The sequence below is a fragment of the Pseudomonas sp. UBA3153 genome, from assembly GCF_002364635.1.
Classification (GTDB): Bacteria; Pseudomonadota; Gammaproteobacteria; order Pseudomonadales; family Pseudomonadaceae; genus Pseudomonas_O; species Pseudomonas_O kuykendallii.
Map to the genome: position 1 here is coordinate 1 of NZ_DEYR01000026.1, position 56,971 is coordinate 56,971.

Consider the following 56,971-nt stretch of genomic DNA (forward strand, 5'->3'; position numbering starts at 1 on the left):
TCCCGCGCAAACGCGTCGGCCTTTCCATGCGCCTGGGCGACACGCCGGGCGAGAAGGTCGAAGGCCCGCGCGGCGGCCAGGGGCGCGGCAATCGCCCGGCGCCGGCCGCGCGCAACGAGCCCAAGGCGGCCGCTGCGGCGCCCAACGCGGCGATGGCGGCGCTGTTCGCCAACGCCAAGCAACTGAGGAAGTAGGCATGACCCGACAAGTCGAAGCGGTGGGCAGCAGCAGCGCCTTCGGACGCCTGCTCGGGCTGGAGATCATCAAGGCCGAGGCCGGCGAGGCGCGCCTGCGCCTGCGCATGCACGAAGGCCTGAGCAACGTGCGCGGCATGCTCCACGGCGGCGCGCTGTTCTCGCTGATCGACACCGCCATGGGCCAGGCCAGCCACAGCCTGTTCGGTGGCGAAGCCGCCGCGGTGACGCTGGAGAGCAAGATCAACTACATCCGCGGCGTGAGCGAGGGCGAAGTGCTCTGCCGCGCCTGGGTGGTGCACGCCGGCAAGCGCACCCAGGTGATCGAGGCCGAGGTGCATCAGGGCGATAAACTGATCGCCAAGGCGCAGTCGACCTTTGCCGTCCTCTGAGTCGGCGGCGCCGGTCGCCGCCACCCCACTTCACGGCCAGACGTCGACGTCACCGTTCCTCCCCTTGTAGAGCGAAAGGCCCACCCCCATATTGGGGCGACCGTCGCGTGAAGGAATTGCAATCTTGAGCGAGCTTTTGACCCGCCGCCTGGCCCTGCTAGGCGCGCCCGCCCACCTGTCGCTGCTCACCCGCAGCCTGCATGGCATCGAACGCGAGACCCTGCGCGTCGATCACGACGGACGCCTGGCGAAAACCGCGCACCCGGCCGCGCTGGGCTCGGCGCTGACCCATCCGCAGATCACCACCGACTATTCCGAGGCGCTGCTGGAGTTCATCACGCCGGCCGAAGCCGACCCGCGCGCGACCCTCGCCGACCTCGAGGCGATCCATCGCTTCGCCGCCAGCCAGCTCGACGGCGAATACCTGTGGAGCCCGTCGATGCCCGGCGCGCTGCCGGAAGAGGTGCAGATTCCCATCGCCGAATACGGCGACTCGCTGATCGGTCGCCTCAAGCACGTCTACCGCAAGGGGCTGGCGCTGCGTTACGGCAAGACCATGCAGTGCATTGCCGGGATTCACTACAACTTCTCCCTGGCCGACGAGGTCTGGCCGCTGCTACAGGCCGACGAAGTGCCCGACGACACGCGCAGCGCGCGCGACTACCAGTCGGCGCGCTACATCGCCCTGGCGCGCAACTTCCGCCGCTACAGCTGGCTGCTGATGTACCTGTTCGGCGCCTCGCCGGCGCTGGACGCGAACTTCCTCCGCGGCCGTCCGCACGCCCTGGAACGCTTCGACGACGACACCCTCTACCTGCCCTGGGCGACCAGCCTGCGGATGAGCGACCTGGGCTACCAGAGCAGCGCCCAGTCCGGCCTGACGCCCTGCTACAACGACCTGCCCAGCTACATCGAGAGCCTGCGCACCGCAGTGGCGACGCCCTACCCGCCGTACGCCGAGGTCGGCACCAAGCGCGATGGCGAGTGGCTGCAGTTGAACACCAACATCCTGCAGATCGAGAACGAGTACTACTCGACGATCCGCCCGAAACGCGTGACATACACCGGCGAACGACCGATCCAGGCGCTCAGCGCCCGCGGCGTGCAGTACGTCGAAGTGCGCTGCCTGGACATCAACCCGTTCCTGCCGCTGGGCATCGACCTCGCCGAAGCGCGCTTCCTCGACGTGTTCCTCCTGTTCTGCGCGCTGGAAGACAGCCCGCCGCTGGATGGCAGCCACTGCCAGGGCTGCACCGACAACTTCCTCAGCGTGGTCAAGCAGGGTCGGCGCCCGGGCCTGCTGCTGCGCGGCGAAGACGACCAACCGGTCGAGCTGAAGACCTGGGCGAACGCGTTGCTGCAACGCTTCGAGGCGATCGCCGAACTGCTCGATGCGGCCAGCGGCAGTGACGAGCATCGCCAGTCGCTGCAGGCGCAGCGCGGCAAGATCGCCGACCCCGAATCGACGCCGTCGGCGCGGGTGCTGCGCGAGATGCGCGAGCGCCAGGAAAGCTTCTCGGCCTTCGCCCTGCGCCTGTCGCGCGAGCATGACGGCTACTTCCGCAGCCATCCGCTGAATGCGCAAGAGCAGGCGCGCTTCGAGAAACTGGCCGCCCAGTCCATCGCCGACCAGGCCGAGCTGGAGCAGACCCAGGTGGGCGACTTCGACACCTTCGTCGGCGCCTACCAGGCGAGCATCCTCGGCCTAAGCCACTGACGCCGGACTGCGTCCACCCTACGACACCCATAGCAGGGTGTCGTAGGGTGGGTTAGCGGCATCGCTCGATCTGTCAGCCTTCGTCGATTCCCACCGCCGCGTGACCCACCGGTCGGAGTCCCGCCAAGGCATCCCCGGGGGGCACCCGCGCCGCTATCGGCGAATCGCCGCTCGCGGATCGCACCAACCGTAGGGTGGGTTAGCGGCATCGCGCGATGTGCCAGCCCTCCCCCGATTCCCACCGCCGCGTAACCCACCTGTCGGAGTCTCGCCTCGCCCCGCAAAGACCGATTCAACGCCGGCTCCCCCTCAGCGCGGGCGGATGCCGTCGAGGATCAACGCCTGCAGACTGCCCAGCACTTCCTCGAAGAAATCCGGATCGCTCAGCGTGCGGCCGGTGATGGACTCCACCTGGACGCGGAAGTCCGCGTAGTGCTGGGTCGTCGCCCAGAGCGAGAAGATCAGGTGATAGGGGTCGATCGGCGCCAGCCGGCCGGACTCGCTCCAGCGGCGGATCACCTCGGTCTTGGCGTGCACCAGATCGCGCAGCTCGTGCTCCAGCTCGCCGCGCAGCAGCGGTGCGCCCTGGATGATCTCCAGGCAGAACAGCCGCGATGCCGCCGGCTCGTCGCGTGACAGCTCGAGTTTGAGGCGGATGTAGCCGCGGATCGCCTCCAGCGGCTCCATCTCCACGCTCAGCGCGCGCAGCGGCGCCAGCCAGACGCTCATCAGTTGATGCAGCACCGCCAGGTAGAGGTCTTCCTTGCTGCCGAAGTAGTACAGCAGGTTGGTCTTGGAGACGTCGGCACGGGCAGCGATCTGATCGACACTGGTGCCGTGCAGGCCGAACTGCGAGAACAACGCGATGGCCGCCTCGGTGATCGCCGCGCGCTTGCTTTCCATCTGCCGCTCGCGTCGCGCCAGGGTCGCCGCGCTGGCCGTGCGTGACGCCTTCTTGCGAATCGCCGGCGCATGCTCGGCGCCGGACGGGTGGTCCTGGGTCATGCGGCCCTCCTGTTCGGCCGAAAGCGCCTGGGCGAGGCGCCGGGCGGGGTCGCCACCATAGCCAAAACGACGGGGGCTGTCAGGCCGCCCTGAATGCATCCGGCTTGACGGCGGTCATGGACAAACCCGGATTGGTGCGTCTTTTTCGGGCGGCATGCACAAACCAGGTGCTCTATGACGGACCATTTGGTCCACTCTAACGCGGAGGTTTAACCCAACCTTCTGTTTTCGCTGGATTTTCCTTTTCTGGCACAGTCCATGCTCTCTTCCCTGCGACACATCGCCGCGAGCAGGCGCCGTGAACATGCCGGCATCGCTCGCCAACACGCGCAATCAAGGGGTTATCGTTATGAAAGTTGGCGTCTTCATTCCCATCGGCAACAACGGCTGGCTGATCTCCGAAACCGCCCCGCAATACATGCCGACCTTCGAGCTGAACAAGCAGATCGTCCAGCGCGCCGAGCACTACGGCTTCGATTTCGCCCTGTCGATGATCAAGCTCCGCGGTTTCGGCGGTAAGACCGAATTCTGGGAGCACAACCTCGAATCCTTCACCCTGATGGCCGGCCTCGCCGCCGTCACCAGCAAGATCCAACTGTTCGCCACCGCCGCCACCCTGACCCTGCCGCCGGCCATCGTCGCGCGCATGGCCTCGACCATCGACTCGATCTCGGGCGGCCGCTTCGGCGTCAACCTGGTCACCGGCTGGCAACGCCCGGAGTACTCGCAGATGGGCATGTGGCCGGGCGACGAGTTCTTCTCAACCCGCTACGAGTACCTCGGCGAGTACGCCCAGGTCCTGCGCGACCTGTGGAGCACCGGGCACAGCGACCTGAAGGGCAAGTACTTCACCATGGAAGACTGCCGCGTCAGCCCGAAACCCCAGGCCGACATGAAGATCATCTGCGCCGGCTCCAGCGACGCCGGCATGGCCTTCTCCGCGCAGTACGCCGACTACAACTTCTGCTTCGGCAAGGGCGTGAACACCCCCGCCGCCTTCGCCCCGGCCACCGAGCGCCTGCTCGCGGCCACCGCCAAGACCGGACGCGAGGTCAACTCCTGCGTGCTGTTCATGGTCATCGCCGAGGAAACCGAGGCCGCCGCCCGCGCCAAGTGGGAGCTGTACAAGGACGGCGCCGACCAGGAAGCGCTGAAGTGGCTGGGCGACCAGGCCGCGGTGGACACCCGCTCGGGCAGCGACACCAACGTGCGGCAGATGTCCGACCCCACCTCGGCGGTGAACATCAACATGGGCACCCTGGTGGGCTCCTTCGAGCAGGTCGCGAAGATGCTCGACGAAGTGGCGGCGGTGCCGGGCACCGAGGGCGTGATGCTGACCTTCGACGACTTCATCGAGGGTGTCGAGAAGTTCGGCCAGCGCATCCAGCCGCTGATGAAGAGCCGCAGCGCCGTCGTGGAAACCCTGAAGGAGATCGCCTGATGAGCGAGAGAAGCGTATCCGGCTACGAACTGCCGGTGGACGCCAGCGCGCCGCTGACCCTGCCGGGACGCCCGGAACCCCTGCAGCTGCGGCCCAGCCAGACTGCGCTGATCGTGGTCGACATGCAGAACGCCTATTCGACCCTCGGCGGCTACCTCGACCTCGCCGGCTTCGACGTCTCCTCCACCGGCCCGGTGATCGAGAAGATCCAGGTCGCCCTCGACGCCGCGCGCGCCGCCGGCGTGCAGGTGATCTTCTTCCAGAACGGCTGGGACAAGGAGTACGTCGAGGCGGGCGGCCCCGGCTCGCCGAACTGGCACAAGTCCAACGCGCTGAAGACCATGCGCCGGCGCCCCGAACTGCAGGGTACCCTGCTCGCCAAGGGCGGCTGGGACTATGACCTGGTCGACCAGCTGAAGCCGCTGCCAGGCGACATCGTGATGCCGAAGCCACGCTACAGCGGCTTCTTCAACACGCCGTTGGACAGCATCCTGCGCGCCCGCGGGATCAAGAACCTGGTGTTCACCGGGATCGCCACCAACGTCTGCGTCGAATCGACCCTGCGCGACGGTTTCTTCCTCGAATACTTCGGCGTGGTCCTCGCCGACGCGACCCACCAGGCCGGCCCGCCGTCGGCCCAGGAAGCGGCGCTGTTCAACATCGAGACGTTCTTCGGCTGGGTGTCCTCGGTCGACGACTTCTGCACCACGCTCAAGCACGCCTGACCTCACCTCAAAAAACCAGGAAGCCTTGCCATGCCCAAACAATCGATCATCCCGCCGGGAACCGGCAAACCCCTCGCCCCCTACGTGCCGGGTTCGCTGGCCGACGGCATCCTCTACGTCGCCGGCACCCTGCCGCTGGACAAGGACGCCAACGTGGTCCACGTCGGCAACGCCACCGAACAGACCCGCCACGTGCTGGAAACCATCAAGGGCGTCGTCGAGGCCGCCGGCGGCAGCATGGACGACGTCACCTTCAATATGATCATGCTCAAGGACTGGGCCGACTACGCGGCGATCAATGCCGTCTACGCCGAGTACTTCGCCGGCGAGAAACCGGCACGCTACTGCATCCAGTGCGGCCTGGTGAAACCCGAGGCACTGATCGAGATCGCCTCGATCGCCCACGTCGGCAAGTGATGCGCTGCCCGGAGGCGCCTGAGCGGCGCATCCGGCGGCTCGAGGACCCTCCATGCACTACGAAATCCACGGCAATCCCGACGCCGGGCAGACCGTCTTGCTGTCCTCAGGCCTTGGCGGCTCGGCGGGCTACTGGACGCCGCACCTGGCCGTGCTCGGCGAACTTTTCCAAGTGATCAGCTACGACCAGCGCGGCACCGGGCGCAGCCCCGCCGAGCTGGCCGAGGGCTACTCCATCACCGACATGGCCGACGACGTGCTGGCCCTGGCCGACGACCTCGAACTGACCCAGTGCGACTTCGTCGGCCATGCCCTCGGCGGCCTGGTCGGCCTGCAGGTCGCCCTGCAGCGCCCCGGCCTGATCCGCCGCCTGGTGCCGATCAACGCCTGGGCCGCGCCCAACGCCCACAGCGCGCGCTGCTTCGACATGCGCATCGCGCTGCTGAAGAACACCGGCCCCGCCGCCTACGTGGCCGCGCAACCGATCTTCCTCTACCCGCCGAGCTGGATCGTCGCCAACGGAGAACGCCTCGAAGCGGACCTGGCCCACGCCCTCGCGCACTTCCCCGGTGAGGCCAACACCCTGCGGCGGATCGCGGCGCTGCGCGCCTTCGACATCTCCGCGCGCCTGACCGAGATCGACGTGCCGACGCTGGTCATGGCCAGCCGCGACGACAGCCTGGTGCCCTGGACACAGTCCGTGGCCCTGGCCGAAGGCCTGCCGAACGCCCGCCTGGACGTGCGAGACTTCGGCGGCCATGCCTTCAACCTGACCGAACAAGCGGCGTTCGAAGCCAGCCTGCTGGACTTCCTCCAGCAAGCGGACTGAAACGCCCGGAGAACACCATGAGCCTTGCACTCGACGAAAAAGCCCTTGCCAGCCTGTTCAGCGAAGCCCGCACTCACGGCAGCTGGCGCGACCAGCCGGTGAGCGACGATCAGCTGGCCGAACTCTATGCACTGACCCGCATGGGCCCGACCTCGGCCAACTGCAGCCCGGCGCGCTTCGTCTTCGTGCGCAGCGCCGAAGGCAAGGAAAAGCTCAAGCCGACACTGTCCTCGGGCAATCTGGAAAAGACCATGAGCGCGCCGGTGACGGTGATCGTCGCCTACGAGCGCGAGTTCTACGAAGCGCTGCCGCGCCTGTTCCCGCATGGCGACGCCCGCAGCTGGTTCACCTCCAGCCCGGAATTCGCCGAACAGACCGCGCTGCGCAACAGCTCGATGCAGGCCGCCTACCTGATCCTCGCCGCCCGCGCGATGGGCCTGGATACCGGGCCGATGTCGGGCTTCGACCGCGCCAAGCTCGACGCTGCCTTCTTCGCCGGGAGTACCTGGACCGCCAACCTGCTGATCAACCTCGGCTATGGCAACCCGGAGAAACTTTACCCGCGCCTGCCGCGCCTGGCCTTCGACGAAGCCTGCACGCTCGCCTGACCGACTCGCCCCGCGGGGCAAGGAGAACCTCATGCTCAGCCATTCCCTCGCCGCCTGCGCCAACGACCGGCCGCCGCTCGTGCTCAAGCACGACTATCGCGACGCCATGGCACGCCTGGGCGCCGCGGTGAACGTGATCACCACCGACGGCCCCGGCGGGCGCGCCGGCTTCACCGCCTCGGCGGTGTGCAGCGTGACCGACGAACCGCCGACCCTGCTGGTCTGCCTCAACCGCGGCGCCTCGGTCTACGACGCCTTCCTGGCCAACGGTGTGGTCTGCGTCAACGTCCTCGCCCACGGCCAGGAAGCGCTGTCCAACCTGTTCGGCGGCAAGACCTCGATGGCCGAGCGCTTCGCCGCCGCGCAGTGGGGCGAACTGGCCAGCGGCGCACCGGTACTCGAAGGCGCGCTGGTCTCCTTCGATTGCCGCGTCGCCGAAACCACCCAGGTCGGCACCCACGACATCCTGTTCTGCGAAGTGCTCGCCATCCGCCACGGCGAACCGGGCAAGGGCCTGATGTATTTCGAGCGGGCCTACCACGGCCTGGGCATTTGACACGACGCAGCCTGGGCAACCTGTAGGGTGGATCGCGCCTTATCGATCCACCTTACGGGGTTCACCTCCTACGCCGCCTCGCACCGGGCACGTGCCCGGCGGGGGAAGACGGCATCTACGATCCGGACACCTCGCCCGCGTCCACCCCGATGCCGCGCAGAATCAGCCCCTGGACACTGGCCAGGGCCTGCTCGAAGAACGCCGGATCGTCCAGCGTGCGCCCGGTGATCGACTGCACCTGGACCGAGAAATCGGCGTAATGCTGGGTCAGCGCCCAGAGCGAGAAGAACAGGTGATGCGGGTCCACCGGCTGCAACCGGCCGTCGGCGACCCAGGCGCGAACCACCCCGGCCTTGGCATCCACCAGTTCGCGCAGAGTTCCTTCCAGCGCCGGTTTCAGCAACGGCGCCCCCTGGATCATCTCCAGACAGAACAGCCGCGACGCCTGCGGGTGGTCGCGCGAGTTGATCATCTTCAGGCGGATGTACTGGGCGATCGCCTCGGCGGGGTCCTGCTCCGCGCCGATCGCGCGCAGCGGCGCCAGCCAGAGGTCGAGCAGCTCGCTCAGCAGATCGATGTACAACTCCTCCTTGGAGGCGAAGTAGTACAGCAGGTTGCTCTTCGACAGGCCGGCGAGGCTGGCGACCTGATCCAGACTGGTTCCGTGCAGCCCGTAACGCGAAAACAGATCCAGCGCGGCCGCCTGGATCGCCTCCTGCTTGGGTGTTCCGGGTAGGCTCTTTTTACTCACCGTCGAACTTCCTTCGCTGCGGAAAGTTCACCACCGAAGAGGCGACGAAGTTATGGGAACGCACCCGTTGAATAACCCACATCACGCCGCGCAACAACCCTTTTAAAATGCGGGTTAATTATTTACGACGCAATGCGCCGAGCGATCACCCCGCACAAAACAGGGCAGGCAATACTTTGGTGCGCGGCGGTCCCAATGCGGTGCACCGCCACCCCGACGACGGCGCGGCAAAACGCCGCCAACCTCGCCTTTAAAACCAAATAAATCAAACAGATATGCGTTTTTGTCCATTTGGTCAAAATTGGCATACCGGTTGCTATTCAAAGAGGCAGCAACATTATTAGAAAAGCAACTCGAAAAGCCTTAGTCGTGCACTTTTAAGTTCACGTAACTTCAGCTGCCCTCGATCAACTTTCCCACGACCGGAGAGTAGAAATGACGCTGTTGTATGTGCCCATCATCGACCTCGAACCCTATTTCGAAGGCACTCCGGAAGGGAAACAGAAAGTTGCCAGGGCGGTGGATCAGGCCTGCCGGGATATCGGCTTCCTGATCATCAAGAAACACCGGATTCCCCGCGAACTCATCGAGCGCGTATCGCGCCTGAGCCACGCCTTCTTCGACCTGCCGCTGGCGGAAAAACGCAAGGTCGACCGCCCGCGTCCGGACCAGGTGCGCGGCTTCTCCGCGGTGGCCGAGGAGAGTCTCTCCTACAGCACCGGCGAGGCGGCGCCGGGCGACCTCAAGGAATCCTTCTCGGTCGGCCCGAGTAACGTGCCCGACGAGCCTTACTACAACGGCGCGGACGCCGGCCCGCACTTCGCGCCGAACGTCTGGCCGGGCACCTTGCCGGGCTTTCGCGAAGCCTATGAGGAATACTTCGCCGCGATGAGCGAACTGGCGCTGCACATGATGCGGCTGTTCGCCCTCGCCCTGGAGTTGCCCGAGCACTACTTCGACGACAAGGTCGACCGTCACATCAGCATGTTCCGCGTGCTCAGCTACCCGCGCCTGACGCAGCCGCCCGAGGACGGCCAATTCCGCGCCAGCCCGCACAGCGACTACGGCAGCATGACCATCGTGCTGCCGGACGCCGGCGGCCTGCAAGTGCGCAACAAGGCCGGCGAATGGGTCGACGTGCCTTTCGAGCCGGACGGCTTCGCGGTGAACATCGGCGACCTGATGATGCAGTGGACCAACGACCGCTGGATCTCCACCGTGCACCGGGTGATCGTTCCCGAGCTGGAGCAGCCGAGCAACGCGCGGCGCCAGTCGCTGGTGTTCTTCCACCAGCCCAACTACGACGCCCTCGTCGAATGCCTGCCGAGCTGCCTCGCCGACGGCGAGACGGCGAAGCACGCACCGATCAGCTCCGGCGATCACCTGCGCTCGAAGTTCGTCAAGCAGACCACCTTCGGCGGCACCAAGAGCGAGGTTGCGTAAGCCATGGCCATGCTCTCCTACGTTAACGTCTTCGCCCGGGACGTGGTCGCCCTCAGCGGCTTCTACCAGAAGGTGTTCGGCTTCGCCGAGATCGAGGCGATCCGCTCGCCGATCTTCCGCGGGCTCGACACCGGCAAGTCGTGCCTGGGCTTTAACGCGCCGGACGCCTACGAACTGCTCGGCCTCGCCGACCAGGCCGAGACCCGCGGCATCAAGTTCCTGCTGAACATCGACGTCGACAGCCAGGCGGACGTCGACCTCCGGGTACCGCTGGCCCTGGAGGCCGGCGCGACGCTGATCAAGGCGCCCTACACCACCTATTACAACTGGTACCAGGCGGTGCTGCTCGACCCCGAAGGCAACGTGTTCCGGATCAATTTCATGCTGTAGGGCCGCGCACGACCTGTCCCCTCTCCCGTTTACGGGAGAGGGCTAGGGAGAGGGTGCTTCACCGGTGCCCTCTCCCCCGGCCCCTCTCCCATGAATGGGAGAGGGGAGGAAAAGCCTAACCTTCACTCCCGGAGACGACGCAATGCACAAATGGATTCAGAGAAGCCTCTACAGCGCCGTGCTGGTCAGCGTGGCCGGCGTTGCGATGGCCGATGACGGCTTCACCCTGGAAGGCCCGCCGAAGATCGCGATGATCTACTTCGATGCGAAGAACGATGGCGGCTGGACCCAGGCCTTCGACGAGGCACGGGTGAAGATCGAGAAGGAGCTGGGGCAGAAGATCCAGTTCGTCGAAAAAGTCCCGGAGAGCGCCTCGGCGATCAAGCCGGCGGCCGAGCGCTTCATCTCGCGCGGCGCCAACATCGTCATCGGCACCGCCTTCGGCTACTCCGACACCTTCAAGGAACTCGCCGAGAAATACCCTAAGGTGGCCTTCCTCAACGGTTCCGGCACCACCAACGGGCATAACCTCGAATCCTTCTACGGCCGCACCTACGAAACCCACTACCTGTGCGGCATGGCGGCCGGCGCGGCGTCGAAGACCGGCAAGCTGGGCTTCGTCGCGGCCAACCCGTTCGGCGTGGTCAACTGGACCGTCAACGCCTACGAGATGGGCGCCAAGCAGATGAACCCGAACGCCACCACCACGGTGATCTACACCGGCGCGTGGAACGACCCGGTGAAGGAACGCGCCGCCGCCATGGCGCTGATCGACCAGGGCGCCGATGTCATCGGCCAGCACGTCGACACCCCGACCCCGCAGATCGTCGCCCAGGAGCGCGGCGTGTACGGCACCGGCCACCACCGCGACCTCAGCCAGTTCGCCCCGGATGCGACCATCTGCTCGGCGATCTGGACCTGGGACAAGTTCCTCGTCCCGGAGCTGAAGAAAATCACCGCCGGCAACTGGAAGCCGGCGCCCTACGGTGCCTTCATGACCATCCCCGAGGGCGGCGGCGACATCGCCTTCGGCAAGGTCGGCCTGAGCGAGGAAGCCAAGGCCAAGATCATGGCCGAGCGCCAGGCGATCATCGACGGCAAGCACATCTACGCAGGGCCTCTGGTCGACCGCGAAGGCAAGGAACGCGTGCCGGCCGGCAGCGACCTGTCCGACGCCGACCTGTGGAAGATGGACTGGTACGTACCCGGCGTGATCACCCAGAAATAACCCTCGCCAACGGGGACCGCGCCGCGGTCCCTTTGCCAATGGCTTCGTGCGCGAAGCCATTGGCAAAGCCGCTCCAGAGGTTTCCTCCACGGGCGGCCGCAAGGCTCCCGCTCTGTCCCGAGAATCCAAATGCCCAACGCCCTGCAACTCACCGGCGTCAGCAAGTCCTTCGACGGCTTCAAGGCCCTTTCCGACGCCAGCTTCACCGTTAAATGGGGTGAGGTCCACGCCCTGCTCGGCGAGAACGGTGCCGGCAAATCCTCGTTGATGAACATCGCCGCCGGGCTCTACGCGCCGGAAACCGGCGAGCTGCTGATCGACGACAACAAGGTCCAGCTCAAGGGCCCGGCGGATGCCGCGCGCGAGCGCATCGGCATGGTCCATCAGCACTTCAAGCTGGTGAAGCCGTTCTCCGTGGCCGAGAACATCCTGCTCGGCCTGCCCCGGAGCGAAGGCAGCCACCGCAAGCGCCTGCGCGAGACCGAACGGCTGATCGCCGAGAAGGCCGAGCAGATCGGCTTCTCCATCGACCCGAAGAAGACCGTGGCGGACCTGTCCATCGCCGAGCAGCAGCGCGTGGAGATCCTCAAGGTGCTGCTCGCCGGGGCGAAGATCCTGATCCTCGACGAACCCACCGCGGTGCTCACCGACCAGGAAGGCGAACGCCTGCTGTCCACCGTGCAGGGCCTTGCCCGGCAAGGCGCGGCGGTGATCCTGGTGACCCACCGGATGGCCGACGTGAAACGCTTCGCCGACCGCGTGACGGTGATGCGCGGCGGCCGCACGGTGGAAACCCTCGATCCGCAGCAGGTCTCCATCGCCGACCTGGTCAAGCTCACCGTTGGCGAGTCGCTGCCGGCTCCGGAGCATGCGCGCAGCGAACCCGGCCCGGCGCTGCTGACCGTGCGCGGGCTGAAATCCCCGGAGGTCGGCGGCCGGCGCGTCCTCGACGGCATCGACCTGAGCCTGCGCGGCGGCGAGATCTACGGCATCGCCGGGGTCGGCGGCAACGGCCAGAGCGAGCTGGCCAACGTGCTGATGGGGCTGCCCGAACCCAGCGAGGGCGAGATCGCCCTGGAAGGCTTCGGCGACCTGCGCACCGCCGACATGGACCAGCGCCGCGAACTGCGCATCGCCGCGATCCCCGCCGACCGTTACGGCCTGGCGCTGGCCGGCGGCCTGTCGATCGCCGAGAACTTCGCCATCGGCCAGGTCCACAGCGGCCGCTACGGGCCGTTCTGGCTGCTGCGCGAAGGCCGCGCGCGGGAAGAGACGCAGGCCGCGGTGGAACGCTTCGACGTGCAGGGCGTGCGCAACGTCCGGCAGAAGGCCGCGCTGCTCTCCGGCGGCAACGCGCAGAAGCTGGTGATCGCCCGCGAATTCTCCCGCGAGCCGCGCATCGTCCTCGCCCACAGCCCGAGCCGCGGCCTCGATGTGCGCGCCGGCGCCGCCGTGCACCAGCGCCTGCTGGCTGCACGCGACAGCGGTGCCGCGGTGCTGCTGATCAGCGAGGACCTCGACGAAGTGCTGGCCCTGGCCGACCGCATCGGCGTGATGAGCGCCGGCAAGATCGTCGCCGAATTCGAACGACCCGCCGATCGCCAGGCGATCGGCAAAGCCATGGTGGACCATGTCTGAGCTTTCCAACGCAACCCAACCGACGTCCGCGCCGAAGCGCCAGCCGCTGACCAGCCGCCGCTACGCCCTGGAAATCCGCCAGCAGATGGCCTGGCACTGGCAGGCGCTGATCCTCGCCGTGTCGCTGATCGTCGGCCTGGGCATCTCCGCGGCGATCCTGATCGCCGCCGGCGTCCCCGGCGGCGAGCTGCTCGACGAGTTCGTCATCCTCACCCTGTTCGATGCGCAGAGCCTGCGCGCGGTGCTGTTCCAGGCCGCGCCCATCGTCATGGTCGGCATCGCCGGCTGCCTGGCGTTCCGCGCGCGCTTCTGGAACCTCGGCCTGGAGGGCCAGATGATCTGGGGCGGGATCGCCGCCACGGCCATCTCGCTGTTCGAGGTCGGTCCCGAATCCACCCGCCTGGCGCTGATGTTCGTCGCCGCCACCCTCGCCGGGCTGGCCTGGGCATTGGCGCCGGTGCTGCTCAAGCTGAACCTCAAGGTCAACGAAATCATCTCCACCCTGATGCTCAACTACATCGCCGCCAACTTCCTCCTGCACCTGGTCTACGGCGCCTGGAAGGACCCCAAGGATTCCTTCCCCTATTCGCCGCAGTACCGCGCCTTCGAGCGCCTGCCGGAGATGTTCGACGGCTACAGCATGGCGATTCCGCTGGCGGTACTCGTGGCGCTGTTCGCCTGGTGGTTCGTCGGCGTCTGCCGCGCCGGGCTGTACCTGCGCTTCGTCGACGCCAACCCGCGCGTCGCCGACGCGGTCGGCGTCCCGGTGCGCAAGGTGATCGTCGGCACCGTGCTGCTCTCCGGCGGCCTTGCCGGGATCGCCGGCTTCGTCGTCGCCGCCGGTCAGGAAGGCCGCCTGACCCAGGCGTTCTACCAGGGCTACGGCTTCTCCGGGATCCTCATCGCCTTCCTCGCGCGCAACAACCCGCTGGCAGCGACCATCGTCGCGCTGCTGGTGGCGACCCTGTTCGTCGCCGGGCGCAACCTGCAGGTGTTCTACCAGATCCCGTTTTCCATGGTTCAGTTGATCCAGGCGCTGATCGTCATCTGCGTCGCCTCCTCGGACTTCTTCATTCGCCACCGCATCCGCCGCATCGCCGGGAGGGAAAGCTGATGGACCTGCTCGCCAGTTGGCTCGGCAACGTGCCCGATTTCGCCGTGCCCTACGCCCTCGCCGCGCTGGGCCTGATCCTCACCGAGCGCGCCGGCGTGCTCTCGCTCGGCGCCGAGGGCCTGCTGCTGGCCGGGGCGCTGGCCAGCATCGGCACGCAGCTGGCCTTCGGCGTGGCCGGCTTCTCGCTGCTCGCCGGAATGGCCGCTGCCGCGCTGGTGTCGATTCTCTTCGCGGTGATGGTGATCGTCCTGCGGGTCAACCAGGTGATCGCCGGGCTGACCCTGGTGTTCTTCTGCCAGGGTCTCACCAGCCTGCTCGGCACGCTGCTGGAATGGACCAACCAGCCAATCCGCGGGCTGCCCGCACTGGCCCTCTGGCCGCTGTCCGAGCTGCCGCTGGTGGGCAAGCTGTTCCACCAGAACCTGATGGTCTACCTGACCGTGCCGATCTTCCTCGGCGTGGTCTGGTACCTCAACCGCAGCACGTCCGGCCTGCGCCTGCGCGCAGTGGGCGAGAACCCGCAGGCAGCCGACGCCGCCGGCATCCCGGTGCTCGCCTACCGCTTCGCCGCGGTGATGGCCGGCTCGGCGCTGGTCGGCCTGGCCGGCGCCTACATCGCCGTGCTGAGCACCAAGATGTGGATCGCCGACATGAGCGGCGGGCGCGGCTGGATCGCCGTGGCACTGGTGATCTTCGCCCGCTGGTCGCCGTGGAAGGCGCTGGCCGGCGCGGTGCTGTTCGGCTGCATCGAGGCGCTGATCCCGCAACTGGCCGCCGCCGGCGTGCGCCTGCCGCAGTATTTCGTGCTGATGACGCCCTATGCGGTGACCCTCGCCGTGATGATCTGGGTCGCCCTCGGCGGCCGCCAGAACAACGCCCAGCCCGGTGCACTGGGCGAACCCTATGTGCGCGAGGAACGGCGCTGAACGACTGGACCGGGGCACGCATTCTCTTCGCCGGCCGGGCGCAGCACCGCACGGTGGATCGATGAAGCGCGATCCACCCTACGAAAGCGTTGAGTTGCGGATGACGCGCCGATCATAGCCACTGTACCGATCGGCTTTTCGTAGGGTGGATGTCGCTTTTCACATCCACCAGGGGGCAGACCGCACTCTTCCGCAAACTACCCATTACCCACTCCCAGGAGCCCGCATGCGCACCTTCGTCTATGAACAACCGCGCGAGCTGGACGCGGCGCAATTCGCCGATTACCTCGACCCCGGCCGCACCGCAGTCATCTCCATCGACCTGCACCGCGGGCACCTCGACGACTCGCCGGAATGCCCCTGCCCGGCGCCACGCGCACGCGAGCTGGTAGCGCCGGTGGACGCCTTCCACGATCAGGCCCGCGCGCTGGGCGTGCGCGTGGTGCACATCCGCTCGGTGCTGCGCGCCGACGGCTCGGACGATATGAACGGGATTCCGGCAGCCTGGCGGCGGACCTTCCCGCTGCACGTCGGGGAGATTCCCAACCACGCCGAACACGCGCTGGAGGGCTCGATCTGGACCGAATGGGTGACGCGCGTCGAACCGGGCGATCTGATGGTCTCGAACAAGCGCCGGCTGTCGGCCTTCTATCCCACCGACCTGGACTTCCTGCTGCGCAACCAGCGCATCGACACCCTGGTGTTCAACGGCGGCTTCGCCGACTGCTGCGTGCTCAACAGCGCCTTCGAGGCGAACAACCTCAACTACCGGGTGATCGTCCTGCGCGACCTGGTGCGCGGCACCGACGAACACCTGGAGTCCGCGGCGTTCTCGATGGTCTCTCTGCACCTGGGGCTGGTGATGGAGTCGCAGGACCTGCTGCAGGTCTGGCGTGGCTAAACGCACGCTGTCCCAGCGGGTGCTCGCGATGGTGGGCTGAAGCCCACCCTACGCAATACGTCCGACTTTAGCCGTAGGGTGGGTTAGGCGCATTCCGGAGGGTGGGGCCCGCTCCGAACGTGACGCGCCGTAACCCACCGGGCGGTGCCTCGCCTAACGCCGCCCGGGGCAGTCGAGGCGAGAGGGTTGGTGCGCATGGCGCACCCTACGAGACCGCGCGCCGCGTTAGCCGTAGGGTGGGTTAGGCGCATTCCGGAAGTTTGGTCCCGCGCCGAACGCGACGCGCCGTAACCCACCGGGCGGTGCGTCGCGAACCCCGTCCGGCGTTTGATCCAGGCGCGCCGACTGGTGCGCATGGCGCACCCTACGAGATCGCGCGCCGTGTTAGCCGTAGGGTGGGTCAGGCGCAGTCCGGAGGGTGGGTTCCGCGCCGAGCGCGACGCGCCGTAACCCACCGGGCGGTGCCTTGCCGATCCCGTGCGGAGTGATCCGGACGCGCCGACTGGTGCGCACGGCGTTCCCCGCGACGCATGCCGGCTCGCTGGCGTAGGGTGCGCTGCGCGCACCGCTGCCTGACCTACAGCGTCTTCTCGAAGATCTTCGAGTTGCGCTGGAAGTTGTACAGCGAGGCGCGCGCCGCCGGCAGGCGCTCGACGCCGCTGGGCTCGAAGCCGCGCTCGCGGAACCAGTGCGCGGTGCGGGTGGTGAGCACGAACAGGGTCTTCAGCCCGGCCGCCCGGGCGCGCTCCTCGATGCGTTCGAGCAGTTCGTCGCCGCGCCCGCCGTGGCGGTAATCCGGGTTCACCGCCAGGCACGCCAGTTCGCCGGCATCGGAATCGGCGATCGGGTAGAGCGCCGCGCAGGCGATGATCAGGCCGTCGCGCTCGACCAAGCTGAACTGCTCGATCTCGCGCTCCAGCACTTCGCGCGAGCGGCGCACCAGAATCCCCTGCTCCTCCAGCGGCGTGATCAGGTCGATCAGCCCGCCGACATCCTTGATGCTCGCCTCGCGCAATTGCTCGAACTGCTCCTGGTCGACCAGCGTGCCGCCGCCGTCGCGGGTGAACAGCTCGGTGAGCAGCGCGCCGTCTTCGGCGTAGCTGACGATGTGGCTGCGCTTCACCCCGGCGCGGCAGGCGTGCGCGGCGGCATCGAGCAGTTCGGCCTGGTAGTTGCTGCCCAGGCGCTGCAGATGCGCCGGCACCTGCTGCGGGCGCAGTTCGCGGATCAGCTTGCCGCTCTCGTCGAGCAGGCCGTGCTCGGCGCCGAACAGGATCAGCTTGTCGGCGGCCAGGTCGATGGCCGCGCGCATCGCCACATCCTCGCAGGCGAGGTTGAAGATCTCGCCGGTCGGCGAATAGCCCAGCGGCGAGAGCAGCACGATGTTGCGCTCGTCGAGCTGGCGGCCGATGCCCTTGCGGTCGATGCGGCGGACCTCGCCGGTGTGGTGGTAGTCGACGCCGTCGAGCACGCCGATCGGCCGCGCGGTGACGTAGTTGCCGCTGGATACCCGCAGCCGCGCGCCCTGCATCGGCGAGGCGGCCAGGTCCATCGACAGGCGAGCCTCGATGGCCACCCGCAGGTGGCCGACGGCGTCGATCACGCACTCCAGCGTCTGCGCATCGGTGATCCGCAGGTCGCGGTGGAAGTGCGGGGTCAGCCCGCGCGCCGACAGCCGCGCCTCGATCTGCGGGCGCGAACCGTGGACCAGCACCAGGCGCACGCCAAGGCTGTGCAGCAGCACCAGGTCGTGGACGATGTTGCCGAAATTGGGATGGGCAACGCCCTCGCCGGGCAGCATCACCACGAAGGTGCGCTCCCGGTGGGAGTTGATGTAGGGCGAAGCGTGGCGTAGCCAGTTGACGTAGTCGTGCATGAAAGAACCGCTGTCGATCGGATAACTCCCCGCACCGGTCGGGCGCGGGGTCGCGGAGAGGCCTTGGGTGGCGGCGTCTCGGTCCTCGGGGGAGGGACTCATCGTCGTAGCACGGGGTACTCCGTTGTCGGCCTCAGCGGGCGGGGTTCAGGCAGTAATGGGTGATCAGCTCGCGCAGCAGGTTCACGCAGGGTTCCAGGCGCGACAGCTGCAGGTACTCGTCCGGCTGGTGCGCGCAGGCGATATCGCCGGGACCGAGTACCAGGGTCTCGCAGCCAAGCTGCTGAAGATAAGGCGCTTCGGTGCCGAATGCCACCGCCTCGGCGGCATGCCCGGTGAGCCGCTCCGCCAGGCGCACCAGCTCGGCGTCGGCGGCCTGCTCGAACGGCGGCACTTCGGGAAACAGCGGAGCGAAGTCGATCTGCACCTGGCGGGCCTCGGCCAGTGGCTGCAGCTTGTCGCGGATCGCCGTGCGCAGCTGCTGCGGGTCCATCCCCGGCAGCGGGCGCAGGTCGAACTCCAGCGAGCATTGCCCGCAGATGCGATTCGGGTTGTCGCCGCCGTGGATGCAGCCGAGGTTGAGGGTCGGTTGCGGCACGTTGAACAGCGGGTTCTGGTATTCGCGCTGCCATTCGCCGCGCAGCAGCAACAACTCGTGCATCGCCGCCTGCATCGCCTCCAGCGCGCTGTGGCCGAAGCTCGGGTCGGAGGAGTGGCCGCTTTGCCCGAGGATGTCGATGCGCTCCATCATCACGCCCTTGTGCAGACGGATCGGCCGTAGCCCGGTCGGCTCGCCGATCACCGCGGCACGCCCCAGCGGCCGTCCGGCCCGCGCCAGCGCGCGGGCGCCGGACATCGAGCTTTCCTCGTCGCAGGTGGCGAGGATCAGCAACGGCTGGCGGAACGGCTGCTGCAGCAACGGCAGCACCGCTTCGATGATCAACGCGAAGAAGCCCTTCATGTCGCACACGCCGAGGCCGTACCAGCGGTCGTCGGCCTCGCGCAGGTGCAGCGGGTCGCCGCTCCACAGCGGCGCGTCGAACGGCACGGTATCGCTGTGCCCGGCCAGCACCAGGCCGCCGGGACCGCTGCCGTAGCTGGCCAGCAGGTTGAATTTGCCGGGGCTGACTTCCTGGGTCTCGCAGACGAAACCGAGGTCGCCCAGCCAGTTGGACAGCAGTTCGATCACCGGGCGATTGGTCTGGTCCCAGTGCGCCTGGGTGCAGCTCACCGACGGCGCGGCGATCAGCGCGGCGAAGCGTTCTTTCAGGTTGGGAGGCGACATGAATACTCCAGGGTTCTGCATCGTGAAAGCGTGCGGCGGACGCGTCCTGTAGACTTTCCGCTTCCGGCAGCCGTCCCGCGCTGCGTCGAACGCCACGGCCATGCACAAAGAAACCGAAATCAAATTGCGCGCCAGCCGCGAAACCCTCGCCGCACTGCGCGAGCACCCGCTACTGAAGAAGCGCAACAAGTCCGGCTGGGAGCGCAGTGAACTGCTCAACCAGTATTACGACACGCCGAATCGCGATTTGGCTCAGGCCAGGGTCGCCCTGCGCGTGCGTCGCGACGGCGACCTGTTCATCCAGACCCTGAAGAGCCGCGGCCGCAGCGTCGCCGGGTTGTCCGAACGCAACGAGTGGGAATGGAACCTGCCCAAAGCCAGGCTGGATATCAAGCTGCTCGGCGACGACTGCTGGCCGCAAAGCCTGGCCGACCTGGACAAGAAGACCCTGAAACCGCTGTTCACCACCGATTTCGTCCGCGAACGCGCGGAGATCGCCTGGGGTCGCGGCAAGGCCAAGGTAGTCGTCGAGGCGGCGCTGGACCTCGGCCAGGTGCTCGCCGACGGCAAGCAGGAGGAAATCTGCGAGCTGGAGCTGGAACTGCGCCAGGGCGAACCCGAGGCGCTGCTGGAGCTGGCCGCCGAGCTGGCCGCGAGCCTGCCGCTGATGCCCTGCGACATCAGCAAGGCCGAGCGCGGTTATCGCCTGTTCGACCCGGACAGCTACGCCGTCAGCCTGCCGGCCGTGGAGCTCAATGGCCTGATGCCGCTGGACGATGCCTTCGCCGCGCTCGCCTGGCAGTTGCTCGGCAGCAGCCAGCGCCTCGCCGAGCAATATCGCTTCAACGGCCACTGGAAGCTGCTGGAGGACTGGCTGCGCCAACTGGTCGACCTGCGCGCCCTGCTCAGCAGCCTCGGCCAGGCCGCGCCGCGTTCGAGCAGCCACGCGCTGCGCGAAAGCCTCGACGCGCTGCTGGCCGACTGGCGCCCACGCCTGCTCGCCGGGCACGACGACGAAAGCGTGCGCCAGGCGGCGCCAGGGTCGTTCGCCGAAGAGCTGGCCGGCACGCGCTGGGGCGTGTTCTCGCTGAACGCCTCGAACTGGCTGCTGGGCCGCCAGTGGACCGCCGGTCGCAACGAGCGTGGGACGCGCCAGGGCGCCGCGCCGCTGGGCAAATGGCTGCCACGCCAGCTCGGCGACGAGGCCAAGGCGCTGCCGCTGGCGCGCTACGAACTGCAGCCCGAGGACCTCGCCGAGCAACTACCGCGCCTGGAGCGCCTGCTGGTCTGGCTGCGCCTGGGCCGCGGCGTACTGGAGCTGGCGGAGACCGACCGGCTGTTCGGCGAGTTGAGCAAGCTGGTCGACCTGGCGAACCGCCCGCGCGACGAGGACGGCGTGCTCGACGAACGCGAGCAGCAGGCCCGCACCGTCGGCACCCTGCGCGCCTGGAAGACGCTCAACCGCTGAAGCCCGTTAATTCGTGAGGCAGGTGCAACCCGCGCCCTCACTCAACCATCGGGCATCTGCGAACGCGTAGGGTGGGCTTCAGCCCACCACACCCACACAGCCCGCGCCGCAGAGCCTGCCGATAGTTCCTCCGGGGACAATCTGGCAAGCTCCGGCGACCTGTTCATCCACCGGAGCCCCGCGTGTTCAAACGAAGCTTCCAATCCCTCGTCGCCACCTGGCTGACCGGACTGATCGCGTTGCTGCCCCTGGTGCTGACGTTTGCCCTGCTGGCCTGGATCGTCAACCTGCTCAACGGCATCGTCGGTCCGTCGACGCTGATCGGCCGCGTGCTCGCCGCGCTCGGCCAGCCGTTCGCCAGCAACTCCTACCTGGCCTACCTGGTCGGCACCCTGGTGATCCTCGCCAGCCTCTACCCGCTCGGCCTGGCCGTGCAGCTGGGCTTTCGCCGGCCGCTGGCCTGGCTGTTCCGGGTGACCCTGCGGCGGGTGCCGCTGATCGGCAATTTCTACAACCTCGCGGACCGCTTCGTCGGCCTGCTCGACCGCGACAAGGACGCCGACATCACCAGCATGAGCCCGGTCTGGTGCTTCTTCGGGGGCGACGGCGCAGCGGTGCTGGCACTGATGCCCAGCGGCGTGACGGTCGACCTGGAAGGCCGCCCGCACGTGGCGATCCTGGTGCCGACCGCGCCGATCCCGGTCGGTGGCGGCCTGCTCTACGTACCGCAGGAGTGGATTCGCCCGGCCAACATGGGCGTCGATACGCTGACCAGCATCTACGTGTCCATGGGACTGACGCCGCCACCGGCGCTGCCGCGGCGCGAGGCCGATCAACTGCCCGGCTAGCCGCCAGGCGCAGGTTCTGCGATCACCGGGATTAGGGCATCCTAGTCCCCCAGCCGCTCAAGGGGACTCCGCATGTCCGCCCTCACCTCCTCCGCCGCCGACCGCACGCTCGATCTGGCCGATCTGCTCCGCGACCTGGTCGCCCAGGGCCGCATCGACCAGAGCGCCGCCGAGCAGTGCCTGGCGATCCGCCGCAGCTCGCTGAACAACCAGCAGCACCCGCTGGAGTTCCTCGCCGCACAGCAGGTCGAGGACAAGGCCAACCCGCCGCGCAAGCTTGACCTGGAAACCCTCACGCGCTGGCTCGCCGACCACGCCGGGCAGCCGTACCTGCGCATCGACCCGCTGAAGATCGACGTCGCCTCGCTGACCCCGCTGATGTCCTTCGCCTTCGCCCAGAGGCACAAGATCCTCGCCGTCGCGGTGGACGCCGAGGCGGTCACCATCGCCAGCGCGCAGCCGTTCGTGGTCAGTTGGGAAGCCAACCTGACCCACGTGCTCAAGCGCCCGATCAAGCGTGTGGTGGCCAACCCGGCGGAGATCCAGCGCTTCACCACCGAGTTCTACCGCCTGGCGCGCTCGGTCAGCGGCGCCAACTCGATCGACCAGAAGATCAGCAACTTGGGCAACTTCGAGCAGTTGCTCAGCCTCGGCGCGCAGGACCAGGAACCGGACGCCAACGACGCGCACATCGTCAACATCGTCGACTGGCTGTTCCAGTACGCCTACCAGCAGCGCGCCAGCGACATCCACATTGAACCGCGCCGCGAGATGGGCACGGTGCGTTTCCGCATCGACGGCGTGCTGCACAACGTCTATCAGTTCCCCGCGCAGGTGACGATCGCCATCATCAGCCGGCTAAAGAACCTCGGGCGGATGAACGTCGCCGAGAAGCGCAAGCCGCAGGACGGCCGGATCAAGACCAAGACGCCAGACGGCGGTGAGGTCGAACTGCGTCTTTCGACGCTGCCGACGGCATTCGGCGAGAAGATGGTGATGCGTATCTTCGACCCCGAGGTGCTGCTCAAGAGCTTCGACGCGCTGGGCTTCTCCGCCGACGACCTGCGCCGCTGGCAATCCATGACCGGCCAGCCGAACGGCATCATCCTGGTCACAGGACCGACCGGTTCGGGCAAGACCACCACGCTGTACACCACGCTCAAGCAGCTGGCCACCGAGGAAGTGAACGTCTGCACCATCGAGGACCCGATCGAGATGATCGAGCCGGCGTTCAACCAGATGCAGGTGCAGCACAACATCGAGCTGACCTTCGCCAGCGGCGTGCGCGCGCTGATGCGCCAGGACCCCGACATCATCATGGTCGGCGAGATCCGCGACCTGGAGACCGCCGAAATGGCCATCCAGGCGGCGCTCACCGGCCACCTGGTGCTCTCCACCCTGCACACCAACGACGCGCCCAGCGCGATCACCCGCCTGCTCGAACTCGGCGTACCGCACTACCTGCTCAAGGCGACGCTGCTGGGCGTCATGGCGCAGCGCCTGGTGCGCACCCTGTGCCCGCACTGCAAGGCGCCGGTGGAGCTCGACGAAGCCGACTGGCACAGCCTGACCAAACCTTGGAGCGCGCCGCTGCCAACCGGAGCGCACCGCGCGGTGGGCTGCAACGAATGCCGCGACACGGGCTACCGGGGGCGCGCCGGGGTCTACGAGATAATGCTGCTCAACGACTCGATCAAGCCCCTGATCACCGCCGACATCGACCTCGTCGCCTTCCGCCGCCAGGCCTTCAAGGACGGCATGCGCAGCCTGCGCCTGTCCGGCGCGCAAAAGGTCGCCGCCGGCCTCAGCACCATCGAGGAAATCCTCCGGGTAACGCCGCAGAGCGAGCAGAAGTGAACGCAACGTGCGGTAACCGCTTGGTCGGCCGGGAACCTGAGCCGGCCGGCGATCCGGGTTAGACTGGCGCTTCCTCTTCATTCGCAAAGGAACCGCAATGGAAGTCGCCAGCGTCATCTTTCTCTTCGTCGGCCTCGCCGTGGCCATCGTCTTCATGGGCTTCAAGGTCGTGCCGCAGGGCTACCAGTGGACGGTGGAGCGCTTCGGTCGCTACACCACCACGCTCAAGCCCGGTTTGAACATCATCGTCCCGGTGATGGACCGCATCGGCCACAAGATCAACGTCATGGAAAGCGTGCTGGACATCCCCCCGCAGGAAGTCATCACCGCCGACAACGCCACTGTGCAGATCGACGCCGTGTGCTTCTACCAGGTGATCAACACCGCCCAGGCCGCCTACGAGGTGAACAACCTGGTGCATGCGATCCGCAACCTGCTGCAGACCAACATCCGCACCGTGCTCGGCTCGATGGAACTGGACGCCATGCTCAGCCAGCGCGACGCCATCAACGAGAAGCTGCTCAAGACCGTTGATGAGGCGACTGCGCCCTGGGGCATCAAGATCACCCGCATCGAGATCAAAGACATCAGCCCGCCGGCCGACCTGATGGCCGCCATGTCCGGGCAGATGAAGGCCGAACGGGTCAAGCGCGCGCAGATTCTCGAAGCCGAGGGTTCGCGCTCGGCGGCGATCCTCACCGCCGAAGGGCACAAGCAGGCGGAAATTCTCCGCGCCGAGGGCGAGCGTGCCGCGGCCTTCCTCGAGGCCGAGGCGCGCGAACGCGCGGCGGCCGCCGAGGCGGAGGCGACCCGTGTAGTCTCCGAGGCGATCGCCAGCGGCAACGTGCAGGCGGTGAACTACTTCGTCGCGCAGAAGTACATCGACGCCCTCGGCAAGCTGGCCGGCGCCAATAACAGCAAGGTGATCCTGATGCCGCTGGAAGCCAGCCAGGTGATCGGCGCGGTCGGCGGCATCGGCGAGATCGTCAAGGCCACTTTCGGCAACGCACCCGAAGACAAGCGGCCATGATCGAGTACCTGCAACACCTCTCGCCCTGGCAATGGCTGGCCTTCGGCACGCTGCTGCTGATCCTCGAGGTGTTCGGCGCCGGCGGTTATCTACTCTGGATCGGCGTGGCCGCGGCCGGCGTGGCGCTGGCCGGCTTCGTTTTCCCGGCGCTGCCCTGGGCGTTGCAGTTCGTGCTGTTCGGCGTGCTGTCGATCCTGACGGCGGTGTACTGGTGGCGGCGCCAGCGCAGCGGCAAGTCGCCGTCGGAGCAGCCGGGCCTGAACCAGCGCGGCCAGGAATTCCTCGGCCGGCGCTTCGCCCTGCACGAAGCGATCGTCGACGGACGCGGCAAGATCAAGGCCGGCGACAGCCTCTGGCTGGTGACCGGCCCGGACCTGCCGCAGGGCAGCGAAGTGCGCGTGGTTGGCCAGGATGGCGTGCTGCTCAGGGTCGAAGCGGCCTGAGAGCCGGCATAGCGAACGGAACTGTTTGCCGTACGTCGCTTTCTGATGGGTAGGTCCCCCTCGACGGGCCGTACAAAAGGAGTCCTATCATGCGCAATAAACTTCTGATCGCTTCGCTGGCGCTTTGCCTGCCTGCCACAGCCGCCATGGCCGCAGGGATGCGTGACTACGCCACGTCCGCCGGTATTTCCGCCTCGCTGTACTCAACCTTCAAGGACGACAAGATCGTCTACGCCGCCCAGGACGACGCCAGCAGCTTCGTCGCCAGCAACGGCGCGATCCGCGGCCCCTACCTGGAAGCCGCCCTGCAGCAGGTGCGCGGCAACAATCCGGGCCTGCAGGCCGACGACATGGCCCTGGCCACCGCGATCCTGACCGCCGAGCAACAACCGGCGCAGTGATCCGGCAGCGACGACGAAGCCGCCCCAGGGCGGCTTTTTCATGCCTGTCATCCGCCGTGGCCCATGCTGCGGGTAACAAAAAGGCCGCCCGTGGGCGGCCTTTTCGAGCAATCCGGCTTCAGCCGAACACGCGGGTGGCGGTCCAGAACAACAGTGCCGCCAGCGCCATCGAGATGGGCAAAGTCAGCACCCAGGCCAGCAGGATGTTGCGGATGGTGTTGCCCTGCAGTCCGCTCTTGTTCGCCACCATGGTCCCGGCGACGCCGGACGACAGCACGTGGGTGGTCGATACCGGCAGGCTGAACACGTTGGCAAGGCCGATGGCGCAGGCGGCGGTGATCTGCGCGGACATGCCCTGCGCATAGGTCATACCCTGCTTGCCGATCTTCTCGCCCACGGTGAAGACCACCCGTTTCCAGCCAATCATGGTGCCCATGCCGAGCGCCAGCGCCACCGCCAGGATCACCCAGAACGGCGAGTACTCGGTGGTGGTGGTGAGGTCGCCGCGCAGCTTGTCGAGGTCCGACTTGTCGCGTCCCGAGAGCACGTTCAGCTTGCCGACCAGCTTCGCCGAGTCGTCCAGACACAGCAGATAGCGGCGCACTTCGATGCGCTTGGCTTCGCTTAAGGTGCGGTAGTCGTCGATGCCCTCGAGGTTGGCCTTCAGCGCGGCGATGGTCGGCACGGTCAGCTTCGGATCGCAGCGATATTCCGGCGGCAGGTCGACGTCGCGACGTTTCAGCGCGAGGAAATCGCCCAGCGAATCGACGTTGCGCTCGTAGAACATGCTCAGGTGGGTCGCCGCGTCGCGGGTACGCTCGATCTCGTAGGTGCTGGCGTTCAGATCGAGGACGAACTTGGCCGGCACCAGGCCGATCAGCACCAGCATGATCAGGCCGATGCCCTTCTGCCCGTCGTTGGACCCGTGGACGAAGCTCATGGCCATCGCCGACAGCACCAGCACCAGGCGATTCCAGAACGGCGGGTGCTTCTTGTTGCGGCGCTGTTCGGGGGTCTTGTGCATCTTCGAGAACGGCCGCCACCACTTCAGGCCGAGCAGCACCAGGCCGGCGACGACGAAACCGACCATCGGCGAAAGGATCAGAGACAGGCCGATGTCGATCGCCTTCTGCCAGTTGATCCCGCCACCCACCGGAATCCCGGTGATCAGCGCGTTGGCCAGGCCGACGCCAAGGATCGAGCCGATCAGGGTGTGCGAACTGGACGCCGGAATCCCCAGGTACCAGGTGCCAAGGTTCCAGGCGATGGCGGCGGCGAGCAGCGAGAACACCATCGACAGGCCGTGGGCGGTGTTGACGTTGATCAGCAGCTCGACCGGCAGCAGGTGGACGATCGCGTAGGCCACGCCCACGCCGCCGAGCAGCACGCCGAGGAAATTGAACACACCCGAAGCGAATACGGCGAGGTGCGGAGGCATCGCCTTGGTGTAGATCACCGTGGCGACCGCGTTCGCAGTGTCATGGAAACCGTTGATGAATTCGAAGGTGAGGACGAATGCCAGAGCGAGCACCAGGCTCAGCACCAGCCAGGCATCGAGCCCGCTGAAAAGTTCGAACATGAAGGTTCAGGACCACTCTTGAGGGGGCGCGATTATGACAGAAAAGCCACCATGCTCCCCTAGGCGTTTATTGATGCAGCGCACTCGGCGCCGACCGGCGGGCCGCTGAGCGCGTTCCCGGCGGGGTGAAGGAGACACCGAGCAGAAACGCGAAACCGGCGCGGACGCCGGTTTCGATGAGCCGAGGGCACCCGACACGGTCGGTGCTCGCCGGAACTCAGGCTTCGTCGGCGGCGGCGCGGTAGCCGTCGGCATCGAGCAGCTTGTCCAGCTCGCTGACGTCGCTGGGCTTCAGCTTGAAGAACCAGCTGCCGTAAGGATCGCTGTTGACGCCTTCCGGGCCATCGGCCAGGCCGGTATTCACCGCGATGACTTCACCGCCCACCGGGGCGTAGATATCGGAGGCGGCCTTCACCGACTCGACGACGCCGGCTTCCTGGCCGGCGGCGAGTTGTGCGCCGACTTCCGGCAGCTCGATGAAGACCACGTCGCCGAGGGCTTCCTGGGCATGGTCGGAAATGCCCACGGTGACCGTGCCGTCGGCTTCCAGGCGGGCCCATTCGTGGCTGGCGGCGTAACGCAGGTCGGCACGGATATCACTCATTTTCTTGGTCTCCAGAGTTGGAAAAAAACTGCCGGTAATTTAGCAGCCCCGCGCGGCTTTTCGCGGAAAACCTGCGGAGCGGAAGGCCGGGCGATCAGATCAGTGCTTTGCCATGGCGGACGAAGGTGGGCTGGACGACCCGAACCGGATACCACTTGCCACGGATCTCCACCTCGGCGCGCACGCCGGTGGCGGCCGGCACGCGTGCCAGCGCTATCGATTTACCCAGCGTCGGCGAATAGCTGCCGCTGGTGATCTCGCCGTCGCCGACGCCGACCACGCGTACCACCTGATGCGCACGCAGCACGCCGCGCTCTTCCAGCACCAGCCCGACCAGACGTGGCAGGGCGCCCTGGGCGCGCTGTGCCTCGAGCGCGGCGCGGCCCATGAACTGGCGCTCGGCGGGCTCCCAGGCGAGCGTCCAGGCCATGTTCGAGATCAGCGGCGACGTGCTGTCGTCCATGTCCTGGCCGTAGAGGTTCATACCGGCTTCCAGGCGCAGGGTGTCGCGCGCGCCGAGGCCGATCGGCGAGATGCCGGCGCCGACCAGTTCGCTGAAGAACCCGGCGACCTGGTCCTGCGGCAGGATGATCTCCAGGCCGTCCTCACCGGTGTAGCCGGTGCGGGCGATGAACCAGTCGCCATCGGCGAAGCCCTGGAACGGCTTGAGCGCCCGAATCAATTCGGCGCGCACGTGATTGACCTGCTCGCAGGTCCGCGCTCGCGCCTGCGGGCCTTGCACCGCCAGCATGCCGAGGTCCGCGCGCTCGCGCAGCTCGACGTTGAAACCCTCGCTGCACCGCTGCATCCAGGCGAGGTCCTTGTCGCGGGTGGCGGCGTTCACCACCAGGCGGTAACCGTCCTCGGTGAGGTAGACGATCAGATCGTCGACCACCCCGCCACGCTCGTTGAGCATTGCGCTGTAGAGGGCCTTGCCGGGGCTCGCCAGGCGCGCGACATCGTTCGCCAGGAGCATTTGCAGGAAGACCTTGGCATCGCTGCCGGACAGGTCGACGACGGTCATGTGGGAGACATCGAAGACACCGCAGTCACGGCGCACCTGATGGTGCTCTTCGACCTGCGATCCGTAGTGCAGCGGCATGTCCCAGCCGCCGAAGTCGACCATCTTGGCGCCGAGCGCCAGGTGCTGGTCGTAGAGGGGCGTACGCTTACCCATGGGTTTCTCCTTCCGGGTCCGGCGAGATGCGTTCGGGCCTGGCGATCTGGCTGAAACCCGCGGTTGACGGGGCTTGCGCAGATCCAAACAGGCCTGCCGGGGATGGTCGGCCGCATCGAATGGCGCGCATTGTAGCCGCAAGGTGGGGGGCGGTCATCCCGGGTTTCTGTCGCAGTTGATGTCCGCTCGCAGGGCCGCGGCCCGGCCTCGAGGCGGTCCGACGGGCGGGCGGATACGAAGGAAATCGTGGCGCGAAAAGACCGCCGCCAGGTGCTGGCGGCGAGTGCGAAGGCGTTGGAAGAGCATCGCCGGACGCCGGGAAGCGCCCGGCACAACGTCAGAGGCGGGCCAGTTCGGGGAGATCGCCGGACAGTCCGAGCGCCTGGCGAACGAACAGCGATTTGGCTTCCGGCAGCTTGTCGACCAGACGCAGGCCGGTGTTGCGCAGCCAGCGCAGCGGCAACAGGTTGCTCTGGAACAGCCGCTCGAAGCTCTCCATCGCCGCCATCATCGCCAGGTTGTTCGGCATCCGCCGACGCTCGAAGCGGCTCAGCACGCGCTCGTCGGCCAGCGTTTCACCGCGCTGCTGCGCATGCAGCAGCACTTCGGCGAGCACCGCGGCGTCGAGGAAGCCCAGGTTCACGCCCTGCCCGGCGAGCGGGTGGATCACATGGGCGGCGTCGCCGATCAGCGCCAGGCCCTGCTGGATATAACGCTTGGCGTGGCGCTGGCGCAGCGGAATGCACAACCGCGGGTCCGCAGCCTGGACCTCGCCCAGACGATGCTCGAACGCATTGCCCAGTTCGGCACAGAACGCGCCGTCCTCCAGCGCCATCAGGCGGCCGGCTTCGGCGGGCGTGCAGGACCAGACGATCGAGCACCAGTGCTGGTCGCCGTCGCGGTCCAGCGGCAGGAACGCCAGCGGGCCGTCATCGGTGAAACGCTGGCGCGCCGTGCGCAGGTGCGGTTTCTCGCTGCGCACGCTGGTGACGATCGCGTGGTGCAGGTAATCCCACTCACGGGTGGCGCAGCCGGCCAGGCGGCGCACGGTGGAGTTGGCCCCGTCGGCGGCGATCAGCAACGGCGCGCTCAGCTCGCGGCCTTCGGTGAGGGTCAGCAGCCAGCCGTGGTCGTTGCGCTTGATCTGGTCGACGCGCGCGTTGGGCAGCAGGTCGACGCGGGTTCCCAGCAGACGTTCGAGCAGCGCCTCCTGCACCACGCGGTTCTCGACGATATGGCCGAGCGATTCGGCATGCACGCTGGCGGCGGAGAAATGGATGTTGCCGGTGCCGCTGCCGTCCCACACCTGCATGTCTTCATAGACGCTGGCGCGACGGGCGACGATGCCCTCCCAGGCGCCCAGGCGCTCGAGAATACGCTGGCTGGCGACGGACAGCGCGCTGACCCGTGGCTCGAACGCGGCGCTACTGTCGAAGGGCTCGAGGCTTAACGGACCGCCATCGAGGAGGAGGATTTTCAGACCGCTGTCCTTCAGTGCCAGGGCCAGCGCACTGCCGACCATGCCGGCACCCACGATGATCACATCCGCTTGCATCTGCATTGTATTCCTTAAGGCCGCCTCGCCTGGCGAAGCGGCCGAACCTGGGGTTTCGCCCGTTGGGCGTTACGGAACCGGCGCCGAAGCGCCGCCGAAGAAGCTGCGTTTTTACCAGTTCACGCCCCGGCGCGCCCGTTTCGGGGGAATCTTCGCGCGCTTATGCCGCAGCGCCCGAGCCCCGGCGAACGCGGCGGAATCAGCTAACGCGCGTACCCAGTCCCATGGCCTGGCGGGCGAACCAGCGCTTGGCTGGCGGCAACAGGTCGAGACCGAGCAGCCCCAGATGACGCACGCTGGAAAGCGCCGGATCGGCCGCGGTGAACAGCCGGGTGACGCGGTCGGAGAAGCCGATGGTCATCTCCTGGTCGAGGCGCTGGCGCGCCAGGTAGCCCTGCAGGGTCGCCAGGTCGCCCAGCGGCGCCTCGCTGCGCAGCAGGGTATCCGCCAGCTCCACCGTGTCGCGCAGCGACAGGTTGTAGCCCTGGCCGGCGATGGGGTGCATGCCGTGGGCGGCGTTACCCAGCACCACCAGGTGCGAGCGCACCTGCTCCTGCGCCTCGATCAGCACCAGCGGGTAGAGGTGCCGCGCGCCGACCTGGCGAAACGCGCCGAGGCGGTAACCGAAGGTCCGCTGCAGCTCGCCGAGGAAGGCCCGGTCGTCCAGCGCCGCGAGGCGTGTGGCCTCCTCGGTCGGCCGCGTCCAGACCAGCGCGCAGCGGTTGTCGGCCAGCGGCAGCAGCGCCATCGGCCCGTCGGCGACGAAGCGCTCGAAGGCCAGCCCGCGATGCGCCTCGCTCGGGGTGACGTTGGCGATGAGCGCGGTCTGCCCGTACGGCGTCTTGTCGACCTGGATGCCGAGCCGCTCGCGCAGACCCGAACGGCCGCCGTCGGCGAGGATCGCGAGGTCGCAATCGAGTGTCGTCTCGTCGTCCAGGATCAGTCGGTAGCCGTCCTCGCGCGCCTGCATCTGCTCGACCACCGCCGGGCAGCGCCAGTTGATCACGTCGCTGTCCAGCGCTTCCCACAGGCACTGGCCGAGCCAGGCGTTCTCCACCACGTAGCCCAGCGCCGGCACGCGCTCGGCGCTGGCGGATAGACGGGTGGCGCCGAAGCGACCGCGCTCGGAGACATGGATGTCGAGGATCGGCTCGGCGCGCCGCGCGATGCTCTCCCACACGCCCAGGCGCTGGTAGATCAGCCGCGTGCCGTAGGAAATCGCCGAGGAGCGCGCGTCGTAGCTGGGCTGGTAGCTGTCGCCGGGCGCGAACGGCTCGATCATCTCGATTTTCCAGCCACGCTGCCGGGCGCCGGCCTGCAGGCTCAGGGCAAGACTGGCGCCGACCAGGCCGCCACCGATGATCGCAATCTGGGTCCGTTGCATGCTCATGCCACCTCGCGCCGGGCCTGGGCCATCAGCGCCTCGATTTCGTCGATGCCTTTCGGCACTCCGCCGGTGAGGATTTCGCAGCCGGTGCGGGTCACCACGACGTCGTCCTCGATGCGAATGCCGATACCGCGCCACTTCTTCGCCACGCTGGTGTTGTCGGGCGCGATGTAGATGCCCGGCTCGACGGTCATCGACATGCCCGGTTCGAGCACGCGCCATTCGCCGCCGACCTTGTAGTCGCCGACGTCGTGCACGTCCATGCCTAGCCAGTGGCCGGCACGGTGCATGTAGAAGGGCTTGTAGGCTTCGCAGGCGATCAGTTCGTCGAGCGTGCCCTTGAGCAGGCCGAGCTCGAGCAGGCCGGCGGTGATCACCCGCACGGTGGCCTCGTGGGCTTCGTTCCAGTGGCGGCCGGGACCGATGAATTTGAAGGCCTCGACGTTCGCCGCCAGGACGATTTCGTAGAGCGCCCTCTGTTCGGCGGAGAACACGCCGCTGACCGGGAAGGTGCGGGTGATGTCGCTGGCGTAGCAGTCGATCTCGCAGCCCGCGTCGATCAGCACCAGCTCGCCGTCTTTCAACACCGAGTCGTTCTCGCGGTAATGCAGGATGCAGCCGTTGCGGCCGGCCGCAACGATGGAGCCGTAGGCCGGCATCTTCGCCCCGCCCTTGCGGAACTCGTAGTCCAGCTCGGCCTCGAGGTGGTACTCGAAGAGCCCGGCGCGGCTCGCCTGCATGGCGCGGATGTGCGCGCGCGCGGAGATTTCCGCGGCCTCGCGCATCACCTTCACCTCGGCGGCGCTCTTGTACAGGCGCATGTCGTGCAACAGGTGGTCGAGGGCGACGAACTCGTTCGGCGGCTGCGCACCTTGGCGCGCCTTGGAGCGGATCACGTTGACCCACTCCATCAGGTGCTGGTCGAACTCCGGATTGGTGCCGATCGCGTAGTAGACCCGCTCGCGACCTTCGATCAGCCCGGGAAGGATGTCGTCGATGTCGCCGATGGGGAAGGCATCGTCGGCGCCGAAGTCGCGGATCGCGCCTTCCTGGCCGGCGCGCAGGCCGTCCCACAGTTCGCGCTCGGGATTGCGCTCCCGGCAGAACAGCACGTACTCGCCGTGCTCGCGGCCGGGGATCAGGGCGATCACCGCCTCCGGCTCGGGAAAGCCCGAGAGGTACTGGAAGTCGCTGTCCTGGCGATAGACATGCTCGACATCGCGGTTGCGGATATACACCGGCGCGGCCGGCAGGATGGCAATGCTGTTGGGTTCCATCTGCGCCATCAGCGCTTTGCGGCGGCGGGCGTATTCCGACTTCGGGATGCTGGTCATGGCAGGACGCCTTAGCTTCTCAGTGCAGGGAGGGTTTGCTCGCAACGGGCGCCGCGGCGACCGGCTTGGCACATTCGGTAAACAATAGAAGGGGGGCGACGCGTAGGTACTCCATCACTTCCATGTAGTCGTTCTCGCCGTCTTCGGACTCTTCCAGCGCGCTTTGCACCTGGGCGATGGCGGCGAGGTCCTGCAGCACTTCCATGGCCTCGGCGGACAATGCGCCGTCACGGGAGGTCATGCCGAAGCCGCCGAGGAAGCCCTGGCACCACTGGCCGAGGGCGACGGCACGCTCGCTCAGCGGCGCGTCGTCGCCAGGCAGCAGCAGGACCACGGCGATGTCGTCGCCGGTGAGTTCCCCCTTGACCATGTCCTGCAGGCCGATGAGCGCCTGGCGCACGTTGTCCTGCGGCTCGCCGCCGAGCAGTTCGGCGGCATCCTGCAGCCACGCTGCGTGATCGAAGTCTGCACCAGCGCAGCTGCGACCGAGCAGAAGGCCATGCAGTTCGGCCGGGGAAACGGGGTGACCGCTGCTGGAAAGCAGCGCGGCGAAAGCGGTGTACGGGGAGTTCGAAGAAGGCATGGGCGGCTAGGCGCGGAAGGGCGCAATCACTAGAATGAGGGCCAGGTATCCTAGCAGCCTGACGCCCCGAAGGCAGCCCTGTCGCAGCACGTCGGCACCCGCCGTGGCCGTTTGCCGCGAGCCCTTCGCGCGAAGTATCGGGGCGATGCCGGTCCGGCGTCCTGCCGAGCGGCTGTTATAGTTCCGCCCATCAATCAGCCCAAGTAGGGAGCCCATGGAACACGCCGAACTGCAAGCGCTCGCGGGCAAGCTGGAGCTGTTAATCCAGCGCATAGAGCAGCTCAAGACGCAGAACCGACTCCTGCTGGCAAGCGAGCGTTCCTGGCGCGAAGAGCGCGCTCATCTGATCGAAAAGAACGAAATGGCCCGGCAGAAGGTCGAAGCGATGATTTCGCGCCTGAAAGCCCTGGAGCAGGACTAATGACCCAGCCAAATACCGTAAACGTGCAGATTCTCGACAAGGAGTACTGCATCTCCTGCCCGCAGGACGAGCGAGCCAACCTGGAGAGCGCCGCGCGCTACCTGGACGGCAAGATGCGCGAGATACGCACCAGCGGCAAAGTCATCGGTGCCGACCGCGTCGCCGTGATGGCCGCCCTCAACATCACCCACGACCTGCTGCACAAGCAGCAACGCCTCGATCTGCAGGCGGATTCCACCCGAGAACAGGTGCGCGATCTGCTGGATCGAGTCGACGAGGCCCTTGCCACCGATCCGGATGAAGCCCGTAGCTAATTGCACGGCGGCCTATTGGGGTATACTCGCCACAGCTCCCTGGTGTGTGCGCCAGTTGGTCACGTCCCTCTCCCGATACGCAAAACCCTGGAGGCTGCACGTGGGGCCCGTGTGCATGTCCGCCTGACGGAAAGCCTTACGGTCTCCTGCAGTCGCCACCTTGAACTTTCGGGTTCAAGGGTCAAACCGACAGCGGCACCTCGGGGAGTCACCTTTTCAATCCGTGGATTCAGTCCGCGGATTCTTCGGTCATCCGCAGCGGCCCGTCCTTGATGATCGCCAGCGAATCCCTTTCCCGCGCCGAACTGCGTCGCCTGCTGCGACGGCGGCGTCGCTCCCTGAGTCGCCTCGAACAACGCCAGGCCTCCCGCGCGCTGTACCGCCGCCTTGCGCAGCACGCGCTGTTTCGGCGTGCCCGGCACATCGCAATGTACCTGCCCAATGACGGCGAAATCGATCCGCGCCTGCTGCTCGAGGAAGCGCGCCGCCGCGGCAAGGCGACCTATCTACCGGTACTCAATCCCTGGCCGCGCACGCGCATGGCGTTCCAGCGCGTGCGCGCGGGCGAACGCTTGCGCGGCAACCGCTTCGGTATCGCCGAACCGACGCGCGTGCCGAAGCGGCAACGCAAGCCATGGGCACTGGACCTGATCCTGCTACCGCTGGTGGGCTTCGATGAAAACGGCGGAAGGCTGGGCATGGGCGGCGGATTCTACGACCGCAGCCTGGCGTTTCTGCAGCGCCGCAAGGGGATACACAAGCCGCGATTGATCGGCTTGGCGCATGACTGTCAGAAGGTGGATCGACTGGCCCAGGCCAGTTGGGATGTCCCGCTGCAGGCGTGCATCACCGACAGCGGATGGTACGGCGCCACCGGAGGATGCGTGGCGCGGGAGGCAATCAGCGTTGCTGCTGCGCCGAAACGCTCACCGGGATGTCACCGGGACGTTCCCACTGACTCTGGGTGTAGCCGGTAGTCACCACACCCAGACCGAACAGAATGACCAGAACCCACAACAGATCAGGTTTACGTTTCATCTAATTGCCTCCCCCTTCCAGGCAAATGTTGCGCATTGTTCGCCGGCATTTTCTTTTCGGGCTCGCGGCCGTTGCGGGTCGAACGGGCGGCATTTTCCGCCAAGCCAGGAGTCCGTGCAATTGGCTAGATGACCGCACGTCAGACCAGAATCAGCCCCACCCCAACACCAAAAACAAGGAGCAAGGTTCATGCCGCACTGGCTGATGAAGTCCGAACCCGACGAGCTGTCTATCCGCGACCTGCAGCGCCTGGGGCAGGCGCGCTGGGATGGCGTGCGCAATTATCAGGCACGCAATTATCTGCGCGCCATGAATGTGGGCGAACTGTTCCTTTTCCACCACTCCAGCTGCGCGGAACCGGGCATCGCCGGCATCGGCAGGATCGTCGGCGAGCCCTATCCCGACCCCACGGCATTGGACCCCGAGAGCCCCTACTTCGATGCCAGGGCGAGCCTGGAAAAGAACCCCTGGAGCGCGCGTGACGTGGCGTTCGTCGAAGCGTTTCCCGCGCTGCTGAGCCTGAAACGCCTGCGCGCCGAGCCGAAGCTGGCGCGGATGCCGCTGCTGCAGAAGGGCAGTCGCCTGTCGGTGATGCCCATCGGCGAGGACGACTGGCTGCGCGTGCTCGCGCTGCGTTGAGCGGCTGGCGGCACTGTGCTATGACAGCAGCCAATTACCCTGGAATCCCCGATGCCTCGTAAGCGTTTCGTCTGGTCCGCGCGCCTGTTGCTGCTACTGCTGATTCTGCTGTTCGGCGGCTGCGGGTTGCTGTGGCACAAGCTGCGCAGCATCCAGCAGGAACGCGTCGCCGAGCGCGTCGCCTATCACGCGCGGGCGCTGGCGCAGACCTTGGAGAGCAACATCGACGAGGAGGTGCAGAACCTCTCGCGCATCGCCCAGCTGTGGGATTTCCACGGGCGCATTCCGCACGACGAGTGGACACTCACCGTCGAGTTCGCCCTGCGCCACTTCAAGGGCTATCAGTCGATCCAGTGGATGGGCGCCGACCTGCGCATCCACTGGTTGCTGCCCCTGGCCGGCAACGAGGCCGCGCGCGATTTCCAGCTCACGCCCACGCACCCGAACTACCCGATCGCCATGCAGGCCAAGGCCAGCGGCCAGCCGCAGTTTTCCAACAGCTTCGCCCTGGTTCAGGGCGGCCGCGGCTTCGTCCTCTACGACCCTATCTACCTGCATGACAAACAGGGCGTAGCGCGCTTCGACGGCTTCGTGCAGGGGGTTTTCCGCGTCGAGGAGCTGATGGACGAGCTGCTGGCGGACAGCGCCGACGAGTTCAACGTGCGCCTGCTGGAACGGCAGAATTCGATCTACACCCATACCACCCGCGAGGCGCGCGACGACCTCCAGCAGCAGGTTCCGCTGCACCTGCTGAACAACGATGCCTTCGCGCTGCAACTCAGCCCGACCCGTGAACTGGTCGCCAGCCTGGACAGCCCGTTGCCCGAGTTCGTCCTTGGCGCCGGCCTGGTGATCAGTCTGCTGCTGGTGGCGGCCCTCGCCCTGGCGATGGAAAACGACCGCCGCGCCCGTGCGCTGAAGGCGGGCAACCGTCGCCTGAACAAGGAAATGCGCCAGCGCGAGGAGATCGAAAAGGTGCTGATCGACAGCCGCGAGCGCCTGCAACTGGTGCTCGACCTGACCGACTCCAGCAGCGACGGCCTGTTCATCATCGATCCGAAGAGCGGCGGCCTGCTGCACACCAACCGCGCCACCTACGACAGCCTCGGCTATGACGCGCAAAGCTTCGCCCGGCTGTTCAGCGAGGCCCCGGAGCAGATCCTGCCCGGCTATCACGCCTGGCTGGAGGAAGTCCGCCAGGCCCAGCGCGAGGACACCTCGCCGATCTTCCAGCGCGAGATGCGCCGTCGCGACGGCAGCGTCAGGGCCGCGGAAATCAGTGCGCAGCTGGTGGAGGTGAATGGCCACGAATACCTGATCGGCGTGTCCCGCGACAACAGCGAACGCCTGCAACTGGAAGCGCACCTGCAGCGGCTGTCGCAGCAGGACGGCCTGACCGGGCTCTACAACCGCCGCTTCTTCGACCAACGCCTGCAGGCGGAGTGGCGGCGCATGTGCCGCACCGCGCGGCCGCTGGCCTTGCTGTTGCTGGATATCGACCACTTCAAGGCCTACAACGACGCCCTCGGCCACCTCGCGGGCGACGATGCGTTGCGCCAGGTGGGCGGCCAGCTGCAACGCGGCCTGCAGCGCGAAGGCGACGTCGCCTGCCGCTACGGCGGCGAAGAGTTCGCGCTGATCCTGATGGACACCGACGAAGCCGGCGCCGAGCACGTCGCCGCGCGACTGCAGCGGCTGATCGCCGAACTGCGCATCCCCCATCCCGACAGCCCGCTGGGCCGGGTGACCGTCAGCATCGGCCTTTCCACCTCCCGCGACGTGCCCGACAATCGCGCGGAAACCCTGGTCGCCCAGGCGGACGGCGCGCTCTATCGGGCCAAGCGCGCGGGGCGCAACCGGAGCATGCGCTGGGACGCGCTTGATCCGAATCAGTGCGACCAACTGCCGCCCGTCTCAAGCTGAACCTGTAAAAGCATCGACGCTCGTCGTCTATCCTGACGGGCCGATGTCCCCCTCCGCAGCAGAAGGCAGCTCCCGATGACACTCAAGGGAAAATGGACGATCCGCGCCGGCATTCTCGCCGGGCTCCTGATCCTGGCCGCGCTGGCCTGGTTCGAATGGCGTCCCAGTGGCCTGGAAGACGGCATCGCCAGCGGCAACGGGCGCATCGAGGCCACCGAGATCGACGTCGCCAGCAAGCTCGGCGGGCGCATCGCCTCCATCGAGGTGGACGAAGGCGACTTCGTCGAGGCCGGCCAGACCGTGGCGAAAATGGACACCCAGGTGCTCGAGGCGCAACTCGCCCAGGCCCGCGCCCAGGTGCGCCAGGCGGAAAATGCCACGCGCACTGCGCAGGCCCAGGTCAGCCTGCGCGAAAGCGAGAGGACCACCGCCGAAGCCGTGGTGCGCCAGCGTCAGGCCGAACTCTCCGCCAGCGACAAGCGCTACGCGCGCACCGCGGCCATGGTGCAGCGCAACGCCATGCCCCGGCAGCAACTCGATGACGACCTGGCGCACCTGCAAAGCGCCCAGGCGGCGCTGGCGGCGGCGCGTTCGCAGGTGGCCTCGGCGGATGCCGGCATCGCCGCCGCGCGCTCGCAGGTGATCGAGGCGCAGTCCGCGGTGGAGGCCGCGAATGCCAGCGTCGACCGCCTGCTCGCCGATATCGACGACAGCCAGTTGAAGGCGCCGCGCAGCGGTCGCGTGCAGTACCGCATCGCCCAACCGGCCGAAGTGCTCGCGGCCGGCGGCAAGGTGCTCAACCTGGTCGACCTGGGCGACGTCTACATGACCTTCTTCCTGCCCTCCGCGCAGGCCGGCCGCGTCACCCTCGGCTCGGACGTGCGCCTGGTGATCGACGCGATCCCGCAGTACGTGATTCCGGCCAAGGTGTCCTACGTCGCCAGCGTCGCCCAGTTCACCCCGAAAACCGTGGAAACCGCCAGCGAGCGCGAGAAGCTGATGTTCCGGGTCAAGGCACGCATCGATCCGGCGCTGCTGCAGCAACACCTCGCCCAGGTGAAGACCGGCGTGCCTGGCATGGCCTACCTGCGCCTCGACCCGCAGGTTGAATGGCCCGAAAGGCTGCAGACCAAGGTTCCGCAGTGAGCTCGCGGCCCGCGGTCGCCCAGCTGCACGGGGTCGATCTGCGTTATGGCGAGACCTACGCCGTGCGCGGTGTCGATCAGGACATCCCGGCGGACCGGATGGTCGGCCTGATCGGCCCGGACGGGGTGGGAAAATCCAGCCTGCTGGCGCTGATCGCCGGCGCGCGGAAGATCCAGCAGGGCCGCATCGAAGTGCTCGGCGGCGACATGGCCGATGCCGAACACCGCCGTGCGGTCTGCCCGCGCATCGCCTACATGCCGCAAGGCCTGGGCAAGAACCTCTACCCGACGCTGTCGGTGTTCGAGAACGTCGACTTCTTCGGCCGCCTGTTCGGCCAGGATGCCGCGGAGCGCCAGCGGCGCATCGCCGACCTGCTCGCCAGCACCGGATTGTCGCCCTTCGCCGAGCGCCCGGCCGGCAAGCTGTCCGGCGGCATGAAGCAGAAGCTCGGGCTGTGCTGCGCGCTGATCCACGATCCGGATTTGCTGATCCTCGACGAGCCCACCACCGGCGTCGATCCGCTCTCGCGCAACCAGTTCTGGGAGCTGATCGCACGCCTGCGCAGCGAACGCCGCGGCATGAGCGTGCTGGTCGCCACCGCCTACATGGAGGAGGCCGAACGCTTCGACTGGCTGATGGCGATGGACGACGGGCGCATCCTCGCCACCGGCACGCCGCAGGAACTGCGCGATGCCACCGGCTGCAGCAGCCTGGAGGAAACCTTCATCGCCTTGCAGCCGGAGGAGAAACGCCGCGATCACCGGCAACTGGTGATTCCGCCGCGCTCCCAGGGCGAAGCCGGACAGATCGCCATCGAGGCGCGCCAGCTGACCTGCCGCTTCGGCGACTTCGTCGCGGTCGACCATGTGAATTTCCGCATCGAGCGCGGCGAGATCTTCGGCTTCCTCGGCTCCAACGGCTGCGGCAAGTCGACCACCATGAAGATGCTCACCGGCCTGCTGCCGGCCAGCGAGGGCGAAGCCTTCCTGTTCGGCCAGAAGGTCGATCCGCAGGACATGAACACCCGCCGCCGGGTCGGCTACATGTCCCAGGGCTTCTCGCTGTACGCCGAACTCAGCGTGCGCCAGAACCTGGTGCTGCACGCCCAGCTGTTCCATGTGCCGCGCGAGCAGATCGACGCACGGGTCGCCGAGATGGCCGGCCGCTTCGACCTGCTCGGCTCGCTGGAGGCCCTGCCCGACGCCCTGCCGCTGGGCATGCGCCAGCGTCTTTCGCTGGCGGTGGCGGTGATCCACAAGCCGGAAATCCTGATCCTCGACGAGCCGACCTCGGGGGTCGACCCGATCGCCCGCGACGGTTTCTGGGAGTTGATGATCGACCTGTCGCGCAACGATGGCGTGACCATCTTCATCTCCACCCACTTCATGAACGAAGCGCTGCGCTGCGACCGCATCTCGCTGATGCACGCGGGCAAGGTGCTCGACAGCGACACTCCGCAGGCGCTGATCGCCAAGCGCGGGCTGCCGACCCTGGAGGCGACCTTCATCGCCTACCTCGAGGAAGCCACCGGCGCCGCCGCCATCGCCACCGAGCCGGCAACGCCGGTCGGCGCGCCCGTGGCGCCACAGGCGCAGCCACAACGGCGCTTTAGCCTGCGCCGGCTGCTCAGCTACTCGCTGCGCGAGAGCATGGAGCTGCGCCGCGACCCGATCCGTCGCACGCTGGCGCTGCTCGGCCCGCTGCTGCTGATGTTCATCATCGGCTATGGCATCAACCTGGACGTGGAGAACCTGACCTTCGCCGTGCTCGACCGCGACCAGACCACCACCAGCCAGGAGTACGTGCTCAACCTGACCGGCTCGCGCTACTTCACCGAGCGCCCGGCGATCACCGATTACGCCGACCTCGAGCGACGCATGCGCGACGGCGAGATCAGCCTGGCGGTGGAAATCCCGGCGCACTTCGGCCGCGACCTCAAGCGCGGCGCCAGCCCACAGATCGGCATGTGGATCGACGGCGCCATGCCGACCCGCGCCGACACCATCAACGGCTATGTGCAGGGCCTGCACAACGACTACCTGCGCGGACTGGCGCAGCGCTCGCCGCAACCCGGCGCTGCGGCGCTGGCGGACCTCGAGGTGCGCTACCGCTACAACCCCGACGTGGAAAGCCTCAAGGCCATGGTGCCGGCGGTGATCCCGATGATGCTGATGCTGATCCCGGCAATGCTCACCGCACTCGGCGTGGTCCGCGAGAAGGAGCTCGGCTCGATCATCAACCTCTACGTCACCCCGGTCACGAAGCTGGAGTTCCTCCTCGGCAAGCAACTGCCCTACGTGGGCATCGGCCTGCTCAACTTCCTCTCCCTCGTCACGTTCGCGGTGCTGGTGTTCGACGTGCCGATCAAGGGCAGCCCGGCGGCTCTGGCAATCGGCGCGCTGCTCTACCTGTTCTGCTCGACCGGGCTCGGCCTGCTGATATCGACCTTCACCCGCAGCCAGATCGCCGCAGTGTTCGGCACGGCCATCGCCACCATGCTGCCGGCTATCCAGTTCTCCGGCCTGATCTACCCGGTGTCGGCACTCGAAGGCCTGGGCGCGCTGATCGGACACGTCTATCCGACCTCGCACTTCGTGGTGATCAGCCGCGGGGCCTTCTCCAAGGCGCTGGGCGTCGCCGACCTGGCCGCCTATTTCGTGCCGCTGCTGCTGACCATTCCCCTGCTGACGCTGCTCAGCACGACACTGTTGAAGAAGCAGGAGGCCTGACCATGGAGCGCCTGGCCAACATCTTCCACCTGGGGCTCAAGGAGTTCCGCAGCCTGGGCCGCGACTACGCGCTGCTGGCGCTGATCGTCTGGTCGTTCAGCGTGGGCGTCTACTCGTCCGCCACCAGCATGCCGGAGAGCCTGCACAATGCCGCGATCGCGGTGGTCGACGAGGACCGCTCGCAGCTGTCCACACGGATCGTCCACAGCTTCCAGCCGCCCTACTTTCTCAGCCCGGCGCTGATCGACCTGAACCGCATGGACCATGGCATGGACGCCGGGCTCTACACCTTCACCCTGAACGTGCCGCCGAACTTCCAGAGCGATGTGCTCGCCGGCCGCCAGCCGGCGCTGCAACTGAACGTAGACGCCACCCAGATCAGCCAGGCGTTCACCGGCGCCGGCTACATCCAGAACATCGTCAGCAGCGAGATCGGCGAATTCATCGGCCGCTACCGCGCCCTCGCCGCCCAACGCGCCGAGCTGAACGTGCGCATGCAGTTCAACCCGAACCTGACGCGCACCTGGTTCGGCTCGGTGATGGAAGTGATCAACCAGATCACCATGCTCTCGATCATTCTCACCGGCGCGGCGCTGATCCGCGAACGCGAGCACGGCACCATCGAGCACCTGCTGGTGATGCCGGTGACACCGTTCGAGATCATGCTGGCCAAGGTATGGTCGATGGGCGCGGTGGTACTCGGCGCCGCGGCGCTGTCGCTGCTGCTGGTGGTCCAGGGCTGGCTGCAGGTGCCGATCGCCGGCTCGGTAGGGCTGTTCCTCGCAGGCGCCGCGCTGCACCTGTTCGCCACCACGTCGATGGGCATCTTCTTCGGCACCCTGGCGCGCTCGATGCCGCAACTCGGCCTGCTGATCATCCTGGTGCTGATGCCGCTGCAGATACTCTCCGGCGGGACCACGCCGCGCGAGAGCATGCCGGAGGTGATCCAGCGGATCATGCTGCTGGCGCCGACCACCCACTTCGTCGCCCTGGCCCAGGCGATTCTCTACCGCGGTGCGGGGTTGGCGATCATCTGGCCGCAGTTGCTGGCGATCATCGGCATCGGCAGCCTGTTCTTCTTCGCCGCGCTGAGCCGCTTCCGCAAGACGCTGGCGCAGATGGCCTGAAACGCCGGGCTAGGGCTGGACGACCAGGTTGTTGAACAGCAGGTCGTCCACCAGCGGCGCACCTTCTTCCTGCTGGAGCACGTCCTGGACCTGCTTGAGCGCCTCCTGGCGCAGCTTCTCCTTGCCGTCCGGGCTGCCCAGGCTCTCGTCGGTCTGCTGCGAGAAGATCATCACCAGCTGATTGCGGATCAAGGGCTCGTGGTGCTCCACCTTGGCCTTGGCGTCGGCGCTCTTCACCTGCAGGGCGATGTCCGCCTTGTAGTACTTCAGCTTCGGCCCGGACCCGTAGTTGCCGACCAGCGCGGGGGTGAGGCCGATGTAGGCCGTCGTCGGCGCGGCCGCCTCGCCTTCCTTGGGTTCGGCTTCCTCGTTGGCGTGCGCCAGCGGCAGGGACAGGGCGAGCAATAACGCGATGCAGGTTTTCAAAGCCGATTCTCCAGAGGTCTGCGCCTAGCATAGCCAGTGTGCGTGCCGCGCCCAAGCCCGGCGGCGATCACGGCTTATGCCCGGCCATCAGGCAGGGGCATGCTGATTGACCGGGCAGGCCCCGCCCCTACACTGCCAGGCCAACAATCAGAACGAAGGAAGCCCCCGATGAAAGCCGTGCTCTGCAAAGCCTTCGGCCCCGCCGACAGCCTGGTCCTCGAAGACATCGCCAGCCCGCAGCCCAAGGGCAACGAAGTGCTCCTCGACGTGCACGCCGCCGGGGTCAACTTTCCCGACACCCTGATCATCGAGGGCAAGTACCAGTTCAAGCCGCCCTTCCCGTTCTCGCCGGGCGGCGAAGCGGCCGGGGTGGTCGCGGCAGTGGGCGAAAAGGTCGGCCATCTGAAGGTCGGCGACCGGGTGATGGCGCTGACCGGCTGGGGCAGCTTCGCCGAACAGGTCGCGGTGCCCGGCTATAACGTGATGCCGATCCCCGAGGGCATGGACTTCGCCAGCGCGGCGGCCTTCGGCATGACCTACGGCACCTCGATGCACGCCCTCAAGCAACGCGGCAACCTGCAGCCGGGCGAGACTCTGCTGGTGCTCGGTGCCTCCGGCGGTGTCGGCCTGGCCGCGGTGGAGATCGGCAAGGCGCTGGGCGCGCGGGTCATCGCCGCGGCGAGCAGCGCGGAAAAGCTGGCGGTGGCGAAGAACGCCGGCGCCGACGAGCTGATCAACTACAGCGAAGGCAGCCTCAAGGACCAGTTGAAAACGCTGACCGGCGGCAAGGGCGTCGACGTGATCTACGACCCGGTCGGCGGCGAGCTGTTCGAGGAAGCCTTCCGTTCCATCGCCTGGAATGGCCGCATGCTGGTGGTCGGCTTCGCCAGCGGGACCATCCCCGCCCTGCCGGCCAACCTCACGCTGCTCAAGGGCGCGTCGCTGGTAGGGGTGTTCTGGGGCTCGTTCGCCCAGCGCCAGCCGCAGGACAACGCCGCCAACTTCCAGCAGCTGTTCCACTGGTTCGCCGAAGGCAAGATCAAGCCGCTGGTCTCGCAGACCTTCCCGCTGAGCCAGGCCGGCGCGGCCATCGATACGCTCGGCCAGCGCCGGGCCGTGGGCAAGATCGTGGTGCAGGTGCGCTGATCGCCAGCCGCCCACGAAAAAGGCCGCCCACGGGCGGCCTTTTGCATGCTTCCTCACCTCTTTCCCGGACGCTCGCGGGCTCGACCTCAGCGGGGCGCGTAGGCGAACACGTCCGCGCGCATCTGATGCGCATCCATGCCCGCCTCCACCAGCGCGTCGAGGGTCGCATAGACCATCGCCGGCGAGCCGCTGGCGTAGACATGCAGCGCGCCGAGGTCGGCGAAGTCCTCGCGGATAGCCTCGTGCAACAGCCCGCAGCGGCCTTCCCAGCCACACAGGTCGCTGACCACCTGGTGCAGGAACAGGTTGTCCACCGTCTGCCATTCCTGCCAGTGCGGGACGCGGTAGAAATCGTCGGGCTGGCGCGCGCCCCAGTACAGATGCACCGGATGGGCGAAACCCTGGCTGCGGCAGTATTCGATCAGGCTGTGCATCTGCGCCATGCCGGTGCCGGCGGCGATCAGCACCAGCGGGCCGTCGGGCAACTCGGCAAGGTGCGCATCGCCGAACGGCAGGCGCACACGGGCGAAACCCTGGCGCTGGACGAACGCCAGCAGGTTGCGCGCGGAGTCCTCCCGCGCCAGCACATGCAGCTCCAGCTCGCGGCCCGAATGCGGCGAGGACGCCAGGGAGAACGCCGCCCACTCGCCATCCTCGCGCAGCACCTGCAGGTACTGACCAGCGTGGTAGCGCGGCGGCTTGCCGGCCGGCGCACGCAGGCGCACACGGAACACGTCGCCGCCGGCGTCGATGCACTCGATCAATTGGCAGCTCAGCTCATGCACCGGCAATTCGCCGGGGGCGAGCACCCCGTCCCATTGCAGCACGCAGTCCTCAATCGGTTCGGCAAGGCAGGTGAACAGCTCGCCTTGGTCTAGGACCTCGCCGTCCTGGCGTACCCGGCCCTCCACCAGCAGCGCGGCGCAGACATGGCAGTTGCCGTTGCGGCAGCTCTGCGGGCAGTCGTAGCCGAGCCGGCGCGCCGCATCGAGGATGCGCTCGCCGGGAAGCGTGTCGAGTACCGCTCCGGACGGCTGCAAGGTCACTTTCATCGGTGGGTTGTGCTCGGTGTTCAAGACAAGACGGACTATTCAGTCTATTCCCAGGGAAGTCCAGAGTTCGTCGACGCGGCGGCTGACCGCCTCGTCCTTGACGATCGCCCGGCCCCACTCGCGGCTGGTCTCGCCCGGCCATTTGTGGGTAGCGTCGAGGCCCATCTTCGAGCCGAGCCCTGAGACCGGCGAGGCGAAATCGAGGTAGTCGATCGGCGTGTTGTCGATCAGCACCGTGTCGCGCTTGGGGTCCATCCGCGTGGTGATGGCCCAGATCACGTCCTTCCAGTCGCGCGCATCGATGTCGTCGTCGGTGACGATGACGAACTTGGTGTACATGAACTGGCGCAGGAACGACCAGACGCCGAGCATCACGCGCTTGGCGTGGCCCGGGTACTGTTTCTTGATGGTCACCACCGCCATCCGGTACGAGCACCCCTCGGGCGGCAGGTAGAAGTCGGTAATCTCCGGGAACTGCTTCTGCAGGATCGGCACGAAGACTTCGTTCAGCGCCACGCCGAGAATCGCCGGCTCGTCCGGCGGCCGGCCGGTGTAGGTGCTGTGGTAGATGGGCTCGGGACGCCGGGTGATGCGCTCGACGGTGAACACCGGGAAGCGGTCGACCTCGTTGTAGTAGCCGGTGTGATCGCCGTAAGGGCCTTCGTCGGCCATCTCGCCGGGATGGATCACGCCCTCGAGGACGATCTCGGCGCTGGCCGGCACCTGCAGGTCGCTGCCGCGGCACTTCACCAGTTCGGTCTTGTGCCCGCGCAGCAAGCCGGCGAAGGCATATTCGGAGAGGCTGTCCGGCACCGGCGTCACCGCGCCGAGAATGGTCGCCGGGTCCGCGCCCAGGGCCACCGCCACCGGATAGGGTTTGCCGGGAAACTTCTCGCACCACTCGCGGAAATCCAGCGCGCCACCGCGATGGCTGAGCCAGCGCATGATCAGCTTGTTGCGGCCGATGACCTGCTGGCGATAGATGCCGAGGTTCTGCCGCTCCTTGTTCGGCCCTTTGGTGACGGTCAGCCCCCAGGTGATCAGCGGGCCGACATCGCCTGGCCAGCAGGTCTGCACCGGCAGTTTGCCAAGGTCGACGTCGTCGCCCTCCTCGACCACTTCCTGGCACGGCGCGTCCTTCAGCACCTTGGGCGCCATGCTCAGCACCTTCTTGAAGATCGGCAGCTTGGACCAGGCGTCCTTCAGGCCCTTCGGCGGCTCCGGCTCCTTGAGGAAGGCCAGCAGCCTGCCGATCTCGCGCAGCTCGCTGACGTCTTCGGCGCCCATGCCCAGAGCCACGCGCCTGGGCGTGCCGAACAGGTTGCCGAGCACCGGCATGTCGAAGCCGGTCGGGTTCTCGAACAGCAGCGCCGGACCTTCGCGCCGCAGGGTGCGGTCGCAGATTTCGGTCATTTCGAGAACCGGGGAAACCGGCACCTGGATGCGCTTGAGTTCGCCGCGATGTTCCAGGCCGCTGATAAAGTCGCGTAGGTCGCGATACTGCATGGGTGAGCCTCGCTGGAGCGTGCAGGCGGGGGCGCCGAGTTTAGCGCCAACTGCCGGAGGCATGAACCTGCAGATGCGCGAAAGCCGGGTTTCCCCGGCTTTCGTCGACCTGCCGAACCCTTACTTGCGCTTCATCGACAAGAAGAATTCATCGTTGGTCTTGGTGTCCTTCAGCTTGTCGAGAAGGAACTCGATGGCGGCGATTTCGTCCATCGGGTGCAGCAGCTTGCGCAGGATCCACATCCGCTGCAGTTCGTCCTCGGCGGTCAGCAACTCTTCGCGGCGGGTGCCGGAACGGTTGATGTTGATCGCCGGGAACACACGTTTTTCCGCGATGCGACGGTCCAGGGGCAGCTCCATGTTGCCGGTGCCCTTGAATTCTTCGTAGATCACTTCGTCCATCTTCGAGCCGGTCTCGACCAGCGCGGTGGCGATGATGGTCAGCGAACCGCCTTCCTCGATGTTCCGCGCGGCACCGAAGAAACGCTTCGGTTTCTCCAGGGCGTGGGCATCGACACCACCGGTGAGGACCTTGCCGGAGCTCGGGATCACGGTGTTGTAGGCACGCGCCAGACGGGTGATGGAGTCGAGGAGGATGACCACGTCCTTCTTGTGCTCGACCAGGCGCTTGGCCTTCTCGATCACCATTTCGGCGACCTGCACGTGGCGGGCCGGCGGCTCGTCGAAGGTGGAGGCGACCACTTCGCCGCGCACGGTGCGCTGCATCTCGGTCACTTCTTCCGGACGCTCGTCGATCAGCAGAACGATCAGGTGGCACTCGGGGTTGTTGCGGGTGATGTTCGCCGCGATGTTCTGCAGCATGATCGTCTTGCCGGCCTTCGGCGGCGCCACGATCAGGCCGCGCTGGCCCTTGCCGATCGGTGCGCAGAGGTCGATCACGCGACCGGTGAGGTCTTCGGTGGAGCCGTTGCCGGCTTCCATGACCAGGCGCTTGGTGGGGAACAGCGGGGTCAGGTTCTCGAAGAGAATCTTGTTCTTCGCGTTCTCCGGTCGATCGTAGTTGATCGAGTCGACCTTGAGCAGTGCGAAGTAGCGCTCACCTTCTTTCGGCGGGCGGATCTTGCCGATGATGGTGTCGCCGGTGCGCAGGTTGAAGCGGCGGATCTGGCTCGGCGAGACGTAGATGTCGTCCGGGCCGGCGAGATAGGAAGAGTCCGCGGAGCGCAAAAAGCCGAAACCGTCCTGGAGTATCTCCAGCACGCCGTCACCGGAGATTTCCTCACCGCCTTTGGAGTGCTTCTTGAGCAGCGAGAAGATCACGTCCTGCTTGCGCGAACGGGCCATGTTCTCGATGCCCATCTGTTCGGCCATTTCCAGCAGTTCGGTAATCGGCTTTTGCTTGAGTTCGGTCAGATTCATAGGAATGACGTAGATACGAAGAATAGGAAGGAAGCATTTAGCTTGGGATGCCGACCGCGCCGGGGGGAGGCGAAGGAATCGCAGTACTGACTGGAGTAGGAGTGCGGCGATGGCGGCTTGCGAAGGGCTGCGTCAGAAAATGCAGCGAGCCGAATGTAACACCGGCTTTGTTCGAGCGTCTAGCTTTTGCGCAGAAAAAAGCCCCGTCGTTTGCGGGGCCTTTAATTCGCCGTCTGCAGCGCAGCGGCGTCAGATGTTGGCGTCGAGGAATGCCGCCAGTTGCGACTTGGACAGCGCACCAACCTTGGTCGCCTCGACGTTGCCGTTCTTGAACAGCATCAGGGTCGGGATGCCGCGCACGCCGTACTTCGGCGGGGTGTCCTGGTTTTCGTCGATGTTCAGCTTGCAGATCTTCAGCTTGCCCTGGTAGGTCTGGGCGATCTCGTCGAGTACCGGCGCGATCATCTTGCACGGGCCACACCACTCGGCCCAATAGTCGACCAGAACCGGACCGTCGGCTTGCAGCACGTCTTGATCGAAGCTGGAATCGCTGACGTGGGTAATGAACTCGCTCATGGAAGTCTCCGTGGTCAGAATCGAAATTGGCGGCCATCATAGCCCGCTTGCCTACGGATCGAAAGCCGCGGGCGATTGAGCTTCGCTATCGCGGCCAAGGCAAATCCTATCGACGGCGGCGGCGCAACCTTTGCCCGCGCATGCCTGTCCCAACCGATGCCGACCTGATTCACCTGCGCGCCCTGATCGGCAGCGCCACGGGCGCCGAATTGGCGAAGTCGCCCTATCGTGGCAGGATGGCGCGGTTCTAACTCGAGACGCTAAGCATGCCGTCAGCTCCTGCCAAACATTTCCCTTTGATCGCCGCCATCGACCTGGGCTCGAACAGCTTCCACATGGTCCTGGCCAAAGCCGATCGCGGTGAAATCCGCATTCTCGAGCGCATCGGCGACAAGGTTCAGCTGGCCGCCGGTATCGACGAGAATCGCCAGCTCAGCGCCGAAGCCATGCAGCGCGGGCTCGATTGCCTGCGCCTGTTCGCACAGATGATCAACGGACTGCCGCAGGGCGCGGTGCGCATCGTCGGCACCAACGCGCTGCGCGAGGCGCGCAACCGTGGCGACTTCATCCGCCAGGCCGAAGCCATTCTCGGGCACCCGGTGGACGTGATTTCCGGCCGCGAGGAAGCCCGCCTCATCTATCTGGGCGTGTCGCAGACATCTCCCGACGTGCCGGGCAAACGGCTGGTCGTCGACATCGGCGGCGGCAGCACCGAATTCATCATCGGCCAGCGCTTCGAACCGCTCCTGCGGGAAAGCCTGCAGATGGGCTGCGTCAGCTTCACCCAGCGCTATTTCCGCGACGGCAAGATCACCTCGGCGCGTTACGCCCAGGCCTACACCGCGGCGCGCCTGGAACTGATGGGCATCGAACATGCGCTGCGCCGCCTTGGCTGGCAGGAAGCGCTCGGCGCCTCCGGCACCATCCGCGCGGTTGGCCTGGCGATTCGTGGCGAGGGCAACGGCAACGGCGAGGTCAATCCGCAGGGACTGAAACTGCTGAAAATCCGCCTGCTCAAGCTGGGCGATGTCGAACGCATCGATCTCGACGGCGTGAAGCCAGACCGGCGGACGATCTTCCCGGCGGGCGTGGCAATCCTCGAGGCGATCTACGACGCCCTCGAACTCGACCAGATGCTGCACTCCGAGGGAGCGCTGCGCGAGGGCGTGCTCTACGACCTGATTGGCCGCCAACACCACGAGGACGTCCGCGAGCGCACCCTCGGGTCGCTGATGGAGCGCTACCACGTCGACTTGGAACAGGCCGCGAGGGTCGAAGCCAAGGCCCTGTCGGCCTACGAGCAGGTCGCCGACGCCTGGGACCTGCGCGACGAGGCCTGGAGGGAACTGCTGACTTGGGCCGCGCGGGTCCACGAGATCGGCCTGGACATCGCCCACTACCATTACCACAAGCACGGCGCCTACCTGATCGAGCACTCCGACCTGGCCGGCTTCTCGCGTCAGGACCAGCAGATGCTTGCACTGCTGGTGCGCGGCCACCGCCGCAACATCCCGCGCGACAAGTACGTGGAGTTCACCGCCGACTCCGACAAGCTGGTGCGGCTGTGCATCCTGCTGCGCTTTGCGATCCTCTTCCACCACATCCGCGGCACCCAGGAAATGCCCAAGGTCCAGCTCAAAGCCGGACGGCGCAGCCTGGAGGTGGTCTTCCCGGACGGCTGGCTGGAGAGCAACCCGCTGACCCAGGCGGATTTCGCCCAGGAAGCCGAATGGCTGGCGCGGGTCGGTTATCAGCTCAAGGCGCGCTGAGCCGACTCACATCTGCGGGTTCGCCCCGTCCTGCCACTCGATCGCCAGGCGTTCATCGCGCGAGAAGCGCAGCAGGTGGTCGGCGAGCACGAACTGCAGGCGCGCCAGCGCCTCGCCGGACTCGGCCTGGCAGTCCAGCAGCAGCGCGTCCGCCTCGGCGCGCATGCGGCACAGGCCAAAGGGAAACGCCGCGTTCGCCTGGCGCTCGTCATAGTTCACGCTGACCTTGTGGCGGAAGTGCTTGCACAGCCGGGTCATGTTGCGCGACGCCTGCGCGGTCGGTACCCGGGCATGGAAGTGGTTCATCGCTTGCTCCTCGTCGATCGACCTCAGGCCGCGCCGCTCGCGCGGCGGCGGCCCTCATCAGCGGTTCACGGATGGCCTGGCAGGACGAAGCACGGCGGCTCTGCGGTACCGCGCGTCGGGTCTCACGCCTCCTCAGAAAGACGTGCTGACGCTGGTGTAGAACGTCCGCCCAGGCTCGTTGTAGGTGTAGGCGCCGGCACCGAAGATCTGGTTCGGCGCGGTCCCGGTGGTTTGCGAGTTGCCCTCGCGGTAGAGGCGCTTGTCGAACAGGTTCGATACGCCTGCGGTGACGCTCAGCTTCTCGCTGAACGCATAGGTGCCGATTAGCCCGGCGATGGCGTAGGGCGAGATTTCCCGAGCCTCGCTGCCCGAGACCGCAACGCCCTGGTAGTTGTACTTCTTCGGCTGCTGCTTGCCGTAGTACACGACGGTGGCCTGCAGCGAAAGCTGCTCGGTCGCCTGCCAGTCGAGCATGGAATTGAGGGTGTACTTCGGGATGATCGACAGGCGATCGCCGGTGTCCTCGTTCTTTGACTGCAGCATGTAGGTGAAATTGTTGTTCCAGGTGACGGACTCGCTCAGCGGCAAGTTCAGCGTACCTTCGATGCCCTCGACCAGCGCCTTGTCGACATTGTCCCACTGGAACACCCGGCGGCCGGTGGAGGAATAGGCGACCGGGCTGGTACCCGCTTCGATCTTGTTGCGGTAATCGTTGCGGAAGTAGGTGACGCCGGCCGTGACGCCGCCCTCGTTGAACTCGACTCCCAGTTCCTTGTTGATGCTGGTTTCGGCCTCGAGGTTCTTGTTGCCGACCAGATAGCAGCCGGCGCTGGCGCCGCTTCCGGCGCCGCCCCAGCAGCCCTGACCGGCGCTGTAGAGTAGGTATCCCGAGTTGGTCTGGTAGAGGTTGGGCGCCTTGTAGGCGCGCGCGATACCGGCCTTGAGGCTCCAGGCTTCGGTCAATGCGTGCGACAGGTTCAGCGCCGGGCTCCAGTTGCTGCCGGACTCGCTGTGATGGTCGAAGCGCAGGCCCGGCGTCAGGGTCGTGCCGGGACGCAACTCGATGTTGTCGTCGAAGAACACCGAAGCCAGTCGCGCCGACGTCTTGCTGCCGCGGTTGGTGGCATCGATTCCCGGAAGGGTGTTGTTGCCGAACTGCGGCAGCGAGAAGTTCAGCGAGTTCGAGGCGCTGTCGTCCAGGCGCTGGTCCTGCCATTCCACGCCGATCGTCGCGACCTGCGGCATGGCGATTTCCCACGGCAGGCTGACTTCGCTGTGGGCGGTGGTGGTCTTCAGCTCGGCGGTGCTCACGCCGACTGGGCCGAGGGCGCCGTTCGGATTGAAGATTCCCTCGATACCACCGGCGAGCCCCTCGCCAAGGCGGCGGTTACGCGTGCGCTCGTACTGCAGGTAGCTCATCGTCGAGCCGAAATCGAACTGGCCTTCGTGCGTCAGCGCATAGCTCTGGCGATACAGGGTATTGGTTTCATGCCCCAACATCTGCTGCACCAGGGCGTTGGTGTTGGTGTTCTGGGTATCGCCGGCATACAGGTTGCCCTGGCGGTTGAAGCCGGCCTCCAGCCTGAGCTTCTGCCCTTCGGCGAAACGCCATTCCAGCTGTCCGTTCAGGTCGCGATTGCGCACCCCTTCGCGGCCGGCCGGTAGGCTGGCGGCATTGGTCCCGGTGCGTGGCGATTGATGCCCGGCGTTGATGTCCGCGTCGTCCATGTCGGTCTTCGCCACGTTGCCGTAGAACCGGTAGGAAAGGTTTTCGGTGAGCGGGCCGTCGAGGGAGAAGTTGATGCGCTTGCTGGCGCCTTCTTCCTTGTGGGCGGGAAAGCTCATGTACGCGGTCGCGTTGCCGTGCATTTCCTCGGTCGGCGCCTTGGTGATGATGTTCACCACACCGCCCGCCGCGCCCGAGCCATAGCGTGCCGCCGCGGGACCACGCAGCACCTCGATGCGTTCGATCTGTTCGGCCGGCACCCAGTTGGTATCGCCGCGGCTGTCACGCTCGCCACGCCAGCCCATTCGCACCGAGTTGCGCGAACTCACCGGCTTGCCGTCCACCAGGATCAGGGTGTTCTCCGGGCCCATGCCACGGATGTCGATCTGCCGGTTGTTGCCACGCTGACCGCTGGTGGAGTTACCGGTCAGGTTGACGCCCGGCATCCGGCGGATGATTTCGGAAAGGTCGTTGGCCGGCGGCGACTTCCTGATGTCTTCGGCCGTGATCACCGAAACGCCCGGTGCCTGCTTTAGCTCTTCGGCGGCGGTGCCGAGGACCTTGCCTTCCTCCAACTGGATGGCTGCGCTCGCGGCGGAGGTGTCGGTGTCCACGTCGGCCGCGTGGGCCAGGCCGGTGCTGGCGGCCAACAACGCGATGACCAGACGGCGACGGATGAAGATGGGCGATTTTGCGACTGTTGCCACGGTGAACTCCCCCGAACGGGCGCAAAGACGGCGCCCAATCAAATGATAACGATTTGCATCAACTGATGTCGGGCGGTAGTCTTCCACAGCGCTACCTGCAAAAGGTTTGCGCAAACGAGCAAAAGGTTTGCGCCATCCACTCTCCTCCTGCTCGAAGTTGTTTTCCCGGAGCCGGCCTGCAGCCGACTCGTCGCAAGGAGCCTCCATGTGCAGCCCCGAATCCTTCGTCGGCCGTTCCAATCTGCTGAATTCGGAAACCCGGCTGCGCTTCCTGCGCAACGAGTCGGCGGACGAGGAGCGCCTGTTCCAGGGCCAAGTGCGCTGGCACAACCTGCGTACCGGGTTGTCGCTCCATTGTTCCGACTGCCATGAACTGCAGGACTTCTGCACCGAGGTGGAAGTCCTGCCACGCCTGAGCTTCGCCCTCTTCCTCGAAGGGCACAGCGACGTGCGCTACGGCGACAAGGCGCTGCGCATCGGCAGCAGGCTCGGTGCGCCGCCGGAAGGCCTGGCGATCGCCCTGGCCGAACCCGCGCTGTTCAGCCGTGAGGCGAAGCGCGGCGCGCATGTCCGCAAGCTGGTGGTGAGCCTGGCGCCGGAGTGGTTCGAGTCCGGCGGGCTCGACGAGCACGCCGGCTACGCGCAGATCGTCGGCTTCAAGCGCCAGCACCTTGAGGTGCGCTACTGGCAGCCGTCGGCGCGGCTGCTGGCGCTGGCCGAACAGATGCTCTGCCCGCCGGGCTACAGCCCGATGCTGCAGAACCTCTACCTGGAAAGTCGCGCGCTGGAGATCGCCGGCGAGGCGCTGACCACGATCACCCACGAGGCGACGCTGCCGGCCTGCAGCCTGCGTCCGCACGAACACCGGCGGCTGTTGCGGGTGGTGGAGCTGCTCGACAGCGGCGCCGCCGATGGCTGGTCGCTGGAACGGATCGCGCGGGAAACCGGCGTCAATACCAGCACCCTGCAGCGCCAGTTCCGCCTGCACAAAGGGACCACCGTCTTCGAGTACCAGCGCGCGCGCAAGCTGCTGGAGGCCCGCGAAGCCCTGGAAAGGCAAGGCGCCAACGTGGCCCAGGCGGCCTGGATCGCCGGCTACAACAGCGCGACGAACTTCGCCACGGCGTTCAAGCGTCAGTTCGGGCTGACGCCGAAGCAGGTTCGCGGGCGCATCTGAGGGGTTTCGCCCGGGTGTCCGGGCGAGTGGCGGGAAACCCTGGCGCGTTGTTCAGCGCGCGGTCACCGGGTTGGTCAGCCGATCGAACAGCGCGGCCTGTGCATTGCGCGAGTTCTGGTTGCCGGTCGGGCTGCAGCGCACGTAGCTGCCGTCCGACTGCAGCGCCCAGGCCTGGGAGTTGTCGGTCAGGTACGACTCCAGTTCCTTCTTCACCCGCGTGATCAGCTTCTTGCCCTCCACCGGGAAGCAGGTCTCGATGCGCTTGTCGAGGTTGCGCTCCATCCAGTCGGCGCTGGAGAGGAAGATCTTCTCGTCGCCGCCGTTGAGGAAGTAGTAGATGCGGCTGTGTTCGAGGAACCGGCCGATGATGGAGCGCACCTGGATGTTGTGCGAAACACCCGGCACACCCGGACGCAGGCAGCACATGCCGCGCACCACCAGGTCTATCTTCACGCCCGCCTGGCTGGCCTTGTAGAGGGCGCGGATAATCTTCGGATCGGTCAGCGAGTTGACCTTGGCCATGATCTGCGCCGGACGCCCTTCGCTGGCGGCGACGCCCTCGCGGTTGATCATCTCCAGCAGGTTCTTCTTCAGCGTGAACGGCGCATGCAGCAGTTTCTTCATGCGCAGCGTCTTGCCCATGCCGATCAACTGGTTGAACAGCTTGTGCAGGTCCTCGCAGAGCGCCACGTCGGCGGTCAGCAGGCTGTAGTCGGTGTACAGCTTGGCGTTGCCGGCGTGGTAGTTGCCGGTGCCGAGGTGCGCGTAGCGGCGCAGCTCGCCGTTCTCGCGACGCAGGATCAGCATCATCTTGGCGTGGGTCTTGAAGCCGACCACGCCGTAGATCACCACCGCGCCGGCGGCCTGCAGGCGGCTCGCCAGTTGCAGGTTGGACTCCTCGTCGAAACGCGCGCGCAGCTCGATCACCGCGGTGACCTCCTTGCCGTTGCGCGCGGCATCCACCAGCGCATCGACGATCTCCGAGTTGGCCCCGGAGCGGTACAGCGTCTGCTTGATCGCCAGCACGCTGGGGTCCTTGGCGGCCTGGCGCAGCAGGTCGATCACCGGGGTGAAGGACTCGAACGGGTGCATCAGCAGGTAGTCGAGCTTGCCGACCACGTTGAACAGGTTGTCGCGGTTCTGCAGCTGCTTGGGAATCAGCGGCGTGAACGGCGCGTACTGCAGCTCGGGATGGCTGTCGAGACCGGTGATGCTGAACAGGCGGGTCAGGTTGACCGGCCCGTTGACCTTGTACAGCTCGCTTTCGGACAGGCCGAACTGCTTGAGCAGGTAGTCGGTGAGCGGCTTCGGACAGCTTTCCACCACCTCGACGCGCACCGCATCGCCGTAGCGCCGCGAGAACAGTTCGCCGCGCAGCGCACGCGCCAGGTCCTCGACGTCCTCGGCGTCGACCGACAGATCGGCGTTACGCGTCAGGCGGAACTGGTAGCAGCCCTTGACCTTCATGCCGTGGAACAGCTCGTCGGCATGCGCGTGGATCATCGAGGAGAGGAACACGAAGTTGTCGCCGGCGCCGCCGACGTCCTCGGGCACGCGGATCACCCGCGGCAGCAGGCGCGGCGCCGGAATGATCGCCAGACCGGAGTCGCGGCCGAAGGCGTCCATACCCTCCAGCTCGACGACGAAGTTCAGGCTCTTGTTCACCAGCAGCGGGAACGGGTGCGTCGGGTCGAGGCCGATCGGCGTGATGATCGGCGCGATCTCGTCGCGGAAATAGCGGCGGACCCAGGCCTTCAGCTTCGGCGTCCAGTAGCGGCGACGGATGAAGTTGACGTTATGTTTGGCCAGTTCCGGCAGAAGGATGTCGTTGAGGATCGCGTACTGACGGTTGACCTGCTCATGCACCAGGTCGGCGATCCGCGCCAGCGCCTGGTGCGGCTGCAGGCCATCGGCGCCGGCCTGCTCACGAGCGAAGGTGATCTGCTTCTTCAGCCCGGCGACGCGGATTTCGAAGAACTCGTCGAGGTTGCTGGAAAAGATCAGCAGGAACTTCAGCCGTTCCAGCAGCGGCTGGGACTCGTCCAGCGCCTGCTCCAGCACGCGGATGTTGAACTGCAGCTGCGATAACTCGCGGTGGATGTACAGGCTGCTGTCGTCGACCCCCGGAACCGGCGCGGCCGGCTCGGCGACCACATCGGGC

At 66.6% G+C, this 56,971-nt stretch carries 51 protein-coding genes, 1 other RNA gene and 1 pseudogene (1 of these 53 cut by a window edge); 34 read left to right on the top strand and 19 right to left on the bottom strand.

What is annotated here, in order from left to right:
• The 3 genes from B2X67_RS05350 to gshA form a co-directional block, all read left to right on the top strand.
• On the top strand, positions 1-194 hold a 194-nt coding region (locus B2X67_RS05350; RefSeq protein ID WP_286784845.1), incomplete at its 5' end, for a hypothetical protein.
• A gap of 2 nt (positions 195-196) precedes the next feature.
• Positions 197-586 carry a PaaI family thioesterase gene (locus B2X67_RS05355; RefSeq protein WP_090224045.1) on the top strand — a complete coding sequence of 130 codons (390 nt, stop codon included), beginning with the start codon at positions 197-199 and terminating at the stop codon, positions 584-586.
• A gap of 124 nt (positions 587-710) precedes the next feature.
• Positions 711-2,303: a glutamate--cysteine ligase gene (gshA, locus tag B2X67_RS05360; protein WP_286784846.1), complete on the top strand. Its 1,593-nt coding sequence runs from the start codon at positions 711-713 to the stop codon at positions 2,301-2,303.
• A gap of 309 nt (positions 2,304-2,612) precedes the next feature.
• Here gshA and rutR (B2X67_RS05365) read toward each other — a convergent pair whose 3' ends face one another.
• On the bottom strand, positions 2,613-3,308 hold the full coding sequence (gene rutR, locus B2X67_RS05365; RefSeq protein ID WP_090224049.1) for an HTH-type transcriptional regulator RutR: 696 nt from the start codon (positions 3,306-3,308) through the stop codon (positions 2,613-2,615).
• A gap of 349 nt (positions 3,309-3,657) precedes the next feature.
• On the opposite strand from rutR (B2X67_RS05365), the gene rutA reads away from it, so the two are divergent.
• The 6 genes from rutA to rutF are packed head-to-tail and all read left to right on the top strand — an operon-like array spanning position 3,658 to position 7,884.
• The gene (rutA, locus tag B2X67_RS05370; RefSeq protein ID WP_090224051.1) at positions 3,658-4,749 is read left to right on the top strand and encodes a pyrimidine utilization protein A; all 1,092 of its coding nucleotides are present in this window, start codon (positions 3,658-3,660) and stop codon (positions 4,747-4,749) included.
• A complete protein-coding gene (gene rutB, locus B2X67_RS05375) occupies positions 4,749-5,474 on the top strand; it encodes a pyrimidine utilization protein B (RefSeq protein WP_376747800.1) in 726 nt (241 codons plus the stop codon). The genes rutA and rutB overlap by 1 nt, the downstream gene beginning before the upstream one ends.
• 30 nt (positions 5,475-5,504) lie before the next feature.
• Positions 5,505-5,891 carry a pyrimidine utilization protein C gene (rutC, locus tag B2X67_RS05380; protein WP_282342821.1) on the top strand — a complete coding sequence of 129 codons (387 nt, stop codon included), beginning with the start codon at positions 5,505-5,507 and terminating at the stop codon, positions 5,889-5,891.
• Positions 5,892-5,943: 52 nt separating this feature from the next.
• Positions 5,944-6,720 carry a pyrimidine utilization protein D gene (gene rutD, locus B2X67_RS05385; protein WP_286784847.1) on the top strand — a complete coding sequence of 259 codons (777 nt, stop codon included), beginning with the start codon at positions 5,944-5,946 and terminating at the stop codon, positions 6,718-6,720.
• Positions 6,721-6,737: 17 nt separating this feature from the next.
• Entirely contained in the window at positions 6,738-7,328 is a 591-nt protein-coding gene (locus tag B2X67_RS05390) for a malonic semialdehyde reductase (protein WP_286784848.1), read from the top strand.
• A 31-nt stretch (positions 7,329-7,359) separates the two neighbouring features.
• Positions 7,360-7,884: an NADH-dependent FMN reductase RutF gene (gene rutF, locus B2X67_RS05395; protein WP_286784849.1), complete on the top strand. Its 525-nt coding sequence runs from the start codon at positions 7,360-7,362 to the stop codon at positions 7,882-7,884.
• A 115-nt stretch (positions 7,885-7,999) separates the two neighbouring features.
• Here the strand turns inward: rutF and rutR (B2X67_RS05400) are convergent, their stop codons facing one another.
• Positions 8,000-8,635, bottom strand: coding sequence for an HTH-type transcriptional regulator RutR (rutR, locus tag B2X67_RS05400; protein ID WP_282342830.1), 636 nt, complete (start codon positions 8,633-8,635; stop codon positions 8,000-8,002).
• A 435-nt stretch (positions 8,636-9,070) separates the two neighbouring features.
• Here rutR (B2X67_RS05400) and B2X67_RS05405 point away from each other — a divergent pair, with 435 nt between their 5' ends.
• From B2X67_RS05405 to B2X67_RS05435, 7 genes are all read left to right on the top strand, one after another.
• On the top strand, positions 9,071-10,078 hold the full coding sequence (locus tag B2X67_RS05405; RefSeq protein WP_282342831.1) for an isopenicillin N synthase family dioxygenase: 1,008 nt from the start codon (positions 9,071-9,073) through the stop codon (positions 10,076-10,078).
• Between the two features lie 3 nt (positions 10,079-10,081).
• Complete coding sequence (locus B2X67_RS05410) at positions 10,082-10,468, top strand: VOC family protein (protein WP_286784850.1); 387 nt, start codon at positions 10,082-10,084, stop codon at positions 10,466-10,468.
• A 142-nt stretch (positions 10,469-10,610) separates the two neighbouring features.
• Positions 10,611-11,696, top strand: a complete 1,086-nt coding sequence (locus B2X67_RS05415; RefSeq protein ID WP_282342832.1) for a BMP family ABC transporter substrate-binding protein — start codon at positions 10,611-10,613, stop codon at positions 11,694-11,696.
• A 129-nt stretch (positions 11,697-11,825) separates the two neighbouring features.
• Complete coding sequence (locus B2X67_RS05420) at positions 11,826-13,334, top strand: ABC transporter ATP-binding protein (protein WP_376747799.1); 1,509 nt, start codon at positions 11,826-11,828, stop codon at positions 13,332-13,334.
• Positions 13,327-14,448 (top strand): ABC transporter permease, encoded by a 1,122-nt coding sequence (locus tag B2X67_RS05425; RefSeq protein ID WP_282342834.1) that lies wholly within the window; start codon positions 13,327-13,329, stop codon positions 14,446-14,448. The genes B2X67_RS05420 and B2X67_RS05425 overlap by 8 nt, the downstream gene beginning before the upstream one ends.
• Entirely contained in the window at positions 14,448-15,374 is a 927-nt protein-coding gene (locus tag B2X67_RS05430; protein WP_286784851.1) for an ABC transporter permease, read from the top strand. The genes B2X67_RS05425 and B2X67_RS05430 overlap by 1 nt, the downstream gene beginning before the upstream one ends.
• A 226-nt stretch (positions 15,375-15,600) precedes the next feature.
• The gene (locus B2X67_RS05435; protein ID WP_282342836.1) at positions 15,601-16,275 is read left to right on the top strand and encodes a cysteine hydrolase family protein; all 675 of its coding nucleotides are present in this window, start codon (positions 15,601-15,603) and stop codon (positions 16,273-16,275) included.
• Between the two features lie 577 nt (positions 16,276-16,852).
• Here the strand turns inward: B2X67_RS05435 and argA are convergent.
• Both argA and argE read right to left on the bottom strand, forming a co-directional pair.
• On the bottom strand, positions 16,853-18,151 hold the full coding sequence (gene argA / locus B2X67_RS05440; RefSeq protein WP_090224073.1) for an amino-acid N-acetyltransferase: 1,299 nt from the start codon (positions 18,149-18,151) through the stop codon (positions 16,853-16,855).
• 133 nt (positions 18,152-18,284) lie between these two features.
• Entirely contained in the window at positions 18,285-19,436 is a 1,152-nt protein-coding gene (gene argE / locus B2X67_RS05445; RefSeq protein WP_286784852.1) for an acetylornithine deacetylase, read from the bottom strand.
• 100 nt (positions 19,437-19,536) lie between these two features.
• On the opposite strand from argE, the gene B2X67_RS05450 reads away from it, so the two are divergent.
• From B2X67_RS05450 to B2X67_RS05475, 6 genes are all read left to right on the top strand, one after another.
• Positions 19,537-20,904 (top strand): inorganic triphosphatase, encoded by a 1,368-nt coding sequence (locus tag B2X67_RS05450; RefSeq protein WP_286784853.1) that lies wholly within the window; start codon positions 19,537-19,539, stop codon positions 20,902-20,904.
• 182 nt (positions 20,905-21,086) lie between these two features.
• Positions 21,087-21,752: a DUF502 domain-containing protein gene (locus tag B2X67_RS05455; RefSeq protein ID WP_090224078.1), complete on the top strand. Its 666-nt coding sequence runs from the start codon at positions 21,087-21,089 to the stop codon at positions 21,750-21,752.
• 72 nt (positions 21,753-21,824) lie between these two features.
• Positions 21,825-23,609: a GspE/PulE family protein gene (locus B2X67_RS05460; RefSeq protein ID WP_286784854.1), complete on the top strand. Its 1,785-nt coding sequence runs from the start codon at positions 21,825-21,827 to the stop codon at positions 23,607-23,609.
• A gap of 97 nt (positions 23,610-23,706) precedes the next feature.
• Positions 23,707-24,639, top strand: coding sequence for an SPFH domain-containing protein (locus tag B2X67_RS05465; RefSeq protein ID WP_282342843.1), 933 nt, complete (start codon positions 23,707-23,709; stop codon positions 24,637-24,639).
• On the top strand, positions 24,636-25,082 hold the full coding sequence (locus B2X67_RS05470; protein ID WP_282342844.1) for an NfeD family protein: 447 nt from the start codon (positions 24,636-24,638) through the stop codon (positions 25,080-25,082). Before B2X67_RS05465 ends, B2X67_RS05470 begins: the two co-directional genes overlap by 4 nt.
• A gap of 89 nt (positions 25,083-25,171) precedes the next feature.
• Positions 25,172-25,483, top strand: a complete 312-nt coding sequence (locus tag B2X67_RS05475; protein ID WP_286784855.1) for a DUF2388 domain-containing protein — start codon at positions 25,172-25,174, stop codon at positions 25,481-25,483.
• A 118-nt stretch (positions 25,484-25,601) separates the two neighbouring features.
• Here B2X67_RS05475 and B2X67_RS05480 read toward each other — a convergent pair whose 3' ends face one another.
• From B2X67_RS05480 to B2X67_RS05510, 7 genes are all read right to left on the bottom strand, one after another.
• Complete coding sequence (locus tag B2X67_RS05480) at positions 25,602-27,062, bottom strand: inorganic phosphate transporter (RefSeq protein WP_286784856.1); 1,461 nt, start codon at positions 27,060-27,062, stop codon at positions 25,602-25,604.
• Between the two features lie 217 nt (positions 27,063-27,279).
• Positions 27,280-27,666 carry a glycine cleavage system protein GcvH gene (gene gcvH, locus B2X67_RS05485; protein WP_286784857.1) on the bottom strand — a complete coding sequence of 129 codons (387 nt, stop codon included), beginning with the start codon at positions 27,664-27,666 and terminating at the stop codon, positions 27,280-27,282.
• Positions 27,667-27,760: 94 nt separating this feature from the next.
• Complete coding sequence (gene gcvT / locus B2X67_RS05490) at positions 27,761-28,843, bottom strand: glycine cleavage system aminomethyltransferase GcvT (protein ID WP_286784858.1); 1,083 nt, start codon at positions 28,841-28,843, stop codon at positions 27,761-27,763.
• A gap of 337 nt (positions 28,844-29,180) precedes the next feature.
• Positions 29,181-30,398, bottom strand: a complete 1,218-nt coding sequence (locus B2X67_RS05495) for a 2-octaprenyl-3-methyl-6-methoxy-1,4-benzoquinol hydroxylase (protein WP_376747801.1) — start codon at positions 30,396-30,398, stop codon at positions 29,181-29,183.
• 199 nt (positions 30,399-30,597) lie between these two features.
• Positions 30,598-31,782, bottom strand: a complete 1,185-nt coding sequence (gene ubiH, locus B2X67_RS05500) for a 2-octaprenyl-6-methoxyphenyl hydroxylase (RefSeq protein ID WP_286784860.1) — start codon at positions 31,780-31,782, stop codon at positions 30,598-30,600.
• Positions 31,783-31,784: 2 nt separating this feature from the next.
• Positions 31,785-33,119, bottom strand: coding sequence for a Xaa-Pro aminopeptidase (pepP, locus tag B2X67_RS05505; RefSeq protein WP_286784861.1), 1,335 nt, complete (start codon positions 33,117-33,119; stop codon positions 31,785-31,787).
• Between the two features lie 19 nt (positions 33,120-33,138).
• Entirely contained in the window at positions 33,139-33,702 is a 564-nt protein-coding gene (locus B2X67_RS05510; RefSeq protein WP_286784862.1) for a YecA family protein, read from the bottom strand.
• Between the two features lie 214 nt (positions 33,703-33,916).
• Here B2X67_RS05510 and B2X67_RS05515 point away from each other — a divergent pair, with 214 nt between their 5' ends.
• The 9 genes and pseudogenes from B2X67_RS05515 to B2X67_RS05555 all read left to right on the top strand — a co-directional run bounded on the left by B2X67_RS05515 (position 33,917) and on the right by B2X67_RS05555 (position 43,039).
• Complete coding sequence (locus B2X67_RS05515; protein WP_090224098.1) at positions 33,917-34,123, top strand: TIGR02449 family protein; 207 nt, start codon at positions 33,917-33,919, stop codon at positions 34,121-34,123.
• A complete protein-coding gene (locus B2X67_RS05520) occupies positions 34,123-34,437 on the top strand; it encodes a cell division protein ZapA (protein ID WP_090224100.1) in 315 nt (104 codons plus the stop codon). The genes B2X67_RS05515 and B2X67_RS05520 overlap by 1 nt, the downstream gene beginning before the upstream one ends.
• A gap of 33 nt (positions 34,438-34,470) precedes the next feature.
• A non-coding RNA gene (ssrS, locus tag B2X67_RS05525) (6S RNA) lies at positions 34,471-34,648 on the top strand.
• A 61-nt stretch (positions 34,649-34,709) separates the two neighbouring features.
• A pseudogene (locus B2X67_RS05530) lies at positions 34,710-35,309 on the top strand (5-formyltetrahydrofolate cyclo-ligase); the annotation flags it as partial.
• A gap of 355 nt (positions 35,310-35,664) precedes the next feature.
• A complete protein-coding gene (locus B2X67_RS05535; protein ID WP_282339352.1) occupies positions 35,665-36,114 on the top strand; it encodes an EVE domain-containing protein in 450 nt (149 codons plus the stop codon).
• 51 nt (positions 36,115-36,165) lie between these two features.
• Positions 36,166-38,037 carry a sensor domain-containing diguanylate cyclase gene (locus B2X67_RS05540; RefSeq protein ID WP_286784863.1) on the top strand — a complete coding sequence of 624 codons (1,872 nt, stop codon included), beginning with the start codon at positions 36,166-36,168 and terminating at the stop codon, positions 38,035-38,037.
• Positions 38,038-38,112: 75 nt separating this feature from the next.
• Positions 38,113-39,183, top strand: coding sequence for an HlyD family secretion protein (locus B2X67_RS05545; RefSeq protein ID WP_286784864.1), 1,071 nt, complete (start codon positions 38,113-38,115; stop codon positions 39,181-39,183).
• The gene (gene rbbA / locus B2X67_RS05550) at positions 39,180-41,912 is read left to right on the top strand and encodes a ribosome-associated ATPase/putative transporter RbbA (RefSeq protein WP_286784865.1); all 2,733 of its coding nucleotides are present in this window, start codon (positions 39,180-39,182) and stop codon (positions 41,910-41,912) included. The genes B2X67_RS05545 and rbbA overlap by 4 nt, the downstream gene beginning before the upstream one ends.
• Positions 41,913-41,914: 2 nt before the next feature.
• A complete protein-coding gene (locus B2X67_RS05555; RefSeq protein WP_286784866.1) occupies positions 41,915-43,039 on the top strand; it encodes an ABC transporter permease in 1,125 nt (374 codons plus the stop codon).
• A gap of 9 nt (positions 43,040-43,048) precedes the next feature.
• Here the strand turns inward: B2X67_RS05555 and B2X67_RS05560 are convergent, their stop codons facing one another.
• A complete protein-coding gene (locus B2X67_RS05560) occupies positions 43,049-43,465 on the bottom strand; it encodes a flagellar basal body-associated protein FliL (protein ID WP_090224112.1) in 417 nt (138 codons plus the stop codon).
• Positions 43,466-43,633: 168 nt separating this feature from the next.
• Between B2X67_RS05560 and B2X67_RS05565 the strand changes: the two genes are divergently transcribed.
• Complete coding sequence (locus tag B2X67_RS05565; RefSeq protein ID WP_286784867.1) at positions 43,634-44,611, top strand: NADPH:quinone oxidoreductase family protein; 978 nt, start codon at positions 43,634-43,636, stop codon at positions 44,609-44,611.
• 86 nt (positions 44,612-44,697) lie between these two features.
• Here the strand turns inward: B2X67_RS05565 and B2X67_RS05570 are convergent, their stop codons facing one another.
• From B2X67_RS05570 to trxA, 4 genes are all read right to left on the bottom strand, one after another.
• A complete protein-coding gene (locus B2X67_RS05570; protein WP_286784868.1) occupies positions 44,698-45,663 on the bottom strand; it encodes a CDP-6-deoxy-delta-3,4-glucoseen reductase in 966 nt (321 codons plus the stop codon).
• A gap of 39 nt (positions 45,664-45,702) precedes the next feature.
• Positions 45,703-47,169, bottom strand: coding sequence for a 4-hydroxy-3-polyprenylbenzoate decarboxylase (ubiD, locus tag B2X67_RS05575; RefSeq protein WP_286784869.1), 1,467 nt, complete (start codon positions 47,167-47,169; stop codon positions 45,703-45,705).
• A gap of 120 nt (positions 47,170-47,289) precedes the next feature.
• Positions 47,290-48,549 carry a transcription termination factor Rho gene (rho, locus tag B2X67_RS05580; RefSeq protein WP_286784870.1) on the bottom strand — a complete coding sequence of 420 codons (1,260 nt, stop codon included), beginning with the start codon at positions 48,547-48,549 and terminating at the stop codon, positions 47,290-47,292.
• 249 nt (positions 48,550-48,798) lie between these two features.
• Entirely contained in the window at positions 48,799-49,125 is a 327-nt protein-coding gene (trxA, locus tag B2X67_RS05585) for a thioredoxin TrxA (RefSeq protein WP_090224122.1), read from the bottom strand.
• Between the two features lie 266 nt (positions 49,126-49,391).
• Between trxA and ppx the strand changes: the two genes are divergently transcribed.
• Positions 49,392-50,894: an exopolyphosphatase gene (ppx, locus tag B2X67_RS05590; RefSeq protein ID WP_282339345.1), complete on the top strand. Its 1,503-nt coding sequence runs from the start codon at positions 49,392-49,394 to the stop codon at positions 50,892-50,894.
• A 6-nt stretch (positions 50,895-50,900) separates the two neighbouring features.
• Here ppx and B2X67_RS05595 read toward each other — a convergent pair whose 3' ends face one another.
• The gene (locus tag B2X67_RS05595) at positions 50,901-51,200 is read right to left on the bottom strand and encodes a DUF2218 domain-containing protein (RefSeq protein WP_282339344.1); all 300 of its coding nucleotides are present in this window, start codon (positions 51,198-51,200) and stop codon (positions 50,901-50,903) included.
• Between the two features lie 132 nt (positions 51,201-51,332).
• A complete protein-coding gene (locus B2X67_RS05600; RefSeq protein ID WP_286784871.1) occupies positions 51,333-53,633 on the bottom strand; it encodes a TonB-dependent siderophore receptor in 2,301 nt (766 codons plus the stop codon).
• A gap of 205 nt (positions 53,634-53,838) precedes the next feature.
• Here B2X67_RS05600 and B2X67_RS05605 point away from each other — a divergent pair, with 205 nt between their 5' ends.
• Positions 53,839-54,810: a helix-turn-helix transcriptional regulator gene (locus tag B2X67_RS05605; RefSeq protein ID WP_286784872.1), complete on the top strand. Its 972-nt coding sequence runs from the start codon at positions 53,839-53,841 to the stop codon at positions 54,808-54,810.
• Between the two features lie 51 nt (positions 54,811-54,861).
• Here B2X67_RS05605 and ppk1 read toward each other — a convergent pair whose 3' ends face one another.
• On the bottom strand, positions 54,862-56,971 hold the 3' portion of the coding sequence (gene ppk1 / locus B2X67_RS05610) for a polyphosphate kinase 1 (RefSeq protein ID WP_286784873.1). It continues 95 nt past the right edge of the window; only the last 2,110 of its 2,205 coding nucleotides appear in the window; the start codon falls outside the window, past its right edge; its stop codon occupies positions 54,862-54,864.

Coding starts and splice junctions, on each gene's coding strand:
- B2X67_RS05355 (WP_090224045.1), top strand. CDS start 197: ATGACCCGACAAGTCGAAGCGGTGGGCAGCAGCAGCGCCTTCGGACGC.
- rutR (WP_090224049.1), bottom strand. CDS start 3,308: ATGACCCAGGACCACCCGTCCGGCGCCGAGCATGCGCCGGCGATTCGC.
- rutA (WP_090224051.1), top strand. CDS start 3,658: ATGAAAGTTGGCGTCTTCATTCCCATCGGCAACAACGGCTGGCTGATC.
- rutB (WP_376747800.1), top strand. CDS start 4,749: ATGAGCGAGAGAAGCGTATCCGGCTACGAACTGCCGGTGGACGCCAGC.
- rutC (WP_282342821.1), top strand. CDS start 5,505: ATGCCCAAACAATCGATCATCCCGCCGGGAACCGGCAAACCCCTCGCC.
- rutD (WP_286784847.1), top strand. CDS start 5,944: ATGCACTACGAAATCCACGGCAATCCCGACGCCGGGCAGACCGTCTTG.
- B2X67_RS05390 (WP_286784848.1), top strand. CDS start 6,738: ATGAGCCTTGCACTCGACGAAAAAGCCCTTGCCAGCCTGTTCAGCGAA.
- rutF (WP_286784849.1), top strand. CDS start 7,360: ATGCTCAGCCATTCCCTCGCCGCCTGCGCCAACGACCGGCCGCCGCTC.
- B2X67_RS05405 (WP_282342831.1), top strand. CDS start 9,071: ATGACGCTGTTGTATGTGCCCATCATCGACCTCGAACCCTATTTCGAA.
- B2X67_RS05410 (WP_286784850.1), top strand. CDS start 10,082: ATGGCCATGCTCTCCTACGTTAACGTCTTCGCCCGGGACGTGGTCGCC.
- B2X67_RS05415 (WP_282342832.1), top strand. CDS start 10,611: ATGCACAAATGGATTCAGAGAAGCCTCTACAGCGCCGTGCTGGTCAGC.
- B2X67_RS05420 (WP_376747799.1), top strand. CDS start 11,826: ATGCCCAACGCCCTGCAACTCACCGGCGTCAGCAAGTCCTTCGACGGC.
- B2X67_RS05425 (WP_282342834.1), top strand. CDS start 13,327: ATGTCTGAGCTTTCCAACGCAACCCAACCGACGTCCGCGCCGAAGCGC.
- B2X67_RS05430 (WP_286784851.1), top strand. CDS start 14,448: ATGGACCTGCTCGCCAGTTGGCTCGGCAACGTGCCCGATTTCGCCGTG.
- B2X67_RS05435 (WP_282342836.1), top strand. CDS start 15,601: ATGCGCACCTTCGTCTATGAACAACCGCGCGAGCTGGACGCGGCGCAA.
- argA (WP_090224073.1), bottom strand. CDS start 18,151: ATGCACGACTACGTCAACTGGCTACGCCACGCTTCGCCCTACATCAAC.
- argE (WP_286784852.1), bottom strand. CDS start 19,436: ATGTCGCCTCCCAACCTGAAAGAACGCTTCGCCGCGCTGATCGCCGCG.
- B2X67_RS05450 (WP_286784853.1), top strand. CDS start 19,537: ATGCACAAAGAAACCGAAATCAAATTGCGCGCCAGCCGCGAAACCCTC.
- B2X67_RS05460 (WP_286784854.1), top strand. CDS start 21,825: ATGTCCGCCCTCACCTCCTCCGCCGCCGACCGCACGCTCGATCTGGCC.
- B2X67_RS05465 (WP_282342843.1), top strand. CDS start 23,707: ATGGAAGTCGCCAGCGTCATCTTTCTCTTCGTCGGCCTCGCCGTGGCC.
- B2X67_RS05470 (WP_282342844.1), top strand. CDS start 24,636: ATGATCGAGTACCTGCAACACCTCTCGCCCTGGCAATGGCTGGCCTTC.
- B2X67_RS05475 (WP_286784855.1), top strand. CDS start 25,172: ATGCGCAATAAACTTCTGATCGCTTCGCTGGCGCTTTGCCTGCCTGCC.
- B2X67_RS05480 (WP_286784856.1), bottom strand. CDS start 27,062: ATGTTCGAACTTTTCAGCGGGCTCGATGCCTGGCTGGTGCTGAGCCTG.
- gcvH (WP_286784857.1), bottom strand. CDS start 27,666: ATGAGTGATATCCGTGCCGACCTGCGTTACGCCGCCAGCCACGAATGG.
- gcvT (WP_286784858.1), bottom strand. CDS start 28,843: ATGGGTAAGCGTACGCCCCTCTACGACCAGCACCTGGCGCTCGGCGCC.
- B2X67_RS05495 (WP_376747801.1), bottom strand. CDS start 30,398: ATGCAAGCGGATGTGATCATCGTGGGTGCCGGCATGGTCGGCAGTGCG.
- ubiH (WP_286784860.1), bottom strand. CDS start 31,782: ATGCAACGGACCCAGATTGCGATCATCGGTGGCGGCCTGGTCGGCGCC.
- pepP (WP_286784861.1), bottom strand. CDS start 33,119: ATGACCAGCATCCCGAAGTCGGAATACGCCCGCCGCCGCAAAGCGCTG.
- B2X67_RS05510 (WP_286784862.1), bottom strand. CDS start 33,702: ATGCCTTCTTCGAACTCCCCGTACACCGCTTTCGCCGCGCTGCTTTCC.
- B2X67_RS05515 (WP_090224098.1), top strand. CDS start 33,917: ATGGAACACGCCGAACTGCAAGCGCTCGCGGGCAAGCTGGAGCTGTTA.
- B2X67_RS05520 (WP_090224100.1), top strand. CDS start 34,123: ATGACCCAGCCAAATACCGTAAACGTGCAGATTCTCGACAAGGAGTAC.
- B2X67_RS05535 (WP_282339352.1), top strand. CDS start 35,665: ATGCCGCACTGGCTGATGAAGTCCGAACCCGACGAGCTGTCTATCCGC.
- B2X67_RS05540 (WP_286784863.1), top strand. CDS start 36,166: ATGCCTCGTAAGCGTTTCGTCTGGTCCGCGCGCCTGTTGCTGCTACTG.
- B2X67_RS05545 (WP_286784864.1), top strand. CDS start 38,113: ATGACACTCAAGGGAAAATGGACGATCCGCGCCGGCATTCTCGCCGGG.
- B2X67_RS05555 (WP_286784866.1), top strand. CDS start 41,915: ATGGAGCGCCTGGCCAACATCTTCCACCTGGGGCTCAAGGAGTTCCGC.
- B2X67_RS05565 (WP_286784867.1), top strand. CDS start 43,634: ATGAAAGCCGTGCTCTGCAAAGCCTTCGGCCCCGCCGACAGCCTGGTC.
- B2X67_RS05570 (WP_286784868.1), bottom strand. CDS start 45,663: ATGAAAGTGACCTTGCAGCCGTCCGGAGCGGTACTCGACACGCTTCCC.
- ubiD (WP_286784869.1), bottom strand. CDS start 47,169: ATGCAGTATCGCGACCTACGCGACTTTATCAGCGGCCTGGAACATCGC.
- rho (WP_286784870.1), bottom strand. CDS start 48,549: ATGAATCTGACCGAACTCAAGCAAAAGCCGATTACCGAACTGCTGGAA.
- trxA (WP_090224122.1), bottom strand. CDS start 49,125: ATGAGCGAGTTCATTACCCACGTCAGCGATTCCAGCTTCGATCAAGAC.
- ppx (WP_282339345.1), top strand. CDS start 49,392: ATGCCGTCAGCTCCTGCCAAACATTTCCCTTTGATCGCCGCCATCGAC.
- B2X67_RS05595 (WP_282339344.1), bottom strand. CDS start 51,200: ATGAACCACTTCCATGCCCGGGTACCGACCGCGCAGGCGTCGCGCAAC.
- B2X67_RS05605 (WP_286784872.1), top strand. CDS start 53,839: ATGTGCAGCCCCGAATCCTTCGTCGGCCGTTCCAATCTGCTGAATTCG.